Source organism: Thalassotalea fusca (genome assembly GCF_053485835.1).
Map to the genome: position 1 here is coordinate 1 of NZ_JBQRUN010000010.1, position 57671 is coordinate 57671.

The following is a 57671-nucleotide window of genomic DNA, read 5'->3' on the forward strand; positions in this document are numbered from 1 at the left end:
CATTAAGTTAATGTGCAGACAAGCTGCTTATTTCAATTAACATTAATGTGAGTGCCCACACAAATTGCATGATAACTAATTGTTAAAGAGCGATTCTTATCGAATCTCGCTAGACATCGCATTCGTGCTTAGCGTTTACTTCAGACCTTGTCCGAAGTAGGATGCGCATTTTACGCAACCTCGTTTTGATGTCAACCTTTTTCTTAAAAAACTTTAATTTATTTTTCTAAGTTTGGTTTGACGTTTTGCCCAGTTATTCACTTACAAAACTTATCAAAACTTACACTTTACATTCCTTTTCGTGTGAACTAAGCATTTCCGTGTCTTAGCAGCTTCTTGGTTGTCCCCGAGAAGTGGATGCGCATTTTAGGGATTTATGCGACAAGGTCAAGCACTATTTTAAAGTTTTTCAAAATAAATGACTGAGTGATTAATTATTGTTCAAAACCATTAAATCGCAAGGATGATTTGTATAAAATTAACACTACACACGTTCAAAAGCATGGTGTGAGCATTTAAATTCGACATATCGCTACCATTTCCACTAATAGGTATAGATGCGCATAACAGAGATATAAAGCACGAAAGTACATGAAGTATTGAATTTGGAAACAAAAAAGAGCAAAACTCGAATTTTGCTCTTCTCTATTTTCAATAACAGTTCTAAATTAGGCTTTATTCCTACGCTATCTAGAATTTGTCTGTTTGCATCGCAATCAAAGTTCCTTTTTGGAATCATCATTACTATCAGAGTTAGCACGATTAACTTTTTCAGCATCAAAATCAGCATCTTTGTCGTCACCAACAACATGTTCTAGTTTCAATTCCTTAACCGAGCGAATAGTTGTAACAGGGCCAGAGATGGCGTATCCCATGAAAATGACAGTAAGTAATTCAGCAGGACTTGCGGCAACTACAACAAAAACGAGTACGATAAGTAATACAACGATAAAATTAACCTTGCCTTTCCAGTCAACGTCTTTAAAGCTGTTATATCTAAAGTTGCTCACCATTAACAAGCCTGCAGCTATTGTAAGTAATCCCATGACAAATCCATAATCATGTCCATTTACTTCATATTCAGTGCCTAACCATACTAGGCTCGCAATGACCGCTGCGGCTGCGGGACTCGCTAACCCTTGAAAAAACCTCTTATCTGCGACACCTACCTGTGTATTAAATCGCGCAAGTCGCAATGCTGCTCCCGCCACAAATATAAATGCTGCCAACCAGCCAAATTTACCTAACTCGGATAAAGCCCAGTTATATGCTACCAAGCCAGGAGCAATACCAAATGAAACCATATCGGCCATACTGTCATATTCCGCGCCAAATTCACTTTGCGTGTTAGTCATACGAGCTACGCGACCGTCTAGACCATCAAAAATCATTGCCACAAATATTGCAATCGCCGCTTTTTCAAAATGTCCGTTCATAGACATAACAACAGCATAAAATCCTGAAAACAAACCGGCAGTAGTTAATAAATTAGGAAGTAAGTAGATCCCTTTCGCGGGACTATTAGTTGGGTGTTCCAATTTCGACATATTCCTAGAGCAGTATATTACAATTCAAATTGTTCGCTAATCTATCACAACATTTTGGTAAAACATAAGAATCACGATTATTTTGAACAAAATTAGTACAATTATTTGTAAACTACGATGTGTATTGTTATATGTAATCTATAGGCTTTAGTTTTTTGAACGATTAATTAAGAACCTTGACCGTAACGCCATCTATAGTTAGTAGTGAATACATGGGGTGACGGACTTATTGAGTTGTCTTTCTTAGCAGATTGGCTTTTTATTTTTTAACTAAAAATAATTAGTGATGCTACTATTATATTTAGGAAGGTTTCAAAGAGTCATGAATTTCGCATCGAGAAACGACAATAAGAGATCACCAAAATGCGTTTATCCTGGTTAGTATTGAGTGTGTTTGTTAGTTCAACGGCTGTAATGGCGGACAATGTAACTGTTTATAGGTGGGTGGATAAAAATAACGTTGTTCACTTTAGTCAACATCAGCCAGATCATAATAACTTCACTGAAATATCTGTTTCAACAAAAACCCCAAGGTCCGTGCTCAATTCAACAAATGATGTTGAAGAGTCGACGGAAGACACCCAACCTTTACAAATAGCGGGTTCTTCTGAGAAATGTGAAGAAGCCAAAGCAAATGTACGGGTATTAAAATCTTACGATAAAATTGAATATACTGACGAGAATGGTGACAAACAATTATTGTCTGCAACCGAAAAGCAGCAACAATTGGCGATAAACGAAAAACAAGTAGAGGTTTATTGCGTAGGACAATAAACCTCATTATTACACTAGCACTATTTAAAAGCGTGAGTTACTTCTTTATAAACGTCACTACACCATCAACTACCTCAACGGATATTTTATCACCTGTCAGGAAGTCACCACCAAGGATGTGTTGAGCAAGCGGATTTTCCACCTTTTGTTGAATAGCTCTTTTGAGTGGTCTTGCGCCAAACACAGGGTCAAAGCCCGCTTCTGAAATCAATGATAAAGACTCAGGCGATACAACAAGTTCAATATCTTTTTCAGCTAATCTACTCGTAAGCATTTGTAGCTGGATCCCTGCAATCGCCTCAATTTGTTCTGCAACTAACGGATGGAAAACAACAGCTTCATCTACTCGATTAATAAATTCAGGCTTGAAGTGATTACCAATTTCATTCATAACACTCGCTTTCATTTCTGCATAGTGGCTATCGTCGCGATAACTTTGAATAATGTCTGACCCGATATTTGACGTCATGATAATCACGGTATTTCTGAAATCCACTGTACGTCCTTGACCATCGGTTAATCTGCCATCATCCAATACCTGTAATAAGATATTGAATACGTCAGGATGGGCTTTTTCAATTTCATCCAGCAGTATAACCGAGTATGGCTTACGTCGAACCGCTTCAGTTAAATATCCGCCTTCTTCGTATCCAACATAACCGGGAGGTGCCCCAACCAGTCGAGCTACCGCATGTTTTTCCATGAACTCCGACATATCGACGCGTACTAGTGCATCTTCGCTGTCAAAGAGGAACTGAGCTAATGCTTTGCTTAGTTCAGTCTTACCAACACCAGTAGGCCCTAAAAACAAGAATGAGCCAATGGGCTGATTAGGATCCGCTAAGCCCGCGCGAGAACGGCGAATAGCATTTGAAATAGACACAACAGCTTCATGTTGACCAATTACTCGGTTATGTAAACTATCTTCCATTTTAAGCAGCTTATCACGTTCCTCTTCAAGCATTTTTGCAACAGGAATGCCGGTAGCTCGGCTTAGCACATCTGCAATTTCGATATCCGTTACTTTATTTTTGAGTAAACTCATTTCATGCATTTCTGCAGCAGTCGCAAGATCTAATTGCTTTTCTAATTCAGGGATTCGACCGTATTGTAGCTCAGACATTTTGTTCAGATCCCCAAGGCGTCGCGCTTGCTCAAGATCTATCCGTGCTTGTTCTAAATCTGATTTTATCGCTTGTGTGCCATGCAGTGCAGCCTTTTCTGAGGTCCACACCTCGTCAAGTTCATCAAACCTTGTCTGACATTTATTTAGCTCTTCCTCAAGTAACGACAAGCGTTTAATCGAGGCATCGTCATCCTCTTTACCCAGAGCACGTTGTTCTAACTTTAATTGAATAATACGTCGCTCAAGTTTATCAAGTTCTTCTGGCTTCGAATCCATTTGCAGACGAATTGAAGAAGCAGCTTCATCAATTAGATCAATTGCTTTATCTGGCAGTTGTCTGTCACTAATGTACCTATGAGACAATGTTGCTGCGGCAACAATTGCAGGATCAGTTATATCAACTGAATGATGTAGTTCGTAGCGCTCTTTTAAGCCACGCAATATTGCAATAGTGTCTTCTACAGAGGGTTCATCAATTAGCACTTTTTGGAAACGACGCTCGAGAGCCGCATCTTTTTCTATATATTGACGGTATTCATCCAAAGTTGTCGCACCAACGCAGTGTAATTCTCCTCTGGCAAGCGCAGGTTTAAGCATATTACCCGCGTCCATTGCACCTTCTGATTTTCCTGCGCCAACCATAGTGTGCAATTCGTCAATGAATAGAATTACCTGACCTTCTTCTTTGGCTAATTCATTCAATACCGCTTTCAAGCGTTCTTCGAATTCACCACGATATTTTGCACCGGCTACGAGTGTTCCCATATCTAGCGATAATACGCGCTTATTCTTTAAACCTTCAGGTACTTCGTGATCAACAATGCGTTGGGCTAACCCTTCAACAATAGCGGTCTTACCAACACCAGGCTGTCCTATCAGTACAGGGTTGTTCTTAGTTCGACGTTGCAAGACTTGTATTGCCCGTCTAATTTCATCGTCACGACCTATAACAGGATCGAGCTTTCCAGATCTCGCACGCTCAGTTACATCAACGGTAAATTTACTTAACGCCTGACGTGTGTCTTCAGCATTGGGATCATCAACCTTTTCACCACCACGTACATGTGCAATAGCATCTTTTACACGTTTTTCATCGGCACCTAGTGATTTTAAGATTTGACCTAATTTACCTTTATCTTCTAGTGCAGCAAGTACAAACATGTCAGAAGAAATATAGCTATCGCCTAATTTTTGCGCATGCTTGTCGCACAGGTTTAACAAATTACCTAAGCTATTGGATAGTTGAACATCGCCGCCCGCACCAGATACTTGAGGTAGCGCAGTAAGCACTTCTTCGCACTGCTTTCTCAAAGTAAGTACGTCGACACCAGCACTTTTTAACAACGGAATGGTGCTGCCAGCATTTTGGTTCAATAATGCGAGCATTAAGTGAACAGGCTCGATAAATTGATGATCCTTGCCTAATGCGATAGATTGCGCGTCTGAGATAGCAATCTGAAATGATTGGGTAAATCGGTCTAAACGCATAAGTTAAGCTCCTAAGAATTGAGGATAATTTATACTAACTAGTATAAGACTTTGCTTAACTTAAATTTATGGGCAAATGAGCAGGAATCAAGTCACAAAACATTATAGTGAGAAAATAATATTTAAAATTTGATTTAACACAAACATACAATGGTAGCCATTCTCCCCGTAACCTGCTCCTTACGATACGAGTAGTACCTTTCATTCATGGCAACAGTACAGCTATTGGAATGAACAATGTTAGAAATGCCTGATTGGTTTAATATTGTAATCGCAATTTTGGGTAAATCTCCCAAGTACTTTTCTGACTGTGCACTTTCAACACTTACAAACGCACTACTCAGATAAGCACCTATCGCGATGAAATTCTCACGGACTTCAGCACCAACCTCAAAACTATTTGCACCAATACATGGTCCCAACCAAGCATGAATATCACTAGGACTAGATTTCATATTTTCAATTGTTGATTGAATAATCCCTTTGACTAACGGCTTCCAGCCTCCATGAATTACTGCTACTTCATGACCATTCTTGTCAGCCAAAATGATAGGTAGACAATCAGCGGTCATCACAGCCAGTGCGATGTTTCTCGTTGTTGTAACTGCCGCATCGGCTACTATAGCCTGATTAGACACCTGCTCAACAATCGTCACATCATCCCCATGCACCTGCTCAAGCCATTGAATTTGAGCACCTTTTGGTAAAAACTGCTGTAATACTTGGCGATTAGCCATAACAGAAGTTTTATTGTCACCAACGTGTACACCTAAATTAAATTGACCAAATTTAGCATTTGCTTGATTTAAGTTTACGGGATGAAGGCGTGTCGTTTGAATTGCCAAAACTCCATCAACTGGCAATTCAACCGAATCAAATGCTTTATTAATAGCTTGGCGAGCCATTGAGTTTTGTGTCTTCCCTAAGTTGCTCAGCAAGTTTGACCATATCTTCTGGCACATCGGCATGCCACGTCATTTGTTCGCCTGTAATAGGATGAAAAAGCGATAACATCGCTGCGTGTAGTGCTTGACGCTTAAAACCAAGCAAGGATTCGCGCAACGATTGCGTTGCATTTTTAGGAGGTCTTGGACGCCCACCATACACAGGATCACCGACCAGAGGATGCGCAATATGAGCCATATGCACACGAATTTGATGAGTACGCCCTGTCTCTAGACGAAGTCTTAATCTAGTATGCAGTCTAAATTTTTCCATTACACGGTAATGTGTCACAGAAGGACGGCCAGACATAGTAACAGCCATATGAGTGCGCTTAGTGGGATGACGACCAATAGGTTCATCTACTATGCCACCTGCTGTCATGATGCCATTAGCGATCGCTTCATACTCACGCGTAATTTCTCTCGCTTGCAAGGATTCAACTAAGTTAGTTTGTGCGGCGATAGTTTTCGCTACAACCATGAGCCCTGTTGTGTCTTTATCCAACCGGTGCACTATACCTGCTCTGGGAACTACATCGAGTTGAGGGCAGTGATGTAATAGCGCGTTAAGTACAGTGCCGTCAGGATTTCCCGCTCCAGGATGAACCACGAAACCAGCTGGCTTATTAATGACTAAGATATCATCATCTTCATACACGATATTTAATGGGATATCTTGCGCTTCAAAACGATCGTCTGCTTCTACTTCACTTATTAGTAGAATGGTTTCGCCACCAAACATTTTTTCTCGTGCGCGAGTCAATACGCTACCGTTAACGGTGACATTGCCAGCTAATATCCACTCTTTTAACCGCGAGCGTGAATAATCAGGGAACATTTCTGCCAAAGTCTGGTCGAATCGTTTACCTAAACATGATTCAGGTACGGTGTCTTCAAGTTGAATTTTTTCTGCCATTGAAATCTCTATAAATTAGCACTGTGCAAGGAAAGCATGCTAGGTTAGAATGCATCTCATTATTTTAACCTGATGCAAAATGAAAAACATTAAGTAATTCCGATTAAAATAAACAAAATTAACTAAAACAAGATTGTGATACAAAAGTCCATGGAAAAATTGACCATTAAAACCTTACTCCTTGCACTTGCCATAGGCGTAAGTGCTTGCTCATCTTCTGATGTAAATGAAATTGATAAAGTGCCAGATAAATCTGCACAAGCACTATTCTCTGATGCGCGTACCGCTTTGGACACAGGATTGTATCAAAAGGCTATTCAAATTTTGTCAGCCATCGACTCGCGATTTCCTTACGGTCCAATTTCTCATCAGGTACAACTAGATCTGATATATGCCTACTATAAAAGCGGTGACGGAGACCAAGGAATTGCGCTAGCAGATAGATTTCTCAGGCTAAACCCAAACCACGCAAATGTAGACTATGTTCACTATATGCGAGCGTTGATCAACTTAGCCAGTGAAGAAAACTTATTCCAAGATCTTGCAGGGATTGATCGTTCAGATAGAGATCCAACGGCTTCACGTGAAGCTTTTGAGAGTTTAAAAACGATTGTCACGGAGTACCCGCAAAGTAAATATGCAGCTGATGCAAGAAAGCGCATGATTGGGATAAAGTCTCGATTAGCGAAATATGAATTAGCAGTGGCACATTTTTACTTCAAGAGAGAAGCATACGCATCAGCAGCTAACCGTGGCCGCTATATCGTTGAATATTATTCGCCGAGTCAAGAAGTTGAAGCTGCATTAGAGATGATGATTGAGTGTTACGAAAAACTTGGTCTGGTAGATCTTAAGAATAACGCTCGTAGAGTACTTGCGGCAAATTACCCTAACAACGAATTGGTCAGCAACTAGATCAAATTAAAAAACCATTTATGAAAAAAGAGCTATTTTATATAGCTCTTTTTGATTAGATTGCATCGCCGTCTTCTTCGCCGGTCCTAATTCTTATCACCCGTTCAACATCGGTAATGAATATTTTACCATCGCCAATTTTTCCGGTTTGGGCAGTCTTCATAATTGCGTCTACACATCGCTCAACATTCTCGCTTGCCACGACAATCTCGAGTTTAGCTTTAGGCAAGAAATCCACCATGTATTCTGCTCCACGGTACAACTCAGTATGTCCTTTTTGACGGCCAAATCCTTTAACTTCTGAGACCGTCATTCCCGTAATGCCAATCTCACCAAGCGCTTCCCTTACATCGTCTAGCTTGAAAGGTTTAATAATCGCTTCAATTTTTTTCATTTGTTCCCCAATAACAACTAGAATCTCGTCATTTGCTAATTGTACACAATTGATTAACGGATACAAAAGCAAAGTTATTGCACATCTCACCATTCTATTTGTTAAACTACTGCCAATTTGCAAACTATAAACGATGCGAGAAGTATTTGTACAAAATTCGTCAAGTCGTATCTACAAAATACACAGTTAAACTTAGTACAATTCAGAATTGCCAGTTAAGACGAGCATACTCAATCGAGAGACAGGAAAACTAATGAACAAAGAAGCAATCATAAATGAAATGAAAGTTCAGCCTACAATCGACGTCACTTTTGAAATAGAAAGACGAGTTAATTTTATTAAAAAGCAGCTAAAAGGCTCAGGGTTAAAACACTTAGTACTTGGCATTAGTGGCGGCGTGGACTCTTCGACCTGTGGTAAGCTTGCTCAATTGGCAGTCGATCAACTAAATAGTGAATCTTCTTCGTCAGAATATAAATTTGTTGCTGTACGACTCCCATATGATATACAAGCTGACGAATCTGACGCCCAAATGGCACTCAGTTTTATTCAACCCACTATTAGCCTTACTACGAATGTTAAGGCCTGCGTAGACGCCTTGAATACAGAAGTACTTAATGCTTTAGGTGACAGCGGAATTGAATTGGATGATGCCAACAAGATCGATTTTTCCAAAGGAAATGTAAAAGCGAGAAGCCGAATGGTGTCCCAATATCACATCGCGGGTGTACTAGGGGGACTAGTCCTAGGAACTGATCATTCCGCTGAAAACATAACAGGCTTTTTCACTAAATGGGGAGACGGAGCATGTGATTTGGCGCCGTTGTTTGGTCTATCGAAGCGCCAAGTCAGGCTATTGGCTAGCGCATTAGGTGCACCACACGAATTAATTGTCAAAGCCCCTACGGCAGATCTGGAAGAGCTCGATCCTGGCAAAGAAGATGAGGTAGCTCTGGGGATGTCTTACGATCAACTTGATGATTTCTTAGAAGGTAAAGAAGTACCTAAAGAAATTGAAGAAAAAGTATTGAGCATTTACCAACGCACAATTCACAAACGAGCACCTATACCCACGATTTACGACTAAACATGATTTTCGACTAAACTTACAATTTGCGTTTGGTGTTGAATAGTCTATACCTATTCAACACTACACGAACTTCAAGGAATGAAGAATATGAAACAAACGCAAGGAATAACACTAATCGAATTACTTATCTGCCTTTCTATACTCGCCATTTTAATAGCAATTGCATTGCCCAATTATGGCTCATTTCTCGCTAAACAGCGTGCCAATAATGAAATACGACAGCTACAAAGACTCCTGCTATTAGCGAGAAATCAAGCTATTCATAACGAGCAATATATTACTGTGTGTCCTCTCGACAACACCCTTGCGTGTACAAGTGAATGGCAGAACGAACTTTCTGTTTTTTTCGATACGAATAAGAATAAACAGTTAGATGAGACGCAAGGTGAATATGTAATTCGACAAAAAGACGCAATACCTTCGATAGATTCACTAAAATATGCAAAAGGACGAACAGCACTTGTCTATGCACCAACTGGGCGCCTTGCAATTTGGGGTGGGAACGGCACGTTTAAATATTGTCCCAATCAATACAAATCGATGGCAAAAGGCCTCATAGTGTCAGTAACTGGCAAGGCATATTTGACATCAGATATTGATCAAGATAATAAAGAAGAAAACCGCTATTATGCTCATGTAGAATGTAGTTAATCACGCACAACAGTCTCACGCTCTAAAGTCAAATTAGTCGCATTTTGGGACACACTGAACAAGTCCCCCAGCATCGTTTCCCCTAACATTAATAGCGTAATAGTCTAATTAGTGGTATAAATTAGATATAAAGGTTTGGCTTGGAGTCCGCTTATGTCTGGCAGAAGTACGCGCAATTACCGAGGATTTACTTTGGTCGAGCTGCTGATAACCATTAGTATATTAGCTATAACAATGGCGATCGCCATTCCCAACTTAAGTGAGTTTATTGTAAAGCTTCGCGTGAACAATGAAATATCGGAACTTCATCGTTTACTTTTATCAGCTAGGAATGCTGCAATCACTTCGGAATCAAATGTCACCATTTGTCCCTTAAGTTCCAGCAATGCATGTACAAGCAACTGGGGAAATGAAATCTCTGTGTTTACCGATATCGACAACGATGGCGTTTACGAGCCGGCAAGCAATGAAAGACTAATTAAAGTGAAAGCTGCAGCACAATCCGGTGACAAGTTACAATACAGTGAAACACGGCTAACCTACGTTGCCACAGGCACTTTAACACGAGCAATAAGTTCTGGACCACGGTTTAGTTATTGTCCTTATGGCAGCGCTACGCTTTCAAGAGGAATACTAGTATCAGCATCAGGTAGAACATATGTGACCAGTGATACTGATGGAGACAATAAAGACGAAGACAGAAATGGCAGTGAAATCACTTGTAGCTAAAACTACAAGTGAAATTCTATTGCTATTAGATACTTGATACGAATATTTCACCAATCTTGTTGACTAATGAAGTGTTTTTTTCTCCAGTTCTCGCGCGAAGAAATTTTTGAAATCAACGCTTTTTTCAACACATTCCGTAACTTTGTTAATTTCTTGCTTCTCTCGCTTGCCTACCGTGACAATTTTTTGTTTTACGAGAGATTTTTCCAACTTAGCAATTTTCTTTTCTGGAATAGTTGCATAGTGTACAACGTAAGAGCCGCCAAGTAATTCAACATAACATTTCATTTCGACTCTCTTTCTTTCAAAAGCATATGCATCACCTGATATGCTTACAAGGAAAGTGGCAACGCTAAGTGCCATGATAATCTTATTCATACTACTGCTCCCAACAATCGCTACCAGACGCTGTTTTCTTGCCTGTTTCTTCAACCGACAATGTTGTACAGCCACTGTCTTTGGTAGCCTGAGTACCTTGGGCTGTCGCTGTAAGTTTAAATGTAACCCCTGAAACCGTACCGTCAATTTTATAATTGCCGGAATCTGTGATATACGGATCAGCTGACAATCCAAGTTTTGTCATATCCGTCACGTAGGTTCTATGATCAACAAAATACTGTTCTTGCATGTTTGCAATGCGAAGTAATTCTCGCTGTGCTTCAGCACGATTTGACCGAGCGACGCTATCCGTATAGGACGGATAAGCGACTGCAGCAATGATGCCAATGATTGCGACAACTAACAGTAGCTCGATCAATGTCATTCCATATTGAGTTTTTTTAAACACTAGTTAGACTCCGTCACGTATAAATAGGTTCTTGAAGTTTTCAAATTGAAATCTAGTGGTATTACTTTACCGGCCAACAATTTTATTGTTGCTAGATCTTCTGTAGGATCCTCTTCACAATTATCTGTACAAGTGTCAGGATCATCATCATCAGGATCTTTTGTTATAACAATAGACGGCGTATCGGGGATACCAGCCGCAATGTCCCATGTCCGCCAATCAAATACTGTCGTACCTAAGGTTAAATCAATCGCGTATAACTTGCCAGAACCATCACTGAGCTGACAGGTTTGAGCAAAGTTATTTGAATCCGCAGGTGTAAAGCTAGTGAAAAATGCCACATTATTGATAGCAATCGCTTCAGCTGTACTTTTTTCACCGCTAGATGTGAAATCTACAAACCAGCCAGATTTCAAGCTCACAGCAATTTCTAATGACTGCAGTGCCGCTTTCTCGTCAGCTGAGTATGGGTACGTAAAATCACCAAATGGATTATCTGTGTAATCATACAAATCAGTAACGGCAATAGGAGTCGGAATTGCCAATTGCTCTCCTGTAGGCGATGAAACAAAAGACGTTGTACGAATATTTTCGTCTCTGATCATAAAGAATTTATCATCAGTATCGGTATCTGCAGGCGTTGAACGATCTCCACTGCCTAATAATATGGCATCATATGGACGTTCTTGACGAGTGACTACCTTACTCTCGACGCCATCAGCATCTGTAGTAGTTGTTTCAATCGTATCTGAAATATAGGTACGAACAATGGAAGGTTCACTAAAAAATCGTCTGTCGTCTGCATTCGTTGTCCCCCCAAGACTTGCCAGTTTATGTACTGTCCAAGGAGATGTTCCACTACTCGGCGAATCGCCAGGCATATCAACTCGCCACACATTGCCACCAGTATCACCAGAATACATTCGATCGATAAGCCCATCAGAATCACTGTCTAAAACACCGATACTTGCTGCGATACCATCTGTCAACGTAGAGACCTGAGTGTTGGTCGCACTTGAAGCTGCGGGAGATAAACTCCACTTAAGCGCGCCAGATTGCGCATCTACCATGTAAATTGCTCGTCCTACAGAGTCGTCTCCACCAGGACCATCAGAGTCTTTTGAAATATCGTAGCCACCGCCAAAAATTAACACTGGTTTCGGTACACCATTCGAGATATTCAAGCTTGAATAACCAACGCGCGGTTGCGACCAAGTTTGTCCCAACTCACTAAAGCCCGCACTATTTTCGTCTATTTTCCAAAGCATGCTTGGTGAATCTGGATTGGAAACATCTATTCCATAGTAGGAACTGCCACCACGACGTAAACCAAAAAATATCCATGCCTTATCGCCATCACCAGAGCTGATAGTTCCATCACCATTAACATCTAACAAGAAAGACGTTGCTGGGCTGTCGATCCCATAAACTTTCCCACCAGAAGTAAAATTATCTCTTAGTTTTTTATATTTGCTATAAAACTCATGCGGCATGATGGCCCAATTTTCATCTACTGTGTCACCGTTATCCTGAAACATATGCAACACACCTGCATTGGTTCCAACGATAATACGAATATCCTGACTATCGCTGGAGCCTCCATAATTGATAACCAACGGTTTCGAATGTAATGGGTCTCCCATTAAATCATATCGATTATCGGTGGTTGAACCGTCATTGTCTTCATCGTCAACGTCAATCCCTTTTGCCCAATCAAGTAACGCTTCCACATCTGCTTCTGGAACATCGAGCTCCGTAGCTAGCTCGGTTGCTCCGCCAAAAAAGTTCTCAGCATTGGTTTTAGTAAAAGCAACCAAAGCTTCTGAAGCGCCAATATTACTGTATATTGTTCGGTTGGTTTTGTTTCGTAGCATATCTGCGGTGCCACCTAAACGAACATCGTTGCCGTCGGGTTCAGTATCAGTAGACCAAAACGTTTTCGCATCTTTTGAAATACTTCCGCTATCATCAATAGCTGCATTATCCAGTCTATCAACTTGAATACCATTGCTTACTTTAAGCTTCTTAATATTGCCTTGCCACCTTGCGCCGTGATCCGGAACAAACATCGCATAATAAACCGCATCTAAAGTTTCCGTGCGGTCAAAGTTATTTGACGCTACCGATGGAGCAGTAAAACTAGTATTGACTTCCAAAATGGTGGTTAGAGCGGCCTGTAGTGAACTCAACAATGCGCTTGGGTCTTCAGCTGGATAGTATTCCCCTCCTCCTAATTTAGCCGCTTCTCGCAATAATTCCCCTGCATCATTAATGGCATCTTTACCAAAGCCTATAGTAAATAAGGTTGAAGTCTGTTTATCATCTAAATCGCTATTGATGTCATTGGTATGCATCCATCCCGCCAATGCAGCAAGATAATTATTCTTCCCATTTACATCAAAAGGCGCACCAATTCCAGGTAAGCCAGCAATATAAGAATCCGCCGCCAAATCAACTGTAGGCTGACCATCCGTAATTAAGATCACATAAACTTCGTTGGTACACTGACCAAAAGGCGTTACGTAAGTACCATTTGATTCAATCGAGGTATCTCTAGGAGGGTTATTACCTTTATACCAGCCACCATAGTTTTTATCGTCATCACCATAATCGACAGACAAGCCACCAAAATAACGTCGTGCCTCATACAAGGTTTCACACAAAGGAGTGTTCGTTTCTGCAAATAACTCTAAATCGATAATATTAACTAAATCAGAACGGGCGGCAGCTGTCATTTCTTGAATCCCGAATACAACTCGACCGCCATCGCGTGTGTTTTCACCATCATAATTCAGGTTAAATATTTGTAGGCCAAAATCAACTGAAGGAGCAGATTCAATAAGATTTGTAACAGTATCTTTTGCAATATCCAACCGGGTCAGGTTTACTTGCTGAATATCATCACTGTTAGCCCAACGAAGATAATTATCAGTATAAAGTGTAACCACTTCGCCTGACCATATAACATTTGAATCGGCTGCATTGGCGGTATAATAAACAGGACTCTTTTTACTGCCTTCACCGTCGATTGGAAAGCCGTCAGGCAATTGTTCAATTACTCCACCACTCTTTTCAATTCCAGCATTGACTTCAGGGTTTGCCGGCACCAGCCTAACATCATCTTCACAGTCAATGACTTGTATATCAGCACCGTTATTATCAGGAATTTCTTGCCAACTACCTGAGTTACCACTAAATTTGTACTCTCTGATATGACCTGTATAGTAACCAACTGTAGCTAAGCGTTCTCGCGCCGTCGCACAACTGTTAATATCATCCAAAAAACGACGTGCTTCACTAGGACTATCGGGTACAATTGCTGCGGCTCCGTCAATTCCAACACCTTTAGTGAAATAAATCATGCGCTCTTGCAATGCATTTAAGCCACCTACTGCGGGATACGTCTTATTAGGGTCATATGGTTCATTGACAGTTTCGGTAGTTGCCATGCTCCCCGAATTATCAAATATAATGAGGACTTGAGGCTTAGTGCCAGCCTGTGCAGCCTTATCACCAATATAAAGCTCAATGTCTTCACCTTGAGCAAGTAGCGGTGCCAAAAAAATTAAAGCACTTGGAAGTAATCGCTTATTCATCATTAATTCCCCACGTTAAGTAGTTGTTGGGCAATGCCAGAATTGACTTGAATTGTGCTCGCGTTCGTTCGACCATAAGCTCGGTTGACTTGTAATTGTAAAACATTACATTTAAACACTTGCACAGAAGACGCTGATTTAGAGTGGGGGCAATCAGCCTCTAGGTTATAAGGGTTAGCGATATCAACAACAACCGTTGTATCATCTGCAGAAGCCGTAGGTGCTGGATTCAAAGGAAAGTCGGCTATTGCTGAAGCAAAACGATTTGTCCCATTTGCTTTTGTGACTTCATTATAAATGATTTCATCCGTCGAACTAATTGCTTCTTGTGTTGCAACAACTTTGTCCTGACTCGCACCAGACATTTTTACATCAGTTGCCGTATTTTGCATTAGCGCTGCGGCAACCGCTGTTAGCGCAATCAGAAAGACGAGTGATACTACTAGCACCACGCCTTTTTGTTTCTTTACACTTAAGGCCATGAATCAACCCTCGCATTATGTAACGTCACTGTAGAGCTAAAGAGTAAACGACGATAATTATCACCATTACCTAGGCCATCAGTAAACGTTAACGTTTTGTCACCTAATTGGTAGGTGTTTAGATTCTCATATTGGCTGTCGGGAAATATGTCACGTGCAAGCACATAAACTTTAACAGCCAAAATACGTACATTAGATTCATTATCCCAATGTGCTTCTAACATATTGTCTGCCGAGATGAACGCATTGACAGTACCACTGTTGTTTGTATCGACACCAAACATATAATGTACGTGTTCAATACCTTCAACCACCATAGAAAGGTTCATCGCACTGGCCGCACTGTTTTGCAAAGTTCCTTGTACTAGTACAGGAACTGTATTTGTGCCCTGTGTTTCTTCTCGTACGTAATAGATATGATGTTGGTATTCCCAAATTGAACCGAAATTTACATTGGGTATCGCAGCAGATCCTGCAAATACAGCCCCTGTGTTGGAATTGGAAATGAGATAATAACGATCCGCTTGTACATTAGCAGGCAACGTTTGAACAGACAATGCTCGCTTAACCTGTAAAATGTCCGAATTAACTTTAGCATTGTTAATACAGCCCATATTATTGGCCGCCGTAGCCGTAACAGCCCAAAGCGTTCTGAAATGGCCTACAGCAGTAGGAAAACTCGCATTATTTGCACCAGCCCCCACACAATCCCCGCCTAATGTTGCTGGATCTGGCGACGATATTAACAACGATGTATCTAATTGCTCGGGTAGATCTCCCCAAAAACTCTGCCGTAGTAAATCATCGGTTAACAATGAGATAGCAAAGCGGCCATTTTCTTGTAGTTCACCGTAACTGGTAGTTTCTTCTGTAGTGCGATGCATTGATACAAAAATACTCAATACCCCCAGTAAAAGGCCTAAACCCACCACGAGAGATATAAGTATTTCAACTATTGTGAAACCTTGCTGCTGTAAATTACGATTGTCCATCAGAAAACAAAGGCCTCCACCGCAATTTGTCGACGTTTACTGCCACTTGTTCCGCAACTCTTTGCAAAATCACTATTACTGGCACCACCATCAGCGATGCCTTCCCTGCCTTCCCAGCTTATGACTACAATTACGGCATTTGCAGCATGTTGTATACATCCTCTAGCTCCAACTAAACCTCCACGATTAGACGCGTTCTGCGTAACATCAGCGCCCATCAAACTCAATTCCCATTCGTAAAGATCACTGGCAACCAATTGGGTAGGTGTACATAATGTTGCGTTAGAATTGCAACGTGGAGAAGGAAGCGCATTAAGTGCCGCACCATACGTACCTTCATAAAGCTCTAGAATATTTGGATTGGAACTGTTACTACGCATCCTCTCAACAATATCTTGAGCAAGAGAAGATGCAAGTGAGCGTTGCATAGAATCGAAGGCACCTTTTTTGGCAGACGCCTGCATAGCTATTGCGCCAAGTATGCCAGTAACGATAATTACTAGTGCAACTAGCACTTCGATGAAAGTGAGTCCTGTGACTTTAGTACTTCTCAAATATCCTCCCGTCCACGTGCTTAAACATGGCAACCAATACATTCAGTATAATATTGTTCAGTAATAAGTGGGGGACTTTGATACTTTTACTATATTTTTTGGCAATAAAAAACCATTGGCACACGAAGCATGTCAAAAACTGCGTAACATATGTGTTAAAAATCACGTACGTGAACTGCATTAACCCATACCTTATATCCGTATAATAAGTGGTTGTCCTTTATCATATAAATTTAACCACTTATTGCCGTGGAATATTAATAAAGCTTGTTAAATTTAAAAGTACTACTATTAATTTGTTTAACTTTTAACCTTTGGTAAGCCTAGCGCAATTCGACCGGAACCGCAAATACCGTATTTTCTTCTCTTCCTGGAAATTCGACTACTTCTTTGCCGCCAAAAGTTTTTAATCTATCTATTACTTGTTTTACAAGAATTTCTGGCGCAGATGCTCCAGCAGTGACACCAACTTTATTTAATCCCACCATCCAATCGCTTTGAATATCATCAGCGGTATCGATCAAAAATGCTCTAGTACCGATTTTTTCGGCAAGCTCTCTAAGTCGATTTGAGTTTGAGCTATTCTTAGCACCTACCACCAAAAGAAGTTCCACTTCATTTGCAATAGAGCGAACCGCGTCTTGTCGATTTTGCGTTGCATAACAAATATCGTCTTTGCGTGGGCCTTCAATCAATGGAAATTTTTTACGTAACGCATCAATGACATCACTCGTATCATCAACGGACAATGTTGTCTGGCTACAATAGTGCAGTTGTGTTTCATCTTTCACTTCTAATTGTGCAACATCATCAGCTGATTCAACAAGATATATTCCACCCTCTTCATTTTCATACTGACCCATAGTGCCTTCAACTTCAGGGTGACCAGCATGGCCGATTAAGATACATTCAACCCCTTTACGGCTAGCACGTGACACTTCCATATGAACTTTTGTAACGAGTGGACACGTTGCGTCAAAAACTTTTAAACCTCGGTGTTTGGCTTCATTGCGAACAGCTTTTGAAACACCATGTGCGCTAAAAATAACCGTACTACCATCAGGTACTTCATCTAATTCGTCAACGAAAACAGCGCCACGATCTTTCAGACCATTTACAACAAATTTATTATGAACAACTTCATGTCTGACATAAATTGGGGCGTCAAATAAATCCAAGGCACGATCAACAATGCTAATGGCCCGATCTACGCCTGCACAAAAACCTCTGGGGTTAGCAAGTATTATATCCATAGTATCCTCTATAACACCTCAACGACATCAATTACAAAAGTAACAGCTTGTCCAGCAAGTGGATGGTTGAAATCAACAGTAACTGATAAATCAGAAACCTCTTTAATCATTCCCGGTAATTCTACACCACCTGGCTGGGTAAAGGTAATAATGCTTCCCACTTGAGCTGGCGCTTCCGCTGAAAACTTGCTTGCATCAACATAATGAATATTGTCTGGATTTAGCTCACCAAACGCATCTTTAGCTTCCAACGTAAATTCTTTGCTTTCGCCTGCCGACATACCTAACAATTGCGCTTCAAATGCAGGTGAAATACTTGCATCACCCATTATAATTTTAGCTGGTTTATTATGTACTTTTGTACTATCTGCAGCTGATCCATCAGCCAACTTCATCGTTATGTGCACGATAATCTGAGAATCTTTTTCAATTAATTTAGTCATTACTATCTCTTCAAAGTTTAACTATTATTGCTGCTTTCTTTTGCTTGGCTGTCTTGCTTAAATGAGTCAATAATCATTAGCGCGGCACCAATAAATATTACGGAATCTGCGACATTAAAGGCTGGCCAATGACTTCCTTGCCAATGAAAATCTAAGAAGTCAATCACATAACCTAATAAAACACGGTCAATTAAATTTCCTAATGCGCCACTGAGCATGAATGCTAAAGCAATAGCTAACATGGGTTGCTCTTTTGGCGTTCTAGCCAACCATACGGTAAAAATTACACTCGCGATTGCTGCAATCGCAGTAAAAAACCATCGCTGCCAACCGCCTTGGTCTGCCAAAAAGCTAAACGCTGCCCCCAAGTTATGGACATAAGTAAAATTAAAAAACGAGGTAATTCTAACTGATTCGTAAAGTGAAAACGAATGAGCAACCCACTGCTTAGTTATTTGATCCAGTATCAGAAAAACAACGGTTATCCATAACCAGCGTAAACTCGATTCTTTACTAAACCACTTCATTTGATATTTCCTATCATCAACCTTAACTGCGTTATTAGTTAAGGTATTTAAACGACAAAAGGTGCAGTGTGATAACTATCACCTGCACCTTTAATTTTCAACATTATGTGCTGTAAAGCTTAGGCAAATTGTCGAGCTTCACCAGCACCATCTACGTTGGTCACGCAACGACCACATAATTCAATGTGTTCTTCATTTTGTCCGACATCATCGGTGTAATGCCAGCATCTTTCACATTTGCTGCCTGTTGACGGAGCAACTGATAACCATAAGCCGTCTACTTCCGTTGAAATAGCGCCTTCAGGAGCTTGCTCAACAACCGTTACTAACGCTTCTGATGTAATGAGTACAAAACGTAATTCATTTTCAAGCTTACTTAGTTTTTCCGCCAACGCTTGCGTAGCAAATAATTCAACGCGTGCTTCTAGTGCTTTACCAACGACTTTTTCTTTACGAGCTGATTCAAGTGCCTTGTTAACTTCACTACGCACTAACAATAATTCATTCCAATATTCGTTAGTAAATCCGCCTCCAGCTAATTCAACGTTTAATCCATCAAACCAAGTTTCGGTGAATACAAACTCCGGACGCTCATTGCCATCTACACTAGGTAATACCTGCCAAATTTCTTGAGCAGTGAACGATAATATCGGAGCCATCCAACGCGTCATTGCCTCAGCGACCAAGTACATTGCTGTTTGACATGAGCGACGTGCTACAGAGTCATCTTTCGCAGTGTATTGACGATCTTTAATAATGTCTAAATAGAATCCACCAAGCTCCGTAGTACAGAAGTTCATTAACTTATGCACTACATTGTGAAATTCATAGTTATCGTAAGATTCTACGATTTCTTTTTGCAATTGAGTCGCCTTCGCCAGTACCCAGCGATCTAACTCCACCATATTCTCAACGGCAACTGAATGATGTTGCGGTTCAAAACCATTTATATTCGCTAACAAGAAACGCGCTGTATTACGAATTCGACGATATGCATCGGCCTGACGATTAAAAATCTCATTAGATACCGTGATTTCTTGCGTATAGTTAACAGACGCAACCCATAAACGAAGAATATCAGCGCCTAGCTTGTTAGTTATTTCAGACGGAGTAACCACATTGCCTAATGATTTAGACATCTTATGACCATTTACATCAACCGTAAAACCGTGTGTTAACACTTGGCTATAAGGTGCTTTACCATTCATTGCAACAGAAGACATCATCGATGACATAAACCAGCCACGATGTTGATCAGAACCTTCTAAATACAAATCAGCACGGCCATCAAATTCAGGTCTGGCGTTTACAACTGTATGATGAGTAACGCCAGAATCAAACCATACATCTAAAGTGTCAGGCACTTTGATATATTCTTTGGCATCATCGCCAATAAGTTCACTTTCTTCTAAGTCAAACCAAGCTTGAATACCAGATTTTTCTACTCGCTGAGCGACTTCTTCCACCAACTCTAGACTTCTTGGGTGTAGTGCACCAGTATCTTTATGAATAAATAATGCAATTGGCACGCCCCACGTACGCTGACGTGAAATACACCAATCAGGGCGACCTTCTACCATTGATTTGATACGGTCTTCACCCCATGATGGAATCCATTTCGTTTTTTCGATTTCAGTTAATGAATCGGTGCGTAATCCTTTTTTGTCCATACTGATAAACCACTGAGGTGTCGCACGGAAAATAATAGGCGTTTTGTGGCGCCAGCAATGTGGATATGAATGCTCATACGCATGATGATGTAACAATGCGCCTTTTTCCTTAAGCACTTCAACAACACTTGCGTTGGCTTTAAACACGTGCTGACCAGCAAATAACGGTGTATCTTCTAAATAAACCCCGTTAGCACCAACTGGATTAGCAACTTCTAAGCCGTATTCTTTACCAACAACAAAGTCATCAACACCATGTCCTGGTGCAGTATGTACACAACCAGTACCAGAGTCTGTAGTAACATGGTCACCACAAATAATTGGTACCTGCATGTCATAAAATGGATGAGCAAGTAATTGTTTGTCTAATGCTTCGCCCTGACAGAATCCTAATGCATGGTATTTTTCAATGCCAAAACGATCCATACACGACTTCACCAAATCGCTGGCTAAAATCAGTCTAAACTTACCTTGCTCGTTTTCACACTGAACTAGCGTGTATTCCACATTTGGATGTACTGAAACCGCACGGTTAGCAGGTAATGTCCAAGGCGTTGTTGTCCAGATGACAATTGAAATATCACCCTGCCCTTCGTGATCTTCAGGGTGCGAGAACTTGTTGGCAATCGTATTATCAACTACTTTGAATGCCACATCGATGGCAGGAGATTGCTTATCTTTGTACTCCACTTCCGCTTCAGCTAGCGCACTACCGCAATCGGTACACCAGTGTACAGGTTTGAAACCTTGCTCTAAGTGGCCATTATCAGCGATTTTACCTAACGCTCTAATGATATTGGCTTCAGTGTCAAAATCCATCGTTAAGTATGGCTTATCCCAATCACCAAATACGCCTAAACGTTTGAAATCTTCTCGTTGACCATCAACTTGCTTGATTGCGTATTCACGACACTTTTGGCGAAATTCAGCTGCTGAAACCTTGTGACCAGGTTTACCTACTTTTTTCTCAACCATCAATTCAATAGGCAAACCATGACAGTCCCAGCCGGGTACATATGGTGCATCGAAGTCTGAAAGCGTTTTCGCTTTAACAATAATGTCTTTCAATATTTTATTGACGGCATGACCTAAATGAATGTTACCGTTCGCATACGGAGGTCCGTCATGCAAAATAAATGACTTTTTACCCTTTTTCGCAGCGCGAATTTTGCCGTAAAGATCTTTCTCAGCCCAATCCTTTAGCATTTGCGGTTCACGATTTGCCATGTTGCCTTTCATCGGAAAGGCTGTGGCAGGCAAATTCAGGGTATGTTTATAATCACTCATGAATATTGATATCCGTTACTGTTAATCGTTAGTACTTACTAACCTACTATAATTTATGAATTTAATGTCAGCACATATTGTTGTGCTTGTTCGTTATCTTGTTCAATTTGTAGCTTCAATTGTTCTACCGAAGCAAACTTTTTCTCGTCACGAAGTCTTTTTAGTAAAACGACTTCGATCGATTGGCCATATAAATCCTGATTAAAATCGAAAATATGGACTTCTAATTGTTGTCGCGTGCCGTTGACAGTCGGCCGTGTTCCGATATTCGCAGCGCCAAAATACTCGCCGAACTGGCATATAACTTTTACAACAAACACACCACGAACTGGCGATACATGTCTTTTCAACAATACATTGGCCGTAGGAAAGCCTATCGTGCGCCCTCTTTTATCTCCGTGAAATACACGTCCGATAATGGAGTATGGTCTCCCTAGCATGGTTTCTGCTCGAGCCAATTCATTTTCCACTAGCGCCTGCCGAATAGCCGTGCTACTAATGCGGCAATCAGCGAGCTTATAACTTGCTGTATCCGAAACACCGAAGCCAAACTTTTCACCCGCTTGGCATAGCATGTCGAAGTCTCCTTGACGATTTTTGCCAAAGCGAAAATCATCTCCAACAATGAGATATTTAATACCAAGCTGATTAACCAACAGCTGTTCAATAAAATCTTCCGCCGTTAACTGTGAAAAGCGACGATTAAAATTCACACATATCAAGCGCTCTACACCCAAACGCTTTAATAAGAAGTACTTGTCGCGTAAACGCGTTAATCGCGCTGGTGCAGTATCCGGCGAAAACATTTCTCGCGGTTGCGGCTCAAACAACATGACAGCTGGAATACAATTCATCGCTTTGGCTTTGTCTACCAACGCCTCAATTACGCGTTGATGGCCTAAATGAACACCATCAAAATTACCAATAGTTAAGACACAATCACGTTCAGAGCGCTCATTGGCAAATAATTGAATATTATGTAAACCGCGAATTAATCGCATTGAACAATAAAACCTCTGCTTTCGTTACGTATTATGCTGTAATCAACATGTAAAAACCGAGGGATTATATATCACTCACTAACAAGAAACAGCCCTTGAACGCAATTTGTTCAAATATTTTTATCACGTGCTGATCGTGTTAATTGTCATTACAGCTAAATTCGCATTCAACTACATTACTTCTATGCTCTAAATTATCATTTCGTTTTAAAATCACGCACACGAATACCGAGTAATATCACACTGATAAAATACACACCTGCACCAATGGCTATGGATATGACAAGTTGCGAAACTTTAGTCAGATAATCGAATTTCAGCCACTGCTCAAAGCTAGGGGAATACCAATTTACAACGGCAAACATCACGATTGACGAGAGTATGACCTTGAGTAAGAACAACATTGAAGTGCGACTTAACTCGAAAACCCCTAGCTGTTTCAGCCCCAAATATAACAAACTAGCATTTAACGTAGCCGACAATGCAGTAGCGAGTGCCAGACCAATGTAACCTAGAAATGGCGCAAGAATGATATTAAAAATCATATTGGCGATCATCGCTTTTATTGCAATGCTAACGGGTGTTTTAGTGTCCTGCCTTGCGTAGTAACCCGGCGCAAAAATTTTAATGTACATAAAACTCATCAGCCCAGACAAATATGCGTACAACGCAAAAGAAACCTGTTGAACATCGGTTTCGCTAAATTCCCCGCGCATAAAGAGCACCATAATAATTGGCTGGGCAAGTGCCACAAGACCTGCTAATGCAGGCCATCCAAATATCGACACAACACGTACTCCCCAATCTAACGTTTGGGCAAAATCTTGATGGCTTTCTTTTGCATGTAGCTTTGACAAGCTGGGTAAAATTACTGTAGCGATGCCAATACCAAAAAGGCCTAGCGGAAACTCTAATAACCTATCGGCATAGTAAAGCCAGCTAATAGAACCTGTGATTAGGAAACTTGCAATTAAGGTATCTAACAGTAAGTTTATCTGCGTAACAGACACACCAAATAATGCAGGAATGATAAGTTTACGTATCTTGGCGACACCTTTTTCATGCCAAGCCCACTTCGGCTTAACCAAAACGCCAGCCTTGATTAAAAAAGGTATTTGAAACAAGAACTGCACCAATCCCCCAATAAATACCCCCCAAGCAAGTACGTGTCCAGACGTCGCAAACCAATCTTGTCCAATAATAGCCATAACAATGATGACAATATTCAACAGCACTGGCGTAAATGCAGCGACAGCAAACTTACCAAGGGTATTTAACACCGCACCAGCAAGTGCTGTTAGCGATATAAACCACAAATAGGGAAAGGTTATTCTCAGCAACTCAGATGCTAACTCAAATTTGTGTTTGTCGGGCCCGTCGACAACCCAGTCAATGAACCACCCAAATCCAAATAGCATGACAAGAATTGGTGATGCGATAACACCAACCAAGGTGACGATAGACACAAGCACACCTAAAGTGCCGGAAACCTGCGCAATAAGCAATCGAGTTTGGGTGAGTTTCTCATCGTCTCGTTCAGCGTCATTAGTATGATATTCACTTAACACCGGCACAAATGCTTGTGCAAATGCCCCTTCTGCAAACAATCGACGTAAAAAATTAGGGATTTTATTGGCAAAAAAGAAAATATCGGCAGCAAGCCCTGTCCCCAAGACATTTGCTATCACCACATCCCTGACTAATCCGAGTACCCTTGAGACCAAAGTCATGAAACTGACAATCAAACCTGATTTAATTAATTTACCGCTCAAAAAGCACTCCATTTACACTTCATTAGGTTATTCTTATGTAAACCCAGAACGATTTGGGTTTTATGAATAGCAGTCGTCGATGCTGACTTACGCGTTATTATGCGTCTTAATTAGGGTTGAAAACAATAAAATAACCGCAATATTTGACCGTTAAGCAAACACCTATGGGCTTACTTGGTTTCAATGTTGCAAGTTTATGCATGAAGTTTCATCAAATTATGAGGTGTTGTTAATCAGCCAGTTTTCAATTTATTGGTAATTAATCATGGAAAGTATTTGACAAAGCGCCCAAAAACAGGCATATTTCGTCGCCTTAAATTTAGGCTAAATATTAATTATTTTAGGAGTTCACCTTGGCTAACTCAAAGCAAGCTAAGAAGCGCGCAGTACAATCAGAAAAGCGCCGTCAACACAATGCAAGCCGTCGTTCAATGATGCGCACTTTAGTTAAAAAAGTAATCGCTGCAATTGAAGCCGGTGACAAAGAATTGGCAAACAAAGAATTAGCAGCTGCTACACCGATTTTAGATCGTTATGCTGTTAAAGGCTTAATTCACAAGAACAAAGCTGCTCGCAGCAAGAGCCGTTTAAACGCAGCTATCAAAGCGCTTTAATCGTCTATCGTTCTTTAAAAAACCGACGTTTTCGTCGGTTTTTTTATGCCTGAAATTTATGACATGCCTTGCCATTGCTCCCATTTTTATCTAGTCTCTAGCCCACTATAAAAATAAGGCAACTCTACAATGAAAAGTACAATTTTAGCGGCCACTATTTTAGCCGTATCTTCTCTAACCGCTTGTTCGGATAATTCGCAAGTTCAAAAGGCACCAGAACTTACAATCGTGCCAGAAATGCAAGAACGTCTGAACATATATCAACCGGTAACCCTAACGGCAGATTTAAGTCACTTAAGTGACAACCAAAAGAAGATGTTGTCATTATTGATCGACGCATCAAAAATAATGGATGATCTTTTTTGGCAGCAAGCGTTTGGTGAAGATAAGCAAACATTTTTAGCAAGAATTCAAGACGAAAAGGTACGCGCATTCGCAGAAATTAACTACGGACCTTGGGATAGACTGAAAGACGATTTACCTTTTTTATCAGGCTACGGGCCTAAGCCACTTGGTGCGCAATTCTATCCAGGCGATATGACTAAGCAAGAGTTGGAAAATGCGAAGCTTGCAGATGAAAAAGGCTTATACTCAGTGGTTCAGCGTAATGAAAGTGGACAATTGTCTACGATTGCTTATTCTGAGATTTATAACGATGAAATAGAACGTGCGGCTGCAATTTTAGAAGAAGCGTCAAAGTATGCTGAAGACAAAGAATTTTCCAACTACCTGATAATGCGTGCCCAAGCATTAAGAACTGACGAATACCAAGCGTCAGATTTTGCTTGGATGGATATGAAAAACAACCCTATCGACGTTGTTATTGGCCCAATTGAAACGTATGAAGATTTATTATTTGGCTATCGCACCGCATTTGAATCGTACGTTTTAATTAAAGATATGGCGTGGAGCAAAAAATTAGAAAAATTTGCAGCATTTTTGCCTGAATTGCAAAAAGAACTGCCCGTTGCTAAAAAATATAAAGCGGAAGTGCCCGGTTCAGACGCCGACCTCAATGCGTATGATGTTATATACTATGCTGGTCACTCTAACGCAGGCGGTAAAACAATAGCAATCAACTTACCGAACGACGAGCAAGTTCAGCTAGAAAAAGGCACGCGACGCTTGCAGCTTAAAAATGCCATGCGAGCAAAGTTTGATGCGATTATGTTACCGATTGCCAGTACTTTGATCGTGCCAGAGCAACGTGAAAATGTAACGTTCAATGCATTTTTCGCCAATACCATGTTCCACGAAGTTGCTCATGGTTTAGGCATAAAAAATACGATTAATGATAAAGGCACTGTACGCCAAGCGTTAAAAGAACACGCCTCTGCACTCGAAGAAGGCAAGGCAGATATTCTTGGACTTTACATGGTCAGACAATTACTAGACAAGGGTGTTATTACTGAAGGCGTATTGCAAGACTACTATACAACGTTTTTAGCGGGTATTTTCCGTTCTGTACGTTTTGGCGCAAGTTCAGCACATGGTAAAGCCAATATGGTACGTTTTAATTACTTCAAAGAGCATGGCGCATTTACCCGTAATCAAGAAGGTCTGTATCAGGTGAATATGGACAATATGTCTAAAGCTATTGACTCCCTTTCAGCGTTAATATTGAAACTACAAGGCGAAGGTGATTACGACGGTGTTCACGAACTTGTAAAGGCGTCTGGTATTGTTGATAAAGAATTAGAAGCGGATTTGGCTAGATTAGAAACAGCCAAAATTCCTGTTGATATTACTTTTAAGCAAGGTAAGCAGGTGCTTGGTTTGCAGTAACGCATTGTAAACAAAGCACAATAAATATGCCTGTTACGCGTGTCGTGTAACAGGCATTCTTTTTTTAGTGATTAAAATAAGTTAACGTTGTTACTTCCCATATAATAAGAAATGCTAAACAATGGCTCTAGAATTTGACTACATCATTGTTGGAGGTGGTTCTGCTGGTTGTGTGTTGGCAGACAAACTATCGGCCTGCGGAAACTATCAGGTATGCTTATTAGAAGCAGGTCCGCATGACAACCACTGGATGACAAAGATCCCGCTTGCCGTAGTCACTTTGATGCGCAGTAAAAAGCGCAATTGGCAATTTTATTCTGAACCTGAGCCTCACTTAAACAACCGTCGTATCTTTAATCCACGTGGTAAAACGCTTGGTGGTAGTAGTTCAATCAACGCTATGTTATATGTGCGCGGCCAAAAAGAGGACTACGATCATTGGCACGCGTTAGGCAATCATGGCTGGAGTTATCAAGATGTTTTACATTACTTCAAGGCAATGCAACATCAAGAGCGAGGTAAAAGTATCTACCACGGCGAAAATGGTCCACTCAACGTTGCAGACTCTCGCGCTAAGCCTGCGATAAATCAGTATTTTCTAGATGCCGCCCAAAACCTCGGCATTCCTTTTAATCAAGACTTTAACGGCGATGTACAAGAAGGCGTTGGCTATTACCAAGTTACCCAAAAAAATGGGATGCGATGTAGTGCCGCAACCGCTTTTCTTGAACCAAGCAAAACGCGAAATAACCTCTCGATACTTACAAACGTTATCGTGCATAAAGTCATTATTGAGCATGGAGAGGCTAAAGGCATAACATGCACATACCAAGGAGAGGAGCAAGAATTTATCGCGCACAAAGAAGTGATTGTCAGTGCTGGAGCTTTTAACTCGCCGCAATTGCTGATGTTATCAGGTATTGGTGATCCAAAAGAATTAGAGCAACATGATATTCCACTAAAACATGCGCTAACAGGGGTCGGAAAGAACTTACAAGATCATGTCGATATACTGTCCGTGTTTGAGCTCAACTACCATCAATTATTAGCATACCGATTCAGATCGTTATTATGGTCTTGTAAAGAAAGTATCAAGTACCTAATCAACCGCACAGGCATTCTTGCCTCACCTGTCGCGGAAACTGGCGGGTTTATCAAGACTAAAAATACCGAGTCACGCCCAGATATACAGCTACACTTCATTCCGGCTGCTATGGATGACCATGGGCGTAATGATGGCATGTTACTGAAGTATGGAAGTGCTTTGCATGCCTGCTTGCTAAGGCCTAAAAGTAGAGGCTATGTAGCACTGCACAGCGCATCGCCTCTGCAAAAACCGAAAGTACTCTTAAACATGATGTCCGATGAGGACGACGTGCAGCGCATGATTGAAGCGGTTAAAATAAGCCGCGCAATATTCAATCAATCTCCCATGAAAAACTTGTTATCAAAAGAGATATTTCCGGGAGAGCAGACACAGACAGATGATGAAATCGAAGCGTTTATCCGGCAAAAAGCCAATACCATTTATCATCCCGTTGGCACCTGTAAAATGGGGCAAGACGAAGAAGCTGTTGTTGATGAGCAATTACGCGTGCGTGGTATTCAGCGCCTCAGAGTTGTAGACGCATCAATAATGCCGACAATAGTCAGCGGTAATACCAATGCACCAACAATGATGATAGCCGCCAAGGCGGCTGATATGATTTTGACAAGCAATAATACGAAAAACTAGTTATTTTCTAAGTAAGAAAACACCGTGTTAAATGCTTGTTCCTGAAACTTTTTCAGTCCCGTATCGCGAAAATCAATACTAACTTGAGTTTTTGCTAGCGTATTCTTAATTTCACTTGAAGACATAATTTTAACATCAAGATCTTCAATTAGTTGAATGGCAGCTTCCAGTTTGAAGCCCACTGGTCCCCCAGCAAATTTGCCTTTTAGTGCGCGGCCTTTAATGAGTACTTTTTCAACTTGGTAATCGGCCATTAACTTGGCAAAGGCAAACTGAAATCTACGTACTTCCTCGGCATCCCCTGCATCACCAATACTTAATTTAGGGACACGCACATGAGGTAAATCATACAATCCATTAGCTTTTGACATGACACAAATAATTGCATCATTACCTTTTAGTTCAACACCACAAACTTTCATTAGCATTCTCATTAGTAAAATTGGCGATATTATAGGTGAGATATGAGCAATTCGATAGCCCCAATACCATGTTTACGGCATATTCTCAGTATATTTTTATAGGCATGAATCGTTATTTTTTCTTGCGACGATGTTGTTTTTTCAATTGAATGATCAAATCGATATGTGGAATGAGATCTTCTATTTCCCGAATGTGATCTCTAAGCGCCTGCCATTGGCTAAGTTCAAGCTTACCAGAGTCCAGTATTGCCGATTGTATTTCACTGACCAATGAGTTCTCATCCTTTTGACCAATGAATTCATTTATTCGCAATAGATCATCGAGGTCCTCTTGGCTAATAATTTCTAACTCTTGCTCTGGCATAGACTATTCTCCCGATGTAACAAGGCCGCTACTTACAGCATAGCACTAATCAAGCACAAGTTTATAACCAACACCATAAACTGAATGAATGAGGTCTTTTTGGTCGCTTATCGTAGCCAATTTTTTTCTAAGCTTTTTCACGTGACTATCAATCGTTCGATCACTGACAATTCGATGGTCTGCATACATACAGTTCATTAACTGATCCCGTGAAAATATTCGACCAGGCTCTCTGTAGAGAGGAAGCAAGAGTTGGAACTCGACAGCCGTGAGACTCAAGCTGTTAGTGCCATAGCAAACTTCAAATTTACCCTCATTTAAAGCAAGTTTATTTTCGGCTCGCTCACTAGGCTTCACACGTCGCAGCACGGCCTTTACACGAGCTACCACTTCGCGAGGACTAAAGGGTTTGCATATATAGTCGTCCGCGCCCAATTCCAAGCCCAGCAGCCTATCTATTTCTTCTACTCTGGCTGTTAGCATCAAAATTGGAACATCAGAAAATGTCCTAATTTCTCGACATATTTCCATGCCATCTTTTCCGGGTAACATAATGTCAAGAATGATCGCACTGGGTTGATGTGTTTTGACCCAATCCACTACAGATAAGCCTTCATTGATGCAATATGTTTGATACTGAGCATTTTGTAAATAATCCGCCAATAAACTCGCCAGTTTTAGCTCATCTTCAACGATTAATATCTGATCATTTTCCATGTTTTTATTAACCTTGTATCAATGGAAGTTTGATAACAATTGCCAATCCCCCTAAGGATGACTCATGAGCACTGATTGTGCCATTATGTGCAGAAACAATATGAGAACAAATCGACAGTCCGAGTCCGGTACCACCGGTCTCTCTATTCCTTGAAGAATCTACCCTATACAAATGTTCAAATAAATGAGGTAAATGTTGTGCCTCCACTCCTGGTCCATCATCTTCAATGGTCAAAACCACTTGTTGATTATCATCTTCTGGTGTCAGGCTAATTCGTATTTGACTGCCTTCAACGGCATACTTGACACTGTTTGCAACCAAATTGTCGAGCAACTGACATATTCGGGTACTATCCACAAACACCCAACAGGGACTTTCAGGTACTTCAATGCTTAAACTCAGTGAGCTATCATCGACAAAGCTCGACAACTTATTCGCTTCACTGCGTAAAAAGTCGCTCAAGTTCACATTTTCTTTTCGATATGACATGCCACCTATGTCTGCAGACGTCAATGCATGTAAGTCGGCAATTAGTCGCTCTAAATGTAATACTTCGCTATGAGAGGAATTGATCTGTTCCAACGACAATTGCCTAATGCCATCAATAATTGCTTCCAATTCTCCTCGTAAAATAGCAACTGGCGTACGAAGCTCATGAGAAATGTTCGCCAACCAGCGCTTACGGGCAGATTCGTTTTCTGCGAGTGTTCTTGCCAGTTCATTGTAATCTCGTGCTAATTCCGCAAATTCATCTTTCCTCGGCACATCAAGTGTTTGTTTGTAATCGCCTTGTGCTAAACGGTGCATGCCAACCATGAACAACTTAATAGGCCTAGTAAAATGTCGCGCCAGAGGTAAAGTCACTAAGATAACTAACACCATGATCAGCAAAGCAATTCCCCAAAGAAATGTTCGCTGTTGCGCAATAAACTCAAGCTCGTAATCTTTAATCAATTGGTGACGTTTCGAAATGGCAAAATAACCTATTATCTGTTCATCGCTTGTTATTTCTTGATAATAAAAGTCTCGATCTTCAGGATAATCTCCAACGATCAGCTGCCTATCCGCAGCCAACAATGCGTAACTTACAGGCGGCCTTCCTGGTGGATTATTTTTTCTCGGTGGTCGCTCACCATTTCGAATAGCTCTGTCACGAGGTGGCGGTGGACGCCTATCTCCTACAGGAGGTCGCTGAGGCCTTTCAAATTCAGTACCTCGCAAGTGTTCACTTATTAAGTGGTGAAATTTTCGATGTCGGCCTTCTAACTCTGACCAATCTCCTCGAAGTTGATAAACGGATGTTAACTCAGGAAATAAACCTGACAGCGCACTAAGCTCTTTTTGATTAACATAATCCATCATGCCTTTTGCCAAGCTCCATTGAATCACGATGACCATTAACGTGACCAAGACAAGGCTAAACGAGCAAAGAATGAGGAACAATTTATTTTGAATCTTCATTTATCAATGAGTTACCTGTTGAGAACACAATAAAAATACTTCGTAACCGTTACTTTACTGGGTTAATCGGATTAAAACAAAGAGCCCTCAACTATTTCTCATTATTTGCACGGTTTTTACACTTTTCTTGCACATTCTCTCACTAAAGTTGATATCGCCCCCTGAATATGTGTGAAAGGAAAGTTTTATGAGCAAGAAAAATTTGATTAGTGGACTCATAGTCTTCACGTTTATGTCTATGCCACTACACGCACAAGATGGTCCACCGCCTGGCAACGGAAACCCGAGAGGGCAAAACAATGGCGAGAATCGGCCTGGGGGATGCGGGCAACCACCTGCAACGCCACAACAAACTGAACAACGATTACAAGAAGTGATCAATGCGTTGGCATTACGACCAATAGATACGGCGACTGTCAATACGCTGCCAGTTGAACATGCCAAAGTACAGCTAGGCAAAAAGCTATTTTTCACAAAAAATCTTGGAGGGGAACAAGATGCTGCTTGTGTTAGTTGCCATCATCCTAGTCTTGGTGGCGGTGATAATTTATCTTTATCAGTCGGAATAAACGCTATAGATATGTTAAGCAATACAGCACATGACTTACTAGGTATTGGACGCTTTAATGGTATTGATACAAATGACAGCACCAATTTACCTGTTGTTCCTCGAAATGCTCCTAGCATATTTAATATCGCTTTGTTTCAAAGAGGCTTATTCTGGGATAGTCGCGTTGAGCGTGTTCGTAATAATCGTGTAGTTACCCCTGACTCACCTCTCACCCAACAAGGCAGACGAATTCCTGACCCTAATTTACTTCCAGATGTAACGTTAGCCGCTGCACAAGCACGATTTCCGGTAACTTCCGTTGAAGAAATGCGAGGTCAATTTGCACCAGACGAAAACAATCAAACGCTAAGAAATAGCCTGTCAGCGCGCCTAAGTAATCAATTAGATAATATCGCTTCACAATGGCCAAGCGAGTTTGCCCTTGCCTATGGCGACGATACGATTACACCAGATAGAATTTTTGACGCCATTGGTGAATATGAACGCGCAATGATCTTCGTTGATTCTCCTTGGAACGAGTATTTATCTGGAAATAGCGATGCTTTAACAGAGCAACAAAAAATAGGTGCAACCCTGTTTTTTACCCCGCCCAATCAAGGAGGAGCTGGTTGTGTTTCCTGCCACAGCGGAGCAAATTTGAGTGATGAGCGCCACCATTTAACTGCGTTTCCACAAATTGGCGTAGGCAAAGGCAATACAAGTACCACACAAACAAGTCAGGACTTTGGCCGTGAAAACGTCACTGGCGACATAGCTGATCGTTTTCATTTCAGAACGCCCAGTTTGCTAAACATTGAAGTGACAGCCCCATATGGCCATGCAGGTGCTTACCAAACATTGGAAGAAGTTATCGAGCATTACAATAATCCAGATCGCGCCATTGACCGATTATTCGCTGCACAGGGAAATGTTCCTTTTGTAAACGGTGTCGCACCATACTGTCGTCTTCCTCAAATTAATGCACTATTGGATAAAAATAGCCAAAACTGTGAAGACATTTTTGCTGATGCCTATCAAAATTCGAAAGACATTACACAGTACCTGCAGCTAGCAATTAACAATCAAGTACCTGCACGAGCACCACTTCGCATTCGTCCAAACTTGAATCGTGAACAAGTATTAGCCATTGCAGCATTCTTGAGAGCGTTGACAGATCCGTGCGTAAAAAACAGAGAATGCCTTAGCCCTTGGATTGTTGAACAGCAAGGCCAGGCAAGCTTTCCTGACGACAAGCCAGTTATTGCTGTCGACCAACATGGTGATTTGTTGTAACACGGCCTATTCCCTTCAACACAAAGCGGTATTGAGCCATACCGCTTTTGTTGTTCTAGTGAAACTGTACAGGTATTGTTTATTCATTTTTGTATCTGTTATTTGGAATGAAACTCTTTATTATTTGTCCAAGCTCAATTCAACAGATAAAAGGACAATATAGTGTTACGACGTTTCTGCTCCCTATCAATAGCCACTCTAACGGCAATAAGCATACAGGCAAGCAATGTAAGTCAGTTAGCTGACAACACAGCTAAATATGCTGTAGAGACATATCAACAGGCAATGACTGACAGCTTAGCTCAACTTGTTAAGCACAACACTGTCGCCAAAGACGGCGTGTCAGCCAATGACAACCCTGCTCACATTGCCTTCAAAAAAGAGCTGGCTAAACAAGCAAACGCTCTTGGGCTCGACTATCAAGACGATGGATATGTCGTCATAATTGGCCTAGGTGATGCCGAAGAACGCGTTGGTATTATTACGCACGGTGACGTACAACCAGCGACTCCTGAAAAATGGGCTAAATCACCTTATGAGCTAGATATAACTTCAGAACCTGGCAAATTGATCGGCCGTGGAACTGAAGACGACAAAGGGCCCATCTCGACTGCGCTTTACGCGATGAAAGCGATTAAAGATAAAGGCATTCCACTGTCTAAACGCCTTGAACTGTATGTCTACATGGCAGAAGAATCTGATTGGGGTCCATTAGAAGAATACATTAAAACCCATTCGCTACCTCAAACCAATATCACTATTGACTCCTCTTACCCTGTGGTAACGGCGGAGAAAGGTTACGGCACGTTAAAATTCGTTTTCAATCGAAAATCAATCAATAATATCGACCCGTACATCTCAGCATTTCACGGTGGTTATTTTGGCAGCCAAATTCCAGAAGACGCCAACGTGACGATTGAGAATGCTGATATTGCAATGCTTGAAAAGCTAATGAGTAAAGCGCAGCAATACCAACAAGTTAATTTTGATTTTGAGCTCAAGGGGCAGCAATTAACCATAACCGCACTAGGAAAATCGGCTCACTCTTCAAAACCTGAGCATGGTGAAAATGCCATCACCTACCTTGCAGACTTGTTAGCTGATCGCCACTGGCCAAACAATGGCGCTGGTACAATGGTTAATTTTATTAACGATAATATTGGCTTAAGCCTCACCGGAGAGAAGTTCGGCAAAATCGCTTATCAAGATGATTTTATGGGACCTATGACAGTGTCACCTACAGTGATTAAGCAACACGATAGTAATATTGAGCTCAATATCAATATCCGCCGACCTAGAGGCAAATCAGAGCAGCAACTCCGCAGTGAAATCAGCCGTGCTGTTGCAGCATGGAAAGTGAAGCAAATGGCTGACATTATTGAACTCGATCACTACATCGGCGAACCATTTGTACAAACAGAAGCGCCGCACATTGATACATTGCTGGCAGTTTTTACAAAATACACAGGTATCAGCGACGCTAAACCAGTATCGATTGGCGGAGGCACTAATTCTCGCTTGTTTCCAAATGCCGTAAGCTTTGGCCCATCAATGCCAGGTAAAGCCTACACCGGCCATTCGGAGCATGAGTTTATCACCGTTGAACAGTTCGCATTAAACCTAAGAATGTATACTGCGGTATTGGTTGAGTTAGCTACTCAATAGTTAACAATAAAATTTATGGTGGTTGCGAATTGACCTGACTTAACAATTTGCAACTGCCGATCATTCAAGCTGTTGAATGTCGCCTTTAATCGCGTGGCGCAATTCGTCAATTTGTGATTCTATAGCCTTAAACGCAATTTCCTGCTCTGGCAGTAATTGCCAATTATGTTGCCATACATCACGTAGTCCCATACTAGTTTGAATAACCTCTTCACTCATCAAACTCGCCAAATCATTAAGCAAAATAACTTTGACCCAACCTACTCTCGGATTACCCCGTTGCAGATCATGGTCGTAATGATTAGCAAACACTACTTGTTCAAACTCAGCAAGCGTTGACAACATCGAGAAAGCTGCAACTCTTGCACTGGCATTAAATTCTGACTGCTCCAGCCGCCAAGCGTTATAGCTAAAACCAATAATAGAAAAAACAATACTGAATATTGTCGTAAAATAGTAAATTTTCAGCTTTTGCCTTAAAACCTGGGGCGTCATGACATGTCTCAAAAAATAAATAGTATAAGCAAAAGTTAGCACAGGGCGTTTAAAGGCGTTAATATGCTTGCCAGTTAATATCTGTAAAATCACTATTTATTATGAAAAAAACATGCGTAATCACCGGCGGCAGCTCAGGCATTGGTTTGGCCATTGCTACACTTTTTAACGAGAACGGTTATCAAGTACATAATTTGGATATTGCTCCTAGTGCCATAGGCACGTTTCATCATTGTGATGTCACTAATTTTGAAGAGGTTCAGCATTCAATAGCCGCAATAGTCAAACAAACAGGTGCAATTGATGTGCTGATCTCCAATGCGGGAATGCACTTTTCTGCGAACATAGAAGCAACGACGCCTGAAGATTTTGATCGCGTTATTAACTTAAACGTTAAAGGAGCCTATGCCGCAATACAAGCGAGCTTGCCGCCAATGAAGGCGAAAAACAACGGAGTAATACTGTTAATATCTTCTGATCAGGCACTTATCGCCAAGCCCAACTCTTTTGCCTACAACCTGAGTAAGACGGCGCTTGCTTCAATAGCGAAAACCACAGCAATCGATTATGCACGCTATAATATTCGTGCCAACGCAATATGTCCGGGAACGATTGAAACCCCTCTGTATCACACCGCCATTGACAATTATTGTGCAAAATCCGGCGCGGATAAATCTAAGGTGCATCTAGAAGAACAAGCATTACAGCCACTTGGTCGTTTAGGTCAAGCTGAAGAAGTTGCCGCGCTCGCACTCTTTTTAGCATCAGATCAAGCCTCATTCATTACAGGCAGCTTACAAGTTATTGACGGCGGCTACACCGCACAATAATTAGATGAATCAATGGAAATGCAGTAACGGATAAACAACACGCAATGAAAATTATTGACCCACACGTTCACTTATTCGACCTAACCAAAGGGCAATATCATTGGTTAAAGGCAACCAATCCGCCGTTTTGGAAAGACAAGAATGTAATCGCTAAAAACTTTAGCCAGCATTCACTATCGTTGACGAACTTCGAATTGGGCGGTTTTGTTCACATTGAAGCAGGATTTAATAATCAACAACCGACAGAAGAACTAGCGTGGCTTGAACAAACCGTAAATAAGCCTTTTAAATCTATCGCAACTTTTAATCTACTTGCACAGCCAAAATCAAACCAGGAATTACTTGCAAAACTTGCCCAGTTTCACTCTTACGTGGGGGTCAGACACATTTTAGACGACGACGCCAAAGCAATTTTAATGAACCCTATTGCCTTGAAAAACTTTCAACTATTAAATAACACGTCGGCTATTTTCGAACTTCAAGTATGCTTGAGTGACAATGCCATAGTGTCCACATTAGCATCGGTAATAACCTCACATCCAAACATTCGCTTTGTCCTTAATCATGCTGGCTTTCCACCTTATTTACCGATAACCGGTATAGACGGTGAACGTAAGCTCCAATGGCAATACTGGCAGGAAAACATAAAGCAGCTCGCAACGATTGATAATGTCTGGATAAAATGTTCAGGATGGGAAATGGCTGATCGGCAGTATCAAGCAACGTGGCAGAAACAAGTCATTTCCGCTGTCATTTCGCAGTTTAGTCATGACAAAATCATGATGGCCAGCAACTTTCCGCTCACGCTATTTTCTCGTGAATACAATTTATATTGGCAACAAACCCTAAGTTTGCTACCAGAACACCTCCAAACAAAACTGTGTTACAGTAACGCCCAATCATGTTATGGTTTTGCTTAAACTAGCGTTTTGTTAGGACAGTACCCTCCTATGGATAAATTTGATAAACAGATATTATCGTTACTACAACAAGATTGTACCCTGTCAATGACAGAAATTGCCGAGAAAGTAGGTTTATCTTCTACGCCCTGCTGGCGACGAATTCAGGCAATGGAGAAGTCTGGCATCATTCGAGGCAGAGTTGCACTTGCTGATAACGAAAAACTGAATGTGAGTTTAACCGTTTTTGTGACTATTAGAACCAATCAGCACAACCCAGAATGGCTAGCTTCTTTTGCTGCAGTCGCCAATGAATTTCCAGAAGTTATAGAGTTCTATCGTATGAGCGGTGATGTTGACTACCTATTGAAAGTGGTTGTTTCAGATATGAAAGCATACGATCACTTTTATAAGAAACTCATTACGAAGGCAAGCTTTGCCGATATTAGTTCTAGTTTCGCCATGGAAGAGATTAAATATACTACTGCCTTACCAGTAGACTACGGTTAATCCAAACAAATAGTAGTTAGCCTCAAGTCACTAGAGCAACTTGAGGCTAATAATATTACTTACTACTTACTACTTACTACTTAACAGTGACATGTGGAGAACGCTTCACCACTGCATCGTTTAGTTCAATGCCAATTCCAGGAGTATCAGGCGCCTGCATAAAGCCATCTACAGGTTGTGGGTCTTGCAGACACAACTCTCTGTTCCAATCCTTAATGGCATAAGTATGGTGTTCATGAATTAAGAAGTTTGGAATGGCGGTTTCTAAATGCAGTGATGCAGCCGTTGCCACAGGGCCACCACACACATGTGCCTGAATACGTACATCGTACACATCAGCGTAATCGCACACCTTCTTGGTTTCGGTGAAGCCACCGCACAAGCCAACATCAGGCTGCAAAACATCGATACTTTGATCTTCTAAGTAAGGCCGTACATCCCAGCGATGATACAGACGCTCGCCACCAGCGATTGGTACATTTACTCTGTCAGACACCTTTTTATGCACAGCTGAATTGAGGTAATTTACCGGCTCTTCATAATACAAACACCCGATATCTTCAACTATCTCGCCCATCTGAATCGCCGTTGCAGTTCCCATGAGAGAGTGCGACTCAAAAATAATATCCACGTCTTCACCAACCGCGTCACGAATGGCCTGTAAACGGTCTCTGAACAAACGCATTTCAGGCTTTGTAAATAATTTCGTGCGATCAAAATAAGAGTTGCCGTCTTTGTCATAAACAATTGGGTCAACCTTTACTGCATCGTAGCCTTGAGCAATGGCCTTTTCAGCTGCCTTACCATAGTCTTCCGGAACAATAAGCTTGTTAACTTCGGTATCCCAATCAAATTGTAACTGGCTGGCATAGGTTCTTAATTTATCATTTACCTTACCGCCTAATAATTGATATACCGGTAAACCCAATGCCTTGCCTTTAATGTCCCATAACGCAGTATCAATAGCGCTCATTGCCGAATAAATGACTGGTCCACCGCCAAGACCCCAAAAGCTCTCACGAAGCATTCGAGTCCACAAAAGTTCAGTGCTAAACGGATTGAATCCAATAAGAATAGCATCGGCAATTTCCTTGATCATTGCAGCAGCGGCACTATGTCCCCAATCGTATGCTAATCCTGCTTCACCAACTCCTGTAATGCCTTGATCTGTGGTAATGCGCACAAAGACAGGATTCCATTGTGTGCGCTTAGGGCAATGAATATCAAATATTTCCACTTGCGTTATTTTCATAAATTTTTCTCTTTATTTTTTAACAGGTGAACTGTTGATTAACTGGCGAAAGTTGGATCGTGACGATACACCCGGCGTAACATCGCAGGCCATGATTTTTGTCCGCCTGTTGTGCCAGTATGCACAATATTAGCCTGCGCTTTGATGCCATCAACAATTGATTGGTCAACAAGAATTGCTTCTTGATTGGTTGATTGAATTTGCAATTGCACCTCGCATGCACGGGTTAAATCATACATGTGCATGAATGCATCCCCCACTGTTTGTCCTAACGTAAGACCACCGTGATTGCGCAATAACATGAAATTGGCCGAGCCTAGGTCTTCCTGCAAACGTTTTTTCTCATCATGATCGACTGCTAAGCCTTCATAATCATGATAACTCATTGAAGCTAAAGCAAACATGGCATACTGGCTTAACGGTAGCAATCCGTCTTTCAAACTGGCAACAGCAATTGTTTCATTGGTATGTAAATGCATGACACACATAGCATCGTGTCGCGCTTCGTGAATTGCACTATGAATGGTGAAACCGGCGGGATTTATCTCGAACGGGCACTCTGGATCAATCACATTGCCGTCTATGTCTATCTTCACCAAATTAGATGCAGTAATTTCATCAAAAGCCAAGCCAAATGCGTTAATTAGAATATGCTCTGTATCAGGAATTCGGGCAGAAATGTGTGTATAAATCAGATCATCCCAGCCATGCATAGCAGCCAACCGATAACAGGCTGCAAGGTCTACACGTGTTTGCCACTCAGCATCTGGCACTTTGCCTTTTAATTTAATCAAAGGTATTTCGAACATACAATTTCCTTACTTAGCAGGCAAAGCAAACGAAGTAACACGTGTATTACCATGCGTAACCCCCTTAAGCGCCTGCTTGACTTGCGATGGATAACAATATCGTTGCATTTACCGATAACTCAGTATAATCGCTATTTTACCTATCAAAGCCATTGGAATTGATTAAGTAAATTAGTGTTCACCTAGATGATTGATGCCGCTGGTAAAAAAGAACTATGCTAAGTTATCCCAAATATAATCAATTGGGTATAAAGCAAAGTGTAACGAATCCGCTTTTTGAGATAAAGTAACTATTCAGCCTATTATCATCTAAATTATGTGTATTTTATTTATCGCCATTGAACAGCATTCAAAGTATCCATTGATTGTTTGTGCCAATCGAGACGAATTCTACGACAGGCCAACATTACCCATGCACGAATGGTCACACAGCGGTATTCTCGCAGGTAAAGACTTAAAAGCTAACGGTACATGGTTCGGCGTTAATAATGTAGGCAATATATCTGCACTGACCAATTTAAGAGTGCCTGCGCTCTATCGCGACAATTTGCAAAGTAGAGGGAGCTTAGTTCTAGATGCTTTGTCGCATCACACATTAAATGAAACACCGGATCAAACCATAAGCCAACTTGCTCTGCAGGCTGAACATTACAACCCTTTTAACCTGATATTTGAGCGCAACAATTCTCTATTTTGCTTTAACAGCGTCAGTAAACACGCTGCCAGACTTCAAGCAGGTTTTCACAGCGTATGTAATGGTAATATTGATGACACGTGGCCAAAGATGGCGAAAGGCAATCAGCAATTAGAACAAACACTGCGTTTAAACAAGCAAGTCTCTGAAGCTAAGCTCTTTGAATTGCTAAGAGACGATCAAAAAGCCCCAGAAAGCTGCTTACCTAGTACTGGTGTAGATTTTGAAGTTGAATCAGAATTGTCGAGCATTTTCGTGCAAATGCCACAGTATGGCACCCGTTCTAGCACTATTTTCCTAAGAGAGAACAATGGTAATTCGCGCATCATCGAACGATTATTTAATGAAAAGGGCGAACAGTGCGCAGAACAAACGTTTTTGTTGATAGATGGGCAATTTAAGAAACATTATCCCTATTAAATATAAAAACTTACTGATTTAAGAATTAGGTAAACTATCGTGATTTTTTGGGTTTGTTTAGCGTTAATCAGCCCATGACCAACATGCGAATGATGGCGGCAATAATCAATACAAAGACTAAAATACGCGTTATTTTAGCAAAGCTTGACTGTTGCTCTTGTGTCATAGGACTACCAAATTTTTCGCCAAATATGACCATGAGTGCCACGCCAGCGAAAACACACCCCAATATAATTAATAACGTCATATGAGAAATTCTTATTTTGCGAAAACGTCAAGTTATCATAAAATATCACTAAGGCAAATCAAATAGTTATACTGCAATCACGCTTCCCACATTATAGTGAATATGATTAATGACAGAGCAAGACAACTTTAACGACAAACGTAACTTTATTATTCGACTAGGTAAGGCACTGCACAAGTTCGGTACCCCCGCCTATCGTTTGGAAGCGCATTTACAAAGTGTTTCAACTTTTTTAGAGCTTAATGCCAACTTTGTCATTACTCCCACTTCGTTGACTTTTGTACTCGCACAAGGTGACGACAATCAAGATTATAACCACATTGTGCGTGTTAAACCCGGTGAATTAGACTTGGGCTCGCTTGCCCGAACTGACGAATTAGTGGAAGAATTAAGCTCAGGGCAACGCACCTTAAAAGAAGCCATAGAACGCCTTGACGAAATTGCGAATAAACCTAACCCATATGGTAGATTTCTCACATTCTTAGCATTTGGTGGCTCAAGTGGAGCATTTGCTATGCTTATGCACACCAGTTGGAACGATGTGTTTTGGTCAACGATTCTTGGCTTTGTTGTATGTATATTCGTTTTTTGGTCTGAACGTTCACGACGCGTAACTGAAATGCTAGAACCTATTTCGGCATTAACTACCGCAATGTTGGCGTCTGCAATCACACTCGTCGATCCTAGCATTAATATGCCTTTAGTCATTTTGTCCGCGATCATTGCCTTTATTCCAGGCTTAGCATTAACGCTCGGCTTGTCTGAGCTTGCTGCTCGTAACTTAATGTCTGGCACAGCAAGGATCATGGACGCCATTATGGTGTTATTTAAACTGTATTTTGGCGCCGTACTTGGCATGGCATTAGGTAAATTGCTATGGGGCGAAGTCGCATTTATCCAGCCACCAGAAACACCACTTTGGACATCATGGTTGGCGGTAACTGTATTATCAATTAGCCTCGTCATACTCTTTAGAGCACGCATTAAAGATGCTCCATGGGGCGTAATCTCAGGTTACGTGGCATATGGGGCCAGCATTTGGGGCGCAATGCATTTAGACGTTGCTTTAGGCGCTTTTGTTGGCGCATTTGCACTCGGTATTTATAGTAACCTGTTTTCACGCATTACAAAGCTGCCTTCTAGCATAGTGAAACTGTTAGGGCTTGTGGTGTTGGTTCCCGGTAGTAAAGTATATATAGGATTAAATACTGCAATATCAGGGCAAGCCATGTTGAATGCAGAAAACATCGGTTCACAAACCTTTCTAATATTTATGTCATTAGTAGCAGGGCTAATTTTTGCCAACGTAGCGCTACCATCAAGAAAAGCGCTATAAGTATTGCCGATGACTAACGAAAAAAGCAGTTACCATCACGGTGATTTGAAACAAACATTATTGGACGCTGCAACAGAGATGATCAATATTCACGGTATTGAACAGCTCTCGTTGCGTAAACTTGCTGAAAGCGTTGGTGTCTCTAGAACAGCGGCCTATCATCATTTTGCAGATAAGAATGATTTACTGTGTGCTATCGCTTCACAAGGCTTTTGCAAATGGCGTGAGCAAACTGATCAGCTAGTCCATGATACGACCCTTTCAACTGAAGATAAGTACCGAGCATTCGTTCATCAATACCTGAAGTTTGCCACGGAGAATGCTAACACCTACGATTTGATGTTTGGTCGCGCTATCTGGAAAGACAATAATAGTACTGAAGAACTCAGATCAGTCGCCTACCCGTGTTTCGATTACCAAGTCACAATGGCCAAGCAGTGGCAAGCACAAGGATTATTGCCAAACAATGAACAATCATTACGATTAGCGCAGGTGATCTGGGGAACTCTACACGGTATAGCGCGTTTGATTATTGATGGAATATATACAGACGCCAGTAATATTACCGAAATGGGTGAATGTGCAGTTAGGTTATTACTGTCTAAGGAAAAATTGTGATTTAGTCACGATTAATTCATAATCAATAGACAATCGTTTAGCCAGTTATATTTATGTCAGTCACCAGTGATAAAAGCAAACTTGAACAATTTCAAGAATTTTTCTCAATTGAGCACCAGTTTAGTATCAACATAAAGCCCCTTGCTCAAGCCCATGTTTCCTACCAGGAATTTCTAAGACGCATCCCGTTGCCTTTCAAGATGTCAACCGACATAAACACTTTGGATCAATCAGCATTAAGACCTCTGCAAACATTAGGAAGTGTCGCAGGGCAACTTGTTGAGTACCTCAATCATCAGTCGCAAAAGATAGATTTATTAGTTGGCTATATTATTAACCAACAAGATGAACAAGACTTTAGGTTTTTGGGTACTAAGTTTGGTGGCAGTGGCATCGAGTTTGAAGACATAGCAGTTGCCCCCTCGTTTACCTTGGGAGAACATGTTGAGCTAAAGCTGTTTTTTCCGCTCGAAAATAGCGCCATTTATTGCCACGGTGAAATAATTGAGATAGTTGCGCCTGAAGCCGATGACACACCTAATCGATATCGTGCCATATTTACCCATATACGAGAAGAAGACCGAGAAATTATTGTAAGAGCTAGCTTGCATCAACAATCTCGTCAACTACAAGAAAAGGCACAACAGCGTACACAAGCTATTAATAATGAAGACTAATTAGAATTAACTAATGGTTATTTAATTTTGACAAATGTATCTATATTTCTATAAAACCAACAAAGGGCATTATCGCCCTTTGTTCATTTACAGCTGAGGTTCAACTAAACGCAAATACGATTAAGCGTGCTATCTACGTCAGCAGCCGTTGCATGCTGTTTTTCAGCTTGTTCTGAAACATGCATTAGGTTTTCATTGATTTCGCGGCTTAGGGCGACAACCGAATCCATATTGTCATGAATTGAAGCGGTCGATTTTTGCTGTTCAGTAGTACCGCTGGCAATTTGTGTCGTTAAACTTTCAACCTGATTGAATACATCGCCAATTTGAGCCAATGCACCCACAACTTCCGCCGAATGAGAAAGACTATCTTCCGTTAAGCCCTGACCACGTGAAATTGCCGCCACCGCGTTGTCAGATTTTTCCTGCAATCCTTCAACCATAGATTGAATTTCTACAGTTGACTCTTGCGTTCTATGTGCAAGTGCTCGTACTTCATCTGCAACAACAGCAAAACCCCGGCCTTGTTCACCCGCTCGAGCTGCTTCAATTGCCGCATTTAATGCAAGTAAGTTGGTCTGATCTGCAATACCTCTAATAACGTCAAGTACTGTACCGATGCGTGCACATTCCTCCTGAAGTAAAGATAAATCACTCGCCATTTCTGATACTTCATTAGCAAAAGATTCGATTGTTTTCTGGCTAGTACTAGATGAATCGGTACCTTTTTGCAAAATAGAAAGTACTTCTCTTGTCGTTTGACTCACTTGGTCAGCATTGTCAGATAACACAGTAGAAGTATTCGCTATTTGTTCAATTGAACCTGCCATTTGCTCAATTTGATGGGTTGAGTTATTAACTGCATCTACCGACTGGTTCATATGAGAAGACAGCGAAGCTGCACCTTCTTTTAGTCGCTCTGATTCTTCTCTGATTTCTGAAATCACGTCGCCTAAATCGCCAATAAAGTCACTAAGTGTATTCGTTACTTTCGCCAACTCATCGCCCTTATCATCCTTTAATGGTTGTGTTGGCGCTTTGTCAGGATCAACAACTAGCTGTATAAAATGGTTAAGCTTATCTAACCGTTGAGTAACCTGCTTGTTAATTTGCCAATAACTCAATCCAAGCTGAACAAGTACCATGGCAACAAGAAGGCCGACAATAGTCCCTTGCTCCATTTCAGCAACGATTAGCAACAATATGATAAAGAAAATACCTACAACCGCGGTAGGCAGTAGTAACTTAATATTTAATTGATTTAGCATAGCAATCCTAAGTACAGAATTATTGTTAGTTTACGTCAGGAACTTAATGACAATTAACAACTTACACTTAATTACATGCTTTGGCGAACGATTTTCACTAATTTTCCCATAAAAAAAACCACATACGTAAATATGTGGTTTTTAACTATTTCCGTAGAAAAGTGAGCATCAGCCCAACTTTTCTAACTCATTGATGGTTAGAAGCTTACGTTTACACCAAATGTAAATGTACGTCCATACACATCGTAGAATTCACCGTTGTCATAAGAGAACGGGTTACGAGGTGGTTCAACATCAAATAGGTTGTTTACACCACCACGTAACTCTACGTTGTCAGTTAAGTGGTAACGCGCGAACAAGTCCCAGTTAATGTATGAAGGAATTTCGTTATAGTTGTTTTGCTCAATAGTCCACTCACGGTTACCTACTGTAGAGTGACGGTAGTTAGCAGTTAATTGAACGAATAAATCTTCGTACGAGTAGCCAGCTGTGAAGCGAGCTTTCCAACGAGGGTAACGTTGTTCACCAACAGTTGGGTTAAACTCATAACCTTCTTCGTTGATATCAGAGATAAACTCACGATGCTTAAGATATGTAGCTAATAAACGGAAATTGAAATCACCGAAGCTAGTCTCTAAGTTGTAAGTTGACTCAATATCAACACCTTCCAGCTCATATGATGCAACGTTATATGGTGCGTTGATTACGTTAGAAATATCTAATGTTGCAGGGTCACGAGTTACTAGCGCACAAGAAGGGTTATCTAACGAGCTTGCTTCATAACATTGGTATACAACAGTATTTGGACCAAGGCTGTTAATTGCATCTTCAACCTTAAACTTCCAGTAATCTGCAATAAATGTAAGATCTTCTGTTGGTGTATAGATAATACCTAACAAAGAATCGTCAGACGTTTCTTCTTGTAACGCTGGATTACCACCATTTACGCTTGGCGGTGTAATTTGACGCCAATCTTCAGAAGGTCTCCAATCATCAGATACAGGGATACCTGCTGCGATACAGTTGTTGATTACGTTTTGTTTAACATCAGCATCAGCTTCTTCAATGTTAGGCGCATCACATGGATCGCTATAACCACCAAATGACTGAATACCTGCGTTAAATAAATCGTCTAAGCTAGGTGCACGTACAGATTTAGATCTCGTACCACGAACACGAATTTCATCCGTTGGTGACCAAGAGAAACCTGCTTTCCAAGCAACGTTATCACCTACCGTTGAGTAGTCCATGTAACGTGCCGCTACATCTAAAGTAAGTTCTTTAGCTAAATATTTGTCTGCTAATACCGGAACTGAAACTTCTAGACCCATTTCTTTAACATCAAACTTTGCTTCCCAAGGGTTTACAAAGTTGTTAAAGATCAAGCCCTTTGACATACCTGTACCAGGGTTAGACTCAGCTTTCTCTTCGCGGTATTCACCACTCAATGCGAATGAAACACCACCAGCAGGTAGTTCAAATGCGTATCCAGAGATAGTCGCACCAACAACACGTTGTTGTTTTTTCATGTTCAATTGCGCAGTTGTACTAACGTAGTCAATCGCTTCTTGAGAGGCAGCGCCTAAACCAAATAAGTTAAGCGGTGAACAATCTAAAAGAGCGCCAACAACTTCGCCATCATCGTTACGATCAGCACAACGAATTTGACCATCAATCATTACAGCATCTAAAGCGTTATCTAATTGTTCATTTAAGATTTCACCATGCCATAATGTTTCTGTTTTGTTCATACCTTCTTGAATATAGAAAGTGTAATCATAATCTTCGAAGATTACGCCTTCAAACGCCAAGGTACCATTAAGCATTAAACGATCATCTTCGAATTTACGATTACCGAAATCTGCCGCTAGCTTGTTTACGCGAATTAGCTCGTCTGGCGTGTAGTATTGGTCAAGAATTTCTCTTGCACTGCTGTGCCAGAACGCATTGTCAGCTCGTAAGTGTTTTGCTAAGAATACAGGTGAAGCTTCAGCATGAGCTGTGTCTTTACCTAATGCGAATTCAAATGACATTCTGTGATTGTCATTTAACTCATGATTGATTGTTGAAAACACGTTGAAACGCTTCAACGGAGTTGCAATATAGCTATTCTCTAAGAAATTGTATCCATTGGCATCACCTGTGTAATATGCCTGGCTGTTAGGTAATGGGCGAGTACCAGTACCAGTATTGAACGGTTCTAATTGACCATTCTCTCCAAACACGTATTGTTGCCATTGACCTGGCCATAACCAAACGTCACCGGCCTTATCATAGGCACCTAGAGTGAGTTGTTGACCAAAGATCACACGGTTAGGAATACCATCGTCAGGACCTGTATTATCAGGGTTTAACATTGAATTTACAGGGTTTACGATAAAGTCCCGATCAGCTTCTTTTAGCTGACCTTGCTCTGAGTAACTGATATTGAAAATGAAGCTTGTGTCTTCACCTTCGTTACCAAAAGTAATATTCAAGTAATCGTCTTCACCACCATCTTGCTGTGGCTCTGAAGTTAAGTAATCTACAGAAACACCATCGTGTGACTTTTTCAAAATAATGTTCACAACACCAGCAACAGCATCTGAACCGTATACAGCAGACGCACCACCGTGTACTACTTCAATTCTATCGATTACAGAAGAAGGAATCGAGTTAAGGTTTACAGAAGAGTTTGTAGGACTTGCTGAAACGAAACGACGACCGTTTACTAGTACAAGCGTTCTTTCTGGACCTAGTTCACGAAGGTCAGTAGTGTTGATACCAGCACCAAAAATAGTGTTTGTCGTTGTTGTTGGCGCAGAACCTTTAGCGCTTGATGGAAGGTTTTGTAACAGATCTGCAACGTTTGTGATACCAGCGTTGGTTAATTCAACCCCTGAAATAACCGTAACAGGTGTAGGTGCAATCTCAGACATACGCTTGATACGAGAACCTGTAACTTCAATACGCTCAGCAACTTCTACTTCTTCAGTGTTAGCTTCTTCATACGCATAAGCATTAAGCGCTGTTGTTGATGCAACACCAAATGCTAACGCTAGTTTAATGGCTTTATTAAGCTTAGTTTTGACCATTGTTTAATTTCCCTGATAATTAGGTTTTGATTTTTATGTAATAATTATTCAACGTAACATTTATGTTTTTTTATTAACTTGGCAATGAAAACATGGCAAATTGTTAACCATTCATTACATATTGTTACGATAGCATCATGATGTTAACAACATAAAAAAACTGGCGCAAGACGTAAATTAGCCTTAAATCTCTGAAGAATCACTAATCATCAGATTTATTTATATATACAATGACTTCTTTACTATTCACACAAAATTGTAAAACTTGTTAAAATGTAAACATTACGAAACAAATAGGAAATAAGATGTCAGATATTTATCCATATTTATTGATTATTTTATTCATTGGCATCATTGTTGGAGGGATTATGGTTGTTCTAAAAACAAGCAAACGCTTTCATTTAACTTCTCAACAATTAGAGGATATTAAAAAGCGCAATGAGCAGCTTGACAAAGAAGATGCTAAAGAAAAGTGATATTTATGGCTCAACTACGATAAATAGTTTGAATCAAATGGAAACCAAACTTAGTTTTAATTGGCCCATGCACAGTTAATAACGACTTTTTAAACACGACATCGTCAAATGCTTTTACCATTTGCCCACGCTTAAATTCACCTAAGTCCCCGCCTTTCTTTTTTGAAGGGCAAATAGAGTGCTTCTTTGCAAGCACGCCAAAATCTGCACCTTTCGCAATCTTTGATTTTAGCTCTAATGCTAACTTTTCATTTTTTACCAGTATATGACGAGCACACGCTGTAGCCATAAACGCCACCATGACATTATTTATTGATGCGTTATTGTATCAATATAAAACTAGCGCGTGAATATGAAGGGTATTTAATGATTCTCTTTGACATTACCGCGCATTGACATAAAATGTCATCAACCACCAAGGTAATACAAGCAATAAAAGAGGAATTATGTCTTCAATTAAGCACCTTTTTGAAAACAACATACGTTGGTCAGAGTCTGTAAAAGAAAAGGATCCAACATTTTTCAAGACGTTATCAGAGCAACAATTACCTGAGTATCTATGGATTGGCTGTTCAGATTCGCGCGTACCGGCTAATGAGTTGCTAGGTATGCAACCTGGCGAAGTTTTCGTTCACCGTAATATTGCCAATCAGGTAATTCATACCGATTTAAATTGCTTATCTGTTATGCAATATGCGGTTGATTATTTGAAAGTTAAACACATTATTGTGTGCGGTCACTATGGTTGTGGTGGCGTTCAAGCGTCAATGGATGATAAAAGTTATGGATTAATTGATAACTGGCTTCGTCATATCCAAGATGTTTACCGATTTCATAAAGACACATTAGATGGCATCTCTGACTTTAAAGAAAGAGCAAATAAACTATGTGAGTTGAACGTCATCGAACAAGTAGCCAATGTTTGCAACACAACGATTCTCAAAAACGCTTGGGCAAATAACCAAGACGTAACAGTACATGGGTTTGTGTATAATTTGAGCGATGGTATTTTAAAGAACTTAGAAGTATCTACAAACTTAGTTAATGACCGAGCGTAGTTAAAATATTTGTCACGTTACAAGTTACTAACAGATATTTCAGTCGACATAAAAAAACCGCTAATCTAAATTAGCGGTTTTTTATTATATTGCTAAATTACGAACGTCTATAATACGCCACGCTCGATTTGATTAAGCTCAATTGACTTGAATAAAGCAGTAAAGTTACCTTCACCAAAACCTTTATCGTCTACACGCTGAATCATTTCAATAAAGATAGGACCAAAAATGTTCTTAGTGAAAATTTGTAGCAAGTAAGAGTTTTCTTTCTGGCTATCAACTAAGATTTGATGCTCTTTAATTCGCTCTTTGTCTTCTTTTACCCAAGGGATACGATCAAATACGTCATCATAATACTCAGGTACAATGTTTAACGTGTCGATAATAGACTTATCAATCTTATCTAACGACGAAACCAAGTCATCCGTAATAAATGCCAAGTGCTGAACACCAGGACCATTATACTCTTCTAAGTACTCATCGATTTGGTTGTTATTCGTACCTTTACCTTCATTGATTGGAATAGAGAATTTTCCACACGGAGATTGTAAAGCGTAAGACACTAGTGCTGATTTCTCACCTTTAATATCAAAGTAGCGCACTTCTGTGAAACCAAATACGTTCTTATAAAAGTTTGCCCAATGCTCCATTGTACCTTGGTACACATTGTTAGTCAGGTGGTCTACCGCTCTAAAGCCTTTGTCTTCAACTTCTACAGGCTCTGGATGCGCTTCAAAATCATCTTGATAGATATTGCCTTTGTCACCAAACTTATCAATGAAATAGATTAAGCTATCACCAATACCGTAAATCGCCGGATAAGGCAGTTTGTTCTCTTCATGTTCAGCAGATTTTGCACCACGAGCAATAGCTTGCTCATAAGCGAACTGTGCATCTTCAACGCGCCAGCCCATAGAACAAATAGCTGGGCCATGGCTTTTCGCAAATTCACTTGAAAAACCAGCTTTTTCATTATTAAGTAAAAAGTGAATATCGTTCTGATTAAAATAATCAATGTCACGACCTTTAAACTTACCAACTTTAGAGAAACCGAATCCGTAAAACGCCTTCTCCATAAAATCTGAATCAGGTGTAGCGTATTCAGTAAATTCAATACCACATAATTTAAGTGGGTTTGCAACTTCAGTCATAATTATCTCTCTCGAACTTTGATGACTTAATTATTACCAGCAAAATAACTAAGCGAAAGAGCGAACAAGCATCTAGTTTTTCTATTAACGTAAATGAATTTGTACGATGTGAAAGCGCAATATTCGATCTTATTCAGCGCAGGCCATATAAGCCCTACCGCAACCCTGTAAACAATGTGATACACCCGATTTTATTGCTGTGAGTTCTATGATTTTAAACATGAGAACACGGCCGAGATTACTAAATAAAAAGTGAAGCGTTAGAGGCTAAAAAATAAAAAAGCCAGCTTTATAACCTGTCTCTTGATCACAAGTCAGACTCAAGAGACTGAGCTAACATTCCTCTGTGGCGATTACCTTGGTTTACATGACCTAAATCATCTCGAATGGAACGGTGGCTGTAGACAATATTGGTGGTGTCTTCCAAAGCAAGCAGCAATTCATGCTTTTGCGCTTGTTCAGCGGTAGCTTGAAAGCCAGCATCGGCTATCGCTTTAGGTTCAACATGGTCATTTCTAATGAAGCGGTAAGCGCCTTCCATATCGGCGGGAGATTGAGTGATGTTCACTAAAGGTTTACCTGGCTCGTTAGCTATCGTAGCTGCTAACTTTACCAAACGATTCGTTCTACGTGGGTCGCCTAGATTCGTTTTTCCAAATTGTTTTTCTGCCCACACAATTGCACTCTCAAGCATTTACTATCTCCAACTAATGTTTGGAGATCTGATCTGGCAGGTTTAATTTAGTTCAAAAAAATCCCCGCTAATTACTTAGCAGGGATTTGTGTATAAGAGACAGGCTTTATAGCTGGCTTTAGCAATGCGGTTTAGCGCATTAATTTATCATCATGAATTAGCTATCACGACGTGGACGCTCAACGCGCTTTTTTGGCCTTTCATTAACCATAGGCGCATCAGCTACCGAGATTTCAAGCGCTTGACGGCGTACACGCACACGTTTTAGCTGTTTGAATACTTTGTCCGGCATTCCTTTAGGTAATTGCACAAGTGAGTGGCGTTCCTGTAGGTTTATTGCACCTATGTAGCTGCTATCAAGCGCAATTTCATTTGCAATTGCACCTACAATATCACCAGGTTTGGCGCCATGCTCTTTACCAACTTCTAAACGGTAAGTTTGCCAATCAACATCATTGCGCTCTGAACGTGCTTTTCTAGGCTGACGCTCGCGGCTATCACGGCCTTCTTTATTACCACGTTGACCACGTGTATCCTTCCTGCCGCGACCATCACGATCATTTCGCTCTCTTGTTTCACGACGAGGTTTAGGATCTTCTTTCGGCTGTAGAGGCTGCTTAAGCTGCTTCACATAAAGAAGCGCCGCCGCTAAATCAGTCATTGAGCATTCCGATTCATTAGCCATCTGCTCGATGATTTCACGCATTGCAGATAAATCATTGTCTGTAACAACCGACATTAACTGTTCACGAGTGCGTTCAATACGTGCTTTGCCAATTTCCTGAATACTTGGTAATTCATACGGGTCAATACGCCCAGAAGTTAAACGTTCATATTGACGTAATAGATACATTTCTCTTGGTCTAACAAAAGAAATTGCTGTACCTGTACGTCCTGCACGACCAGTTCGGCCAATACGGTGAACGTATGACTCATTGTCGCCTGGTAAATCATAGTTAACAACCAGTGAAATACGCGGAATGTCTAAACCACGCGCGACTACGTCGGTTGCAATCAATATCGAAGAGTGACCACTCTTTAATTGCTCAACAGTTCTTTCACGCTGCGCCTGATTCATATCACCATTTAGAGCGACCGCAGGATATCCAGCACGCTCAAGTTTTTCTGCAACTTCAACGGTGTCATTACGTGTACGTACGAAAATGATCATCGCGTCATAGTCGAAAGTTTCAGCAATACGTTCAAGCGCGGTCATTTTATGAATGCCGCTTACTTTCCAAGCATACTGACTAATATTCGCTTTTTCTTTTTGAACCGCTGCTATTTTTACGTGTGCAGGGTCTTTTAAGAAACGGTTTGCAACTTTTCGAATCTGTGATGGCATAGTCGCTGAGAACAATGCCATCTGACAAGTTTTTGGTAAGTGCTCAAGAATCCACTCAATATCTTCCAAAAAGCCCATATTAAGCATTTCATCTGCTTCATCAAGCACACAGAATGAAACTTCAGATACCTTTAAACTCTTGCGACGCAAGTGATCCATTAATCGACCTGGTGTACCAACTACAACCTGTGCTCCACGCTCTAGTTGTTGAAATTGTGGTCCGTAAGATTGCCCACCATATAATGTGGCAACACGTAGTCCTTTCATATTCTTTGAAAATGATTCAATTGCTTCTGCTACCTGAATAGCAAGTTCACGCGTCGGCGCAAGTACTAGCATTTGTGGTTTACGAACAGAAACGTCAATAGATGCTAATGCAGGCAAACCGAAAGCAGCTGTTTTACCCGTTCCTGTTTGAGCTTCACCTAGCACATCTTTACCCGCTAATAAATGCGGAATAGTTTGAGCTTGGATCGGAGTGGCATTGGCAAAACCAATGTCAGTTAATGCAGATGTTAAAGTTTCAGGTAAACCAAGGGCGTCAAAGCCCACTGAGGCATTGTTAATGTCAGTCATATAAAATTTTGTCTTCTCAAGGCAGGAAACTAAGAACCCAGTGATCCTGCGTATTCATATACGAGGAAACCACCAGGAAGACTTAAGGCACATTCGATTTGCTAGGCTGAAGCTAGCTGGGCAAGTCTATTGGGATAACCCCATTCAAAACTACAATTCCAATCTGTAGTACTCAATATCGAGGCGCGCATTATACAGATGTTTAAATAACAAACAAGGAAAATCGTGATTTAAACATAAAAATGTGGTGATTTAGCCTCATTTCACCACATTTTCACTTAATTCAAACAAAAATCATGACTAGCTGTCGACTTCAACCTCGCCTCTTATATTGTTGAATTTTAAACTTCCAGAACCAGCTTCAGTAATCTTCAAACCTCCAGCATTGTGAACACTAATGCTACCAGAGCCATCATCAATCGTTACGGTTCCTGTAACATCATCAACGTTTAGGTCGCCAGAGCCATCATTAATTGACGCACTGCCTGCGATATTTCTAATGTCGATGTCACCAGAGCCATCATCCAACGTTACGTCGCCCGACACATTTTCAATACTAATGCCACCAGAGCCATCATCAACATTCACATTTCCAGCAAAACGAACAATCGTAATATCACCTGAACCATCAGAGATATTAAGGTCATCTTGCCCCTGAGCAATATGAATATCCCCTGAACCATCAACCACTTTTATGGCTGCGTTCATCTGTTGAATCTCAATGCCGCCAGAGCCATCAACAATATTCAGAGCCATGTTTTCAGGTACTGAAACAAGCAAATCAATTCGAGGTGAGCTACCATGCCAATAACCAGATGTACTATGCATTTCAGCAATTAATTCTGCCTGCTTACCATCTGCTTGCAAAGAAAAGTCAAACGCTTTAGAGGCTTTACTTTCCGTATAAATATCTGCCGTTACTGTGATGGTAGATACACTACTATCACCGACAACCTTTAAAGAGCCTGCTCCTGCTGTAATTGCTAACTCAGTCAATGTACTCGCTTCAAGATTTAATGTTTCCTGCTGGTGGAAACTGGCATGCTGGGGCGAAGCAATGACAACACAACCTGCAAGAACAGCAGAGGCACCCAATAACGAAGCAATCAGCGTTTTTTTCATCTATAAAATCCTTAGCGCATTATTAAATTCAGCGATAAATTAATCGTTTAGTTCATCGTTTGTTGCGTTGAATAGTAACAAATATTACGCCAACATTTAAAATGGCTATAATTCAGCAACTTAGGACAAACAGTAAAACATGGCTCTAGATGAAACTAAACAATTTCACAATATATTGGTGAATTTAACTAACTATTGCCAGGTTACAGCCAAGCAAGAAACTCAGAGAACTCTCCTGGCAATACGCCTAAATAAAGTGAAGCCAGTATCATTACAATAACAAAAACAGGCGATGATACTTTCACGCTTCCTACTGATGCTATGTTTTCTCGCGCACCAAACAGCGCAAAAATAACGGGTAAGTAATAGGCGAGACTTATAGTGCTTCCAACAACAATTGCACCAAGCAATAACCAAAGAGCATGAAAACTTGCAAATGTAACCAGATAAAATTTGCCGATAAATCCAGCGGTCAATGGGATACCAGCCAAGCTCAATAACGATATTATGATTAATAGTGCGTCATATGGCGAGCGCCAGAACAGCCCTTTAAAATCGTCAATTACGACTTGTTCTCCCCCATTATTGTGCTCCGCAACATTAATGAAGTAAAACAAAGCGACACTTGCCAGTAAATATGCAACAAAATAAAAAATCATCGCCTGCCATGCTAGGCTAACACTATTGCTAGACGCAACAAACACCAAAATCATCAGATATCCCATGTGCGCAATGGAAGAGAAAGCAAGAATCCTCTTCAATTGCCGCTGTTGCAGCGCCAACACATTACCAACAATAATCGACAATATAGCTAAACCAACGAATACGGAATACACTTGAGGCTGTAAAAAGTAGCCGTGAAATAAAGGCGAGAAGCTACACTTTAGTACCCCTGTGAATATGGCTAACTTGGAAATGGTAGCAAGCAGCAACGTCACAGAAGTTGGCGCCCCCGCATAAACATCAGGCGTCCAATAGTGAAATGGAACTAATGAAATTTTAAATGCCAAGCCACTGAAAAATAGCAAACAGCCCAAGCTCAACACCAGCGGCGGTAATTCAGACGCATTTGCATGTAGCGATGTTGATATGGTCAAGGGGCTGCCATCAAAATAAAGCGTGCCAGAATATGCATAAAGTAAAGCAATCCCTAGCAACATAAAACTCGATGCTGCGGCGCTAAGAATTAAATACTTAAAACTCGCTTCAACACTTGAATTTTGCTGCTTCAAATAGCCAATTAACCCCACGAGTGCAATACTCATTAATTCGAATCCCAGAAATAATGTAGCAAAGTGATTGGCCATGATCAGAGTTGATGCGCCCAGTATCACCAACAAGAAAAGAATATAATACTCTTCATGTGCTTCGATATGTCCATTCAGCTGTTCTCTTGCGATTTTAAGAATGGCCAAGGCAGTGAAACATATAATGATAAACAGTGTCGCAGATACTTTTTCTAATTTCACCAGTGTCGTAAAGTGTATGGCTGAAGGCGGAAAGTATATAAGTGCCAACAATATGGCGATCAACAATATCATTTGCGAGGCGATATATGGCGTAACATTAGAACGTCGCCACCCAGCTAGAATCATCACCAACACAACTCCAATGGCGATTGTTAAAACGGGTAATGCAAAGACTAAATTCTCCCAGGCAAGTGCTACCGTATTAGCATGTGACATATTTAAACTCCTCCTTTACCCACAATGTCTGTGAGCCATGTAGGGAAAAGTCCAAGTAGCAACAATAGCGCAAATAAACTACTGGCGAGTAGCAACTCTCGTTTGTCTAGATCTTTAATTGGTAAAACGCTTGGACCATGAAAGCTTGTTTGAAATAACTTCATGCCATAAATGGCGGAACCAATTAGGCCAAATGCTGCCAGAATTGCCCACATGGGCTGATATTTAAACACCGCTACTAAGCTATAAAATTCCCCGACAAAATTCGCGAGCCCTGGCATGCCAAAACCTGCCGCAACAAATGCGAGTGCAAAGCCTCCCATAATAGGCGCAGAACGCCATAAACCACCAAAATCATGCAACTGCCTGGAGTGTAGTCGCGCGTATAAAATACCTGCAAAACTAAACAGTGCAGCGCTACTTAAGCCATGCGCCACCATAGTCAGAATCGCACCATTGTAGCCATTGTTACTAAAAGTAAAGAGAGCGAGAACAACAAAGCCCATATGACTTATCGAGCTATATGCTACGAGTCGTTTAAAATCAGATTGTGAAAAAGCCATCACTGCACCGTAAATAACACTAACGGTGCCAAGCATCATAGCAACGCCCGCAAAGTCTTGACTTGCTTCAGGGAAAAGAAATAACACAAACCGAATGATGCCATAGGCACCAGTTTTCAATAAGATCCCCGCTAAAAGCACACTACCGGCCGTCGGTGCTTGCGTATGAGCATCTGGCAGCCATGAATGAAATGGCACCAAAGGAAGTTTGACCGCAAATGCGGCGAAAAAACCTAGCATTAAATAGAAACCAATGCCATTGGGCGCGCCCACTGCCAACCAATCAAAATAGCTAAAGCTAATGGCACCTTTACTATGAAAATGCCA

General features: G+C 40.9%; 52 protein-coding genes and 1 pseudogene (1 of these 53 running past the window's edge). 19 read left to right on the top strand and 34 right to left on the bottom strand.

Going from position 1 to position 57671, the window contains the following annotated elements:
- Nucleotides 1-716: 716 nt before the first annotated feature.
- A complete protein-coding gene (pssA, locus tag ACSLUK_RS13000; RefSeq protein WP_448549096.1) occupies nt 717-1547 on the bottom strand; it encodes a CDP-diacylglycerol--serine O-phosphatidyltransferase in 831 nt (276 codons plus the stop codon).
- A gap of 363 nt (nt 1548-1910) precedes the next feature.
- Between pssA and ACSLUK_RS13005 the strand changes: the two genes are divergently transcribed.
- Nucleotides 1911-2321 (top strand): DUF4124 domain-containing protein, encoded by a 411-nt coding sequence (locus ACSLUK_RS13005; protein WP_448549097.1) that lies wholly within the window; start codon nt 1911-1913, stop codon nt 2319-2321.
- Between the two features lie 37 nt (nt 2322-2358).
- Here the strand turns inward: ACSLUK_RS13005 and clpB are convergent, their stop codons facing one another.
- From clpB to rluD, 3 genes are all read right to left on the bottom strand, one after another.
- Entirely contained in the window at nt 2359-4935 is a 2577-nt protein-coding gene (clpB, locus tag ACSLUK_RS13010) for an ATP-dependent chaperone ClpB (protein WP_448549098.1), read from the bottom strand.
- 134 nt (nt 4936-5069) lie between these two features.
- Nucleotides 5070-5840 (bottom strand): peptidoglycan editing factor PgeF, encoded by a 771-nt coding sequence (pgeF, locus tag ACSLUK_RS13015; protein ID WP_448549099.1) that lies wholly within the window; start codon nt 5838-5840, stop codon nt 5070-5072.
- Nucleotides 5821-6795: a 23S rRNA pseudouridine(1911/1915/1917) synthase RluD gene (rluD, locus tag ACSLUK_RS13020; protein WP_448549100.1), complete on the bottom strand. Its 975-nt coding sequence runs from the start codon at nt 6793-6795 to the stop codon at nt 5821-5823. Before rluD ends, pgeF begins: the two co-directional genes overlap by 20 nt.
- A 150-nt stretch (nt 6796-6945) precedes the next feature.
- On the opposite strand from rluD, the gene bamD reads away from it, so the two are divergent.
- Nucleotides 6946-7710, top strand: a complete 765-nt coding sequence (bamD, locus tag ACSLUK_RS13025) for an outer membrane protein assembly factor BamD (RefSeq protein WP_448549101.1) — start codon at nt 6946-6948, stop codon at nt 7708-7710.
- 55 nt (nt 7711-7765) lie between these two features.
- Here bamD and glnB read toward each other — a convergent pair whose 3' ends face one another.
- Nucleotides 7766-8104, bottom strand: coding sequence for a nitrogen regulatory protein P-II (glnB, locus tag ACSLUK_RS13030; protein WP_448549102.1), 339 nt, complete (start codon nt 8102-8104; stop codon nt 7766-7768).
- A gap of 253 nt (nt 8105-8357) precedes the next feature.
- Between glnB and nadE the strand changes: the two genes are divergently transcribed.
- The 3 genes from nadE to ACSLUK_RS13045 all read left to right on the top strand — a co-directional run bounded on the left by nadE (nt 8358) and on the right by ACSLUK_RS13045 (nt 10574).
- Nucleotides 8358-9191: an NAD(+) synthase gene (gene nadE, locus ACSLUK_RS13035; protein ID WP_448549103.1), complete on the top strand. Its 834-nt coding sequence runs from the start codon at nt 8358-8360 to the stop codon at nt 9189-9191.
- 90 nt (nt 9192-9281) lie between these two features.
- Entirely contained in the window at nt 9282-9845 is a 564-nt protein-coding gene (locus tag ACSLUK_RS13040) for a GspH/FimT family pseudopilin (protein WP_448549104.1), read from the top strand.
- 153 nt (nt 9846-9998) lie between these two features.
- Nucleotides 9999-10574, top strand: a complete 576-nt coding sequence (locus tag ACSLUK_RS13045; RefSeq protein ID WP_448549105.1) for a GspH/FimT family pseudopilin — start codon at nt 9999-10001, stop codon at nt 10572-10574.
- A 63-nt stretch (nt 10575-10637) separates the two neighbouring features.
- Here the strand turns inward: ACSLUK_RS13045 and ACSLUK_RS13050 are convergent, their stop codons facing one another.
- The 12 genes from ACSLUK_RS13050 to murJ all read right to left on the bottom strand — a co-directional run bounded on the left by ACSLUK_RS13050 (nt 10638) and on the right by murJ (nt 24938).
- Nucleotides 10638-10952, bottom strand: a complete 315-nt coding sequence (locus ACSLUK_RS13050) for a TapY2 family type IVa secretion system protein (protein ID WP_448549106.1) — start codon at nt 10950-10952, stop codon at nt 10638-10640.
- Nucleotide 10953: 1 nt separating this feature from the next.
- Nucleotides 10954-11361 carry a type IV pilin protein gene (locus tag ACSLUK_RS13055; RefSeq protein WP_448549107.1) on the bottom strand — a complete coding sequence of 136 codons (408 nt, stop codon included), beginning with the start codon at nt 11359-11361 and terminating at the stop codon, nt 10954-10956.
- Nucleotides 11361-14960 (bottom strand): pilus assembly protein, encoded by a 3600-nt coding sequence (locus ACSLUK_RS13060; RefSeq protein WP_448549108.1) that lies wholly within the window; start codon nt 14958-14960, stop codon nt 11361-11363. Before ACSLUK_RS13060 ends, ACSLUK_RS13055 begins: the two co-directional genes overlap by 1 nt.
- Nucleotides 14960-15439, bottom strand: coding sequence for a PilX N-terminal domain-containing pilus assembly protein (locus tag ACSLUK_RS13065; protein WP_448549109.1), 480 nt, complete (start codon nt 15437-15439; stop codon nt 14960-14962). The genes ACSLUK_RS13060 and ACSLUK_RS13065 overlap by 1 nt, the downstream gene beginning before the upstream one ends.
- A complete protein-coding gene (locus ACSLUK_RS13070) occupies nt 15430-16431 on the bottom strand; it encodes a PilW family protein (RefSeq protein WP_448549110.1) in 1002 nt (333 codons plus the stop codon). Before ACSLUK_RS13070 ends, ACSLUK_RS13065 begins: the two co-directional genes overlap by 10 nt.
- Entirely contained in the window at nt 16431-16985 is a 555-nt protein-coding gene (gene pilV, locus ACSLUK_RS13075) for a type IV pilus modification protein PilV (protein WP_448549111.1), read from the bottom strand. The genes ACSLUK_RS13070 and pilV overlap by 1 nt, the downstream gene beginning before the upstream one ends.
- Nucleotides 16986-17308: 323 nt before the next feature.
- On the bottom strand, nt 17309-18238 hold the full coding sequence (gene ispH / locus ACSLUK_RS13080; protein WP_448549112.1) for a 4-hydroxy-3-methylbut-2-enyl diphosphate reductase: 930 nt from the start codon (nt 18236-18238) through the stop codon (nt 17309-17311).
- An 8-nt stretch (nt 18239-18246) separates the two neighbouring features.
- The gene (gene fkpB / locus ACSLUK_RS13085) at nt 18247-18681 is read right to left on the bottom strand and encodes an FKBP-type peptidyl-prolyl cis-trans isomerase (RefSeq protein ID WP_448549113.1); all 435 of its coding nucleotides are present in this window, start codon (nt 18679-18681) and stop codon (nt 18247-18249) included.
- A gap of 17 nt (nt 18682-18698) precedes the next feature.
- Nucleotides 18699-19208, bottom strand: a complete 510-nt coding sequence (gene lspA, locus ACSLUK_RS13090) for a signal peptidase II (protein WP_448549114.1) — start codon at nt 19206-19208, stop codon at nt 18699-18701.
- A gap of 119 nt (nt 19209-19327) precedes the next feature.
- Nucleotides 19328-22165 carry an isoleucine--tRNA ligase gene (gene ileS / locus ACSLUK_RS13095; RefSeq protein ID WP_448549115.1) on the bottom strand — a complete coding sequence of 946 codons (2838 nt, stop codon included), beginning with the start codon at nt 22163-22165 and terminating at the stop codon, nt 19328-19330.
- A 53-nt stretch (nt 22166-22218) separates the two neighbouring features.
- Nucleotides 22219-23166, bottom strand: coding sequence for a bifunctional riboflavin kinase/FAD synthetase (gene ribF, locus ACSLUK_RS13100; protein ID WP_448549116.1), 948 nt, complete (start codon nt 23164-23166; stop codon nt 22219-22221).
- 197 nt (nt 23167-23363) lie between these two features.
- Nucleotides 23364-24938 carry a murein biosynthesis integral membrane protein MurJ gene (murJ, locus tag ACSLUK_RS13105; protein ID WP_448549117.1) on the bottom strand — a complete coding sequence of 525 codons (1575 nt, stop codon included), beginning with the start codon at nt 24936-24938 and terminating at the stop codon, nt 23364-23366.
- A gap of 353 nt (nt 24939-25291) precedes the next feature.
- Here murJ and rpsT point away from each other — a divergent pair, with 353 nt between their 5' ends.
- The 3 genes from rpsT (at nt 25292) to ACSLUK_RS13120 (ending at nt 29072) form a co-directional block, all read left to right on the top strand.
- On the top strand, nt 25292-25552 hold the full coding sequence (gene rpsT, locus ACSLUK_RS13110; RefSeq protein ID WP_448549118.1) for a 30S ribosomal protein S20: 261 nt from the start codon (nt 25292-25294) through the stop codon (nt 25550-25552).
- A 129-nt stretch (nt 25553-25681) separates the two neighbouring features.
- Complete coding sequence (locus ACSLUK_RS13115) at nt 25682-27337, top strand: dipeptidyl-peptidase 3 family protein (RefSeq protein WP_448549119.1); 1656 nt, start codon at nt 25682-25684, stop codon at nt 27335-27337.
- A gap of 121 nt (nt 27338-27458) precedes the next feature.
- Nucleotides 27459-29072, top strand: coding sequence for a GMC family oxidoreductase (locus ACSLUK_RS13120; protein WP_448549120.1), 1614 nt, complete (start codon nt 27459-27461; stop codon nt 29070-29072).
- Here the strand turns inward: ACSLUK_RS13120 and ACSLUK_RS13125 are convergent.
- From ACSLUK_RS13125 to ACSLUK_RS13140, 4 genes are all read right to left on the bottom strand, one after another.
- Nucleotides 29069-29494, bottom strand: a complete 426-nt coding sequence (locus ACSLUK_RS13125) for a DUF3010 family protein (protein WP_448549121.1) — start codon at nt 29492-29494, stop codon at nt 29069-29071. The genes ACSLUK_RS13120 and ACSLUK_RS13125 overlap by 4 nt on opposite strands.
- A 112-nt stretch (nt 29495-29606) precedes the next feature.
- The gene (locus ACSLUK_RS13130; RefSeq protein ID WP_448549122.1) at nt 29607-29858 is read right to left on the bottom strand and encodes a hypothetical protein; all 252 of its coding nucleotides are present in this window, start codon (nt 29856-29858) and stop codon (nt 29607-29609) included.
- Nucleotides 29859-29903: 45 nt separating this feature from the next.
- Nucleotides 29904-30575 carry a response regulator gene (locus ACSLUK_RS13135; RefSeq protein WP_448549123.1) on the bottom strand — a complete coding sequence of 224 codons (672 nt, stop codon included), beginning with the start codon at nt 30573-30575 and terminating at the stop codon, nt 29904-29906.
- A gap of 7 nt (nt 30576-30582) precedes the next feature.
- On the bottom strand, nt 30583-32037 hold the full coding sequence (locus tag ACSLUK_RS13140; RefSeq protein WP_448549124.1) for an ATP-binding protein: 1455 nt from the start codon (nt 32035-32037) through the stop codon (nt 30583-30585).
- A 187-nt stretch (nt 32038-32224) separates the two neighbouring features.
- On the opposite strand from ACSLUK_RS13140, the gene ACSLUK_RS13145 reads away from it, so the two are divergent.
- Both ACSLUK_RS13145 and ACSLUK_RS13150 read left to right on the top strand, forming a co-directional pair.
- On the top strand, nt 32225-33880 hold the full coding sequence (locus ACSLUK_RS13145; RefSeq protein WP_448549125.1) for a cytochrome-c peroxidase: 1656 nt from the start codon (nt 32225-32227) through the stop codon (nt 33878-33880).
- Between the two features lie 162 nt (nt 33881-34042).
- The gene (locus ACSLUK_RS13150) at nt 34043-35545 is read left to right on the top strand and encodes a dipeptidase (protein WP_448549126.1); all 1503 of its coding nucleotides are present in this window, start codon (nt 34043-34045) and stop codon (nt 35543-35545) included.
- A gap of 60 nt (nt 35546-35605) precedes the next feature.
- Here ACSLUK_RS13150 and ACSLUK_RS13155 read toward each other — a convergent pair whose 3' ends face one another.
- On the bottom strand, nt 35606-36040 hold the full coding sequence (locus ACSLUK_RS13155; protein WP_448549127.1) for a hypothetical protein: 435 nt from the start codon (nt 36038-36040) through the stop codon (nt 35606-35608).
- Nucleotides 36041-36141: 101 nt separating this feature from the next.
- Here ACSLUK_RS13155 and ACSLUK_RS13160 point away from each other — a divergent pair, with 101 nt between their 5' ends.
- Genes ACSLUK_RS13160 through ACSLUK_RS13170 form a run of 3 tightly spaced genes read left to right on the top strand, consistent with a single transcriptional unit; the run spans nt 36142 to nt 38279 of the window.
- Nucleotides 36142-36870 carry an SDR family NAD(P)-dependent oxidoreductase gene (locus tag ACSLUK_RS13160; protein WP_448549128.1) on the top strand — a complete coding sequence of 243 codons (729 nt, stop codon included), beginning with the start codon at nt 36142-36144 and terminating at the stop codon, nt 36868-36870.
- Between the two features lie 44 nt (nt 36871-36914).
- Nucleotides 36915-37790: an amidohydrolase family protein gene (locus ACSLUK_RS13165; protein ID WP_448549129.1), complete on the top strand. Its 876-nt coding sequence runs from the start codon at nt 36915-36917 to the stop codon at nt 37788-37790.
- A 30-nt stretch (nt 37791-37820) separates the two neighbouring features.
- Complete coding sequence (locus ACSLUK_RS13170) at nt 37821-38279, top strand: Lrp/AsnC family transcriptional regulator (RefSeq protein WP_448549130.1); 459 nt, start codon at nt 37821-37823, stop codon at nt 38277-38279.
- 76 nt (nt 38280-38355) lie between these two features.
- Here the strand turns inward: ACSLUK_RS13170 and ACSLUK_RS13175 are convergent, their stop codons facing one another.
- Entirely contained in the window at nt 38356-39531 is a 1176-nt protein-coding gene (locus ACSLUK_RS13175; RefSeq protein ID WP_448549131.1) for a mandelate racemase/muconate lactonizing enzyme family protein, read from the bottom strand.
- A gap of 38 nt (nt 39532-39569) precedes the next feature.
- Nucleotides 39570-40340, bottom strand: coding sequence for a class II aldolase/adducin family protein (locus ACSLUK_RS13180; protein WP_448549132.1), 771 nt, complete (start codon nt 40338-40340; stop codon nt 39570-39572).
- Between the two features lie 316 nt (nt 40341-40656).
- Here ACSLUK_RS13180 and ACSLUK_RS13185 point away from each other — a divergent pair, with 316 nt between their 5' ends.
- Complete coding sequence (locus ACSLUK_RS13185; RefSeq protein ID WP_448549133.1) at nt 40657-41454, top strand: NRDE family protein; 798 nt, start codon at nt 40657-40659, stop codon at nt 41452-41454.
- 67 nt (nt 41455-41521) lie between these two features.
- On the opposite strand, the gene ACSLUK_RS13190 is transcribed toward ACSLUK_RS13185, so the two are convergent.
- Entirely contained in the window at nt 41522-41701 is a 180-nt protein-coding gene (locus tag ACSLUK_RS13190) for a hypothetical protein (RefSeq protein ID WP_448549134.1), read from the bottom strand.
- 109 nt (nt 41702-41810) lie between these two features.
- On the opposite strand from ACSLUK_RS13190, the gene ACSLUK_RS13195 reads away from it, so the two are divergent.
- From ACSLUK_RS13195 to ACSLUK_RS13205, 3 genes are read left to right on the top strand one after another with little or no spacing between them, the layout of a single operon-like run.
- Entirely contained in the window at nt 41811-43037 is a 1227-nt protein-coding gene (locus tag ACSLUK_RS13195; RefSeq protein WP_448549135.1) for a threonine/serine exporter family protein, read from the top strand.
- Nucleotides 43038-43046: 9 nt separating this feature from the next.
- The gene (locus tag ACSLUK_RS13200; RefSeq protein WP_448549136.1) at nt 43047-43655 is read left to right on the top strand and encodes a TetR/AcrR family transcriptional regulator; all 609 of its coding nucleotides are present in this window, start codon (nt 43047-43049) and stop codon (nt 43653-43655) included.
- 53 nt (nt 43656-43708) lie between these two features.
- Nucleotides 43709-44332: a PilZ domain-containing protein gene (locus ACSLUK_RS13205; protein ID WP_448549137.1), complete on the top strand. Its 624-nt coding sequence runs from the start codon at nt 43709-43711 to the stop codon at nt 44330-44332.
- Nucleotides 44333-44436: 104 nt separating this feature from the next.
- On the opposite strand, the gene ACSLUK_RS13210 is transcribed toward ACSLUK_RS13205, so the two are convergent.
- Together ACSLUK_RS13210 and ACSLUK_RS13215 are read right to left on the bottom strand one after the other, a co-directional pair.
- Nucleotides 44437-45600, bottom strand: coding sequence for a methyl-accepting chemotaxis protein (locus ACSLUK_RS13210; protein ID WP_448549138.1), 1164 nt, complete (start codon nt 45598-45600; stop codon nt 44437-44439).
- 197 nt (nt 45601-45797) lie between these two features.
- A complete protein-coding gene (locus ACSLUK_RS13215) occupies nt 45798-48674 on the bottom strand; it encodes a TonB-dependent receptor domain-containing protein (RefSeq protein ID WP_448549139.1) in 2877 nt (958 codons plus the stop codon).
- A 305-nt stretch (nt 48675-48979) separates the two neighbouring features.
- Between ACSLUK_RS13215 and ACSLUK_RS13220 the strand changes: the two genes are divergently transcribed.
- Complete coding sequence (locus tag ACSLUK_RS13220; protein WP_448549140.1) at nt 48980-49150, top strand: DUF2897 family protein; 171 nt, start codon at nt 48980-48982, stop codon at nt 49148-49150.
- Nucleotides 49151-49160: 10 nt separating this feature from the next.
- On the opposite strand, the gene ppiC is transcribed toward ACSLUK_RS13220, so the two are convergent.
- Complete coding sequence (gene ppiC, locus ACSLUK_RS13225) at nt 49161-49451, bottom strand: peptidylprolyl isomerase PpiC (RefSeq protein WP_527252148.1); 291 nt, start codon at nt 49449-49451, stop codon at nt 49161-49163.
- A 145-nt stretch (nt 49452-49596) separates the two neighbouring features.
- On the opposite strand from ppiC, the gene can reads away from it, so the two are divergent.
- Nucleotides 49597-50208: a carbonate dehydratase gene (gene can, locus ACSLUK_RS13230; RefSeq protein WP_448549142.1), complete on the top strand. Its 612-nt coding sequence runs from the start codon at nt 49597-49599 to the stop codon at nt 50206-50208.
- A 107-nt stretch (nt 50209-50315) separates the two neighbouring features.
- Here the strand turns inward: can and hppD are convergent, their stop codons facing one another.
- The 6 genes and pseudogenes from hppD to ACSLUK_RS13260 all read right to left on the bottom strand — a co-directional run.
- Nucleotides 50316-51359 carry a 4-hydroxyphenylpyruvate dioxygenase gene (hppD, locus tag ACSLUK_RS13235; RefSeq protein ID WP_448549143.1) on the bottom strand — a complete coding sequence of 348 codons (1044 nt, stop codon included), beginning with the start codon at nt 51357-51359 and terminating at the stop codon, nt 50316-50318.
- Between the two features lie 322 nt (nt 51360-51681).
- Nucleotides 51682-52053, bottom strand: a pseudogene (locus ACSLUK_RS13240) (IS4/Tn5 family transposase DNA-binding protein); the annotation flags it as partial.
- Nucleotides 52054-52210: 157 nt separating this feature from the next.
- Nucleotides 52211-53974: a DEAD/DEAH box helicase gene (locus ACSLUK_RS13245; RefSeq protein WP_448549144.1), complete on the bottom strand. Its 1764-nt coding sequence runs from the start codon at nt 53972-53974 to the stop codon at nt 52211-52213.
- 300 nt (nt 53975-54274) lie between these two features.
- Nucleotides 54275-55096 carry a DUF4097 family beta strand repeat-containing protein gene (locus tag ACSLUK_RS13250; protein WP_448549145.1) on the bottom strand — a complete coding sequence of 274 codons (822 nt, stop codon included), beginning with the start codon at nt 55094-55096 and terminating at the stop codon, nt 54275-54277.
- A 203-nt stretch (nt 55097-55299) separates the two neighbouring features.
- The gene (locus ACSLUK_RS13255; protein WP_448549146.1) at nt 55300-56781 is read right to left on the bottom strand and encodes an NADH-quinone oxidoreductase subunit N; all 1482 of its coding nucleotides are present in this window, start codon (nt 56779-56781) and stop codon (nt 55300-55302) included.
- Between the two features lie 2 nt (nt 56782-56783).
- Nucleotides 56784-57671, bottom strand: the 3' portion of a protein-coding gene (locus tag ACSLUK_RS13260; RefSeq protein WP_448549147.1) for a complex I subunit 4 family protein. Its footprint extends 549 nt past the window's final position; 888 of the gene's 1437 nt are visible here — the last part of the coding sequence; its start codon lies beyond the right edge, outside the window; its stop codon occupies nt 56784-56786.

Excerpts from the sequence above, each read along its gene's own strand:
- ACSLUK_RS13255 (WP_448549146.1), bottom strand. The coding sequence starts at position 56,781 with ATGTCACATGCTAATACGGTAGCACTTGCCTGGGAGAATTTAGTCTTT.
- ACSLUK_RS13060 (WP_448549108.1), bottom strand. The coding sequence starts at position 14,960 with ATGATGAATAAGCGATTACTTCCAAGTGCTTTAATTTTTTTGGCACCG.
- ACSLUK_RS13070 (WP_448549110.1), bottom strand. The coding sequence starts at position 16,431 with ATGGACAATCGTAATTTACAGCAGCAAGGTTTCACAATAGTTGAAATA.
- ACSLUK_RS13115 (WP_448549119.1), top strand. The coding sequence starts at position 25,682 with ATGAAAAGTACAATTTTAGCGGCCACTATTTTAGCCGTATCTTCTCTA.
- ispH (WP_448549112.1), bottom strand. The coding sequence starts at position 18,238 with ATGGATATAATACTTGCTAACCCCAGAGGTTTTTGTGCAGGCGTAGAT.
- pgeF (WP_448549099.1), bottom strand. The coding sequence starts at position 5,840 with ATGGCTCGCCAAGCTATTAATAAAGCATTTGATTCGGTTGAATTGCCA.
- ACSLUK_RS13175 (WP_448549131.1), bottom strand. The coding sequence starts at position 39,531 with ATGAAAATAACGCAAGTGGAAATATTTGATATTCATTGCCCTAAGCGC.
- ribF (WP_448549116.1), bottom strand. The coding sequence starts at position 23,166 with ATGCGATTAATTCGCGGTTTACATAATATTCAATTATTTGCCAATGAG.
- ACSLUK_RS13205 (WP_448549137.1), top strand. The coding sequence starts at position 43,709 with ATGTCAGTCACCAGTGATAAAAGCAAACTTGAACAATTTCAAGAATTT.
- rluD (WP_448549100.1), bottom strand. The coding sequence starts at position 6,795 with ATGGCAGAAAAAATTCAACTTGAAGACACCGTACCTGAATCATGTTTA.
- ACSLUK_RS13180 (WP_448549132.1), bottom strand. The coding sequence starts at position 40,340 with ATGTTCGAAATACCTTTGATTAAATTAAAAGGCAAAGTGCCAGATGCT.
- ACSLUK_RS13135 (WP_448549123.1), bottom strand. The coding sequence starts at position 30,575 with ATGGAAAATGATCAGATATTAATCGTTGAAGATGAGCTAAAACTGGCG.
- hppD (WP_448549143.1), bottom strand. The coding sequence starts at position 51,359 with ATGACTGAAGTTGCAAACCCACTTAAATTATGTGGTATTGAATTTACT.
- pssA (WP_448549096.1), bottom strand. The coding sequence starts at position 1,547 with ATGTCGAAATTGGAACACCCAACTAATAGTCCCGCGAAAGGGATCTAC.
- ACSLUK_RS13245 (WP_448549144.1), bottom strand. The coding sequence starts at position 53,974 with ATGACTGACATTAACAATGCCTCAGTGGGCTTTGACGCCCTTGGTTTA.
- bamD (WP_448549101.1), top strand. The coding sequence starts at position 6,946 with ATGGAAAAATTGACCATTAAAACCTTACTCCTTGCACTTGCCATAGGC.
- ACSLUK_RS13125 (WP_448549121.1), bottom strand. The coding sequence starts at position 29,494 with ATGAAAGTTTGTGGTGTTGAACTAAAAGGTAATGATGCAATTATTTGT.
- ACSLUK_RS13040 (WP_448549104.1), top strand. The coding sequence starts at position 9,282 with ATGAAACAAACGCAAGGAATAACACTAATCGAATTACTTATCTGCCTT.
- ACSLUK_RS13200 (WP_448549136.1), top strand. The coding sequence starts at position 43,047 with ATGACTAACGAAAAAAGCAGTTACCATCACGGTGATTTGAAACAAACA.
- ppiC (WP_527252148.1), bottom strand. The coding sequence starts at position 49,451 with ATGGTGGCGTTTATGGCTACAGCGTGTGCTCGTCATATACTGGTAAAA.
- ACSLUK_RS13160 (WP_448549128.1), top strand. The coding sequence starts at position 36,142 with ATGAAAAAAACATGCGTAATCACCGGCGGCAGCTCAGGCATTGGTTTG.
- ACSLUK_RS13170 (WP_448549130.1), top strand. The coding sequence starts at position 37,821 with ATGGATAAATTTGATAAACAGATATTATCGTTACTACAACAAGATTGT.
- ACSLUK_RS13250 (WP_448549145.1), bottom strand. The coding sequence starts at position 55,096 with ATGAAAAAAACGCTGATTGCTTCGTTATTGGGTGCCTCTGCTGTTCTT.
- lspA (WP_448549114.1), bottom strand. The coding sequence starts at position 19,208 with ATGAAGTGGTTTAGTAAAGAATCGAGTTTACGCTGGTTATGGATAACC.
- glnB (WP_448549102.1), bottom strand. The coding sequence starts at position 8,104 with ATGAAAAAAATTGAAGCGATTATTAAACCTTTCAAGCTAGACGATGTA.
- ACSLUK_RS13155 (WP_448549127.1), bottom strand. The coding sequence starts at position 36,040 with ATGACGCCCCAGGTTTTAAGGCAAAAGCTGAAAATTTACTATTTTACG.
- ACSLUK_RS13120 (WP_448549120.1), top strand. The coding sequence starts at position 27,459 with ATGGCTCTAGAATTTGACTACATCATTGTTGGAGGTGGTTCTGCTGGT.
- ACSLUK_RS13140 (WP_448549124.1), bottom strand. The coding sequence starts at position 32,037 with ATGAAGATTCAAAATAAATTGTTCCTCATTCTTTGCTCGTTTAGCCTT.
- ACSLUK_RS13005 (WP_448549097.1), top strand. The coding sequence starts at position 1,911 with ATGCGTTTATCCTGGTTAGTATTGAGTGTGTTTGTTAGTTCAACGGCT.
- ACSLUK_RS13210 (WP_448549138.1), bottom strand. The coding sequence starts at position 45,600 with ATGCTAAATCAATTAAATATTAAGTTACTACTGCCTACCGCGGTTGTA.
- ACSLUK_RS13185 (WP_448549133.1), top strand. The coding sequence starts at position 40,657 with ATGTGTATTTTATTTATCGCCATTGAACAGCATTCAAAGTATCCATTG.
- ACSLUK_RS13050 (WP_448549106.1), bottom strand. The coding sequence starts at position 10,952 with ATGAATAAGATTATCATGGCACTTAGCGTTGCCACTTTCCTTGTAAGC.
- fkpB (WP_448549113.1), bottom strand. The coding sequence starts at position 18,681 with ATGACTAAATTAATTGAAAAAGATTCTCAGATTATCGTGCACATAACG.
- ACSLUK_RS13215 (WP_448549139.1), bottom strand. The coding sequence starts at position 48,674 with ATGGTCAAAACTAAGCTTAATAAAGCCATTAAACTAGCGTTAGCATTT.
- ACSLUK_RS13065 (WP_448549109.1), bottom strand. The coding sequence starts at position 15,439 with ATGGCCTTAAGTGTAAAGAAACAAAAAGGCGTGGTGCTAGTAGTATCA.
- ACSLUK_RS13165 (WP_448549129.1), top strand. The coding sequence starts at position 36,915 with ATGAAAATTATTGACCCACACGTTCACTTATTCGACCTAACCAAAGGG.
- nadE (WP_448549103.1), top strand. The coding sequence starts at position 8,358 with ATGAACAAAGAAGCAATCATAAATGAAATGAAAGTTCAGCCTACAATC.
- ACSLUK_RS13045 (WP_448549105.1), top strand. The coding sequence starts at position 9,999 with ATGTCTGGCAGAAGTACGCGCAATTACCGAGGATTTACTTTGGTCGAG.
- ileS (WP_448549115.1), bottom strand. The coding sequence starts at position 22,165 with ATGAGTGATTATAAACATACCCTGAATTTGCCTGCCACAGCCTTTCCG.
- ACSLUK_RS13220 (WP_448549140.1), top strand. The coding sequence starts at position 48,980 with ATGTCAGATATTTATCCATATTTATTGATTATTTTATTCATTGGCATC.
- can (WP_448549142.1), top strand. The coding sequence starts at position 49,597 with ATGTCTTCAATTAAGCACCTTTTTGAAAACAACATACGTTGGTCAGAG.
- ACSLUK_RS13190 (WP_448549134.1), bottom strand. The coding sequence starts at position 41,701 with ATGACGTTATTAATTATATTGGGGTGTGTTTTCGCTGGCGTGGCACTC.
- ACSLUK_RS13130 (WP_448549122.1), bottom strand. The coding sequence starts at position 29,858 with ATGCCAGAGCAAGAGTTAGAAATTATTAGCCAAGAGGACCTCGATGAT.
- ACSLUK_RS13145 (WP_448549125.1), top strand. The coding sequence starts at position 32,225 with ATGAGCAAGAAAAATTTGATTAGTGGACTCATAGTCTTCACGTTTATG.
- ACSLUK_RS13195 (WP_448549135.1), top strand. The coding sequence starts at position 41,811 with ATGACAGAGCAAGACAACTTTAACGACAAACGTAACTTTATTATTCGA.
- clpB (WP_448549098.1), bottom strand. The coding sequence starts at position 4,935 with ATGCGTTTAGACCGATTTACCCAATCATTTCAGATTGCTATCTCAGAC.